Source organism: Streptomyces virginiae, assembly GCF_040638905.1.
Classification (GTDB): domain Bacteria; phylum Actinomycetota; class Actinomycetes; order Streptomycetales; family Streptomycetaceae; genus Streptomyces; species Streptomyces virginiae_B.
This window is the reverse complement of the sequence record NZ_JBEZYV010000006.1, coordinates 1-55,719: the sequence shown is the minus strand read 5'-3', so window position 1 is coordinate 55,719 and position 55,719 is coordinate 1. Positions and strand designations below refer to the sequence as shown.

Genomic DNA, 55,719 nt, shown 5'->3' with positions numbered 1-55,719 from the left:
AGCGGGGAGTCGGCCGGGGACTCCTCGGCGGCCCAGGCCGCGAAGTCGTAGACCTCGTGGAGCGGGTCCTGGCCGGGGGCGAGGGTGCGTTCGGCCAGCTTGGCCACCATGAGGTGGTGGGCGTGGTGGTGCTCGCGGTGGCGGGCCCGGACCTGGTCGAAGTGTCGGCTGAACTCCTCCTCGGTGCCGAAGGCGCGGGAGAGCAGGAGCAGTCCGAGCCACGGGGTCGGGTCGTCGGGCAGCAGCGCGGCGGCCCGGCGGCAGGCCTCCTCGGCGGCGGCCGGCGTGCCCTTGTGGCGCAGGGCGGTGAAGACGGCGGCGCAGGCGAGCAGGGTGGCGGCGTCGGCGCTGTCCGGTTCGGCGAGCAGCCATTCGCGGGCCCAGGCGGTGGCCGCCGGGGTTTGGGCGAGCACGACGACGCGGTGGCCGCGGCGGTCCCAGTCGTCGCCGGTGCCGACGAGGAGGGAACGCACCCTGGCCCAGCGGCCCTGGGCGAACTGGGAGCGCACGTCGATGAGTTCGGCGTCGCAGAGGGCCGGGTCGAAGAGCTGGGCGTCCCGCTTGCGGGCGCGGCCGAGGGGCGGCGGAGGCGGGGACATCCGCGGGGTTTCCCTCCAGGACGCGGGCGGACGGTGATCGGGGTCGGGGATCAGGGATCGGTGATCAGGGGTCGGCGATCGGTGATCGGCGGTCGGGGCGGGGGGCGGGTCTGCGGCGGCCGCCCGCGCGCAGGGCGCACGCGCGTGGCTCGGCCGCAAGGCCGCGGGATCGTGCCGGTGGTGCTGTGACGGAGCTCCGGTGGGGCTGCGGCAGGACCGCGGTGGAGTTCCGGGGGGTTGCGACGGGACGCCGGGCGCTCGGGCGGATTCGGGCGGAACTCCGGTGAGCACTCCGGTGATCACGCACAGCAAAGCGGTACGCGCAGCTCCGAGTCAAGGTCCAGTCCACTGCGTGGCGGGTTTCAACTGCTCTGGCCACCGTGCCAGTTGGTCGGGCGGCATTCGTTCCGGGCGGCCACGGGCCGCGCCGTAGGGTGGCCGTATGACTGCATATGGCGATCTTCCCCCGTACCTGCTGGGCTTCCCCGGCCCGTTGCGCGACCAGTTGGTCGCGGCCGTGCTGAGCGGGGCGAAGACCAGCACCACCGGCCTGCTCGCGGAGTACGAGGCGGAGCGGGAACCGCTGCCGGAGCCCGGCACGCGGTCCCTGCTGGTCGACTCCGACGAGCGCGGGGTGGCGGTGGTGGAGGTGACGGCCGTGGAGGTGCTGCGGCTCGCCGACGTGGGACTGGGGCACGCCCTCGACGAGGGGGAGGGATACACGTCGGTGGCCGAATGGCGCACGGCACACGAGGAGTTCTGGCACAGCGAGCCGGTGCGCACGGTGATCGGCGACCCGGGCTTCACGGTCGACGACGACACACCCGTCATCGCGGAGCGGTTCCGGGTCACCGAGCGACTGGTCTGACGCCCCCGGCCCGCGAGGGGGCGCCGTGGCCGGGGGCCGAGGGCCGGGCGACGGGCGCCGGGGCCGAGCGGTGGCGCCGAGGGCCGGGCCGAGCGGCGGGCGGCGGGGCCGGTGGCAGCGCGCCGACGGCTGGGCGCCGGGGCCGGGCACCGGGGCCGGGGCCTGGGCCTGGGGCCGGGGCCTGGGGCCGGGGCCGGCGGCAGGGCCGGGCTCAGCCGACCGCCTGGGCCGCGGCCCGGCCCGCCGCGCGGCCCGAGAAGATGCACCCGCCGAGGAAGGTGCCCTCCAGGGCCCGGTAGCCGTGGACCCCGCCGCCGCCGAATCCGGCCGCCTCGCCCGCGGCGTAGACGCCCGGCAGCGGTTCGCCCGTCCCGGTCAGGACCCGGGAGGAGAGGTCGGTCTCCAGGCCGCCGAGGGACTTGCGGGTCAGGATCGAGAGCCGTACGGCGATCAGCGGGCCGGCCCCGGGGTCGAGGATGCGGTGCGGGGCGGTGGTGCGGATCAGCTTGTCGCCCAGGTACCTGCGGGCGCCGTGGATGGCGGTGACCTGGAGGTCCTTGGTGAAGGGGTTGGCGATCTCGCGGTCGCGGGCCACGATCTCGCGCCGGACGGCGGCCTCGTCGAGGAGGTCCTCCTTGGTGACGGCGTTCATGCCGCGCACGAGGGCGGAGAGGTCGCGTTCGACGACGAAGTCGGCGCCGTGGTCCATGAAGGCCCTGACCGGGCCGGGTACGGCCTGGCGGGCCCGGGTGATGACGTCGCGCACCGACTTGCCGGTGAGGTCGGGGTTCTGTTCGGAGCCGGAGAGGGCGAACTCCTTGCCGATGATGCGCTGGTTGAGCACGAACCAGGTGTGGTCGTGGCCGGTCTTCATGATGTGGTCGAGCGTGCCGAGGGTGTCGAAGCCGGGGAAGAGCGGTACGGGCAGCCGCTTGCCCGTGGCGTCCAGCCAGAGCGGGGACGGGCCGGGGAGGATGCGGATGCCGTGCTTGGCCCACATCGGGTCCCAGTTCTGGATGCCCTCGGTGTAGTGCCACATCCGGTCCTTGTTGATGTGGCTGGCGCCCGCCGCCTCCGCGATGCCCAGCATCAGGCCGTCGACGTGTGCGGGGACCCCGGAGAGCATCCGCCGCGGCGGGGTGCCGAGCCGGGCGGGCCACTGCGCGCGCACGAGGTCGTGGTTGCCGCCGATGCCGCCGCTGGTGACGATCACGGCCTGGGCCCGCAGGGAGAAGGACCCGGTGGCCTCGCGGCCGCTGGCGATGCCCCGTACAGCGTCGGAGGGCTCCAGGATCTCGCCGGTCACGGTGTCCACGGCGCCGGCGGTGGCGGACAGTCCGGTCACCCGGTGGCGGAACGCCAGGCGGACCAGGCCGCGGGCCACGCCTTCCCGGACCCGCCGCTCGAAGGGCTCCACCAGGCCGGGGCCGGTCCCCCAGGTGATGTGGAAGCGGGGGACGGAGTTCCCGTGTCCGTTGGCGTCGTAGCCGCCGCGCTCCGCCCAGCCGACGACGGGGAAGAAGCGGACGCCCTGCCGGTGCAGCCAGGGGCGCTTCTCACCGGCCGCGAAGTCGACGTAGGCCTCGGCCCAGCGGCGCGGCCAGGCGTCCTCCTCGCGGTCGAACCCGGCGGTGCCCAGCCAGTCCTGGAGGGCGAGGGCGTGGCTGTCCTTGATCCGCATCCGGCGCTGCTCGGGCGAGTCCACGAAGAACAGGCCGCCGAAGGACCAGTGCGCCTGGCCGCCGATGGACTGTTCCGGCTCCTGGTCGAGCAGGATGACCTTGCGGCCCGCGTCGACGAGCTCGGCGGTGGCCACGAGGCCCGCGAGCCCGGCTCCGATCACGATCACGTCTGCGTCGTACGTCATGCGGATACCCGTCCTCCGTCGATGGTGGGGCAGATCCTTTGCTACGGAGCGGTAACCAGTCAACAGCGGTGATTGGATGAACCTGTGAGTGCCGCTGATGAAGTACTGGACGTGGTGGACCGGGAGGACCGGGTCACCGGTCAGGCCCCGCGGGGCGAGGTGTACGCCCGCGGGCTGATCCACCGCTGTGTGTTCGTGCTGGCCACGGACGCGCAGGAGCGGATCTTCGTGCACCGGCGCACCGCTTCGAAGCTCGTCTTCCCCTCGCACTACGACATGTTCGTGGGCGGGGTGCTGGGCGCCGGCGAGAGCTACGGGGAGGCCGCGCTGCGGGAGGCCGAGGAGGAGCTGGGGGTGCGGGGGCTGGCGCAGCCGGAGCCGCTGTTCAAGTTCCTGTACGAGGGCCCGGGCGGGGCCTGGTGGTCGTACGTGCACGAGGTGCGGTGCGACCTGCCGGTGGCCCCGCAGGTCTCGGAGGTGGACTGGCACACCTTCCTCACGCGGGACGAACTGGACCGGCGGGTCGCCGACGGGGAGTGGCCCTGGGTGCCGGACGGGCTGGAGGCCTACCGGCGGCTGTGCGCGCGTCGTGGTTCCCGCCAGTAGATTGACCGGGTGATCGACTTCGTCAAGGACGTACGCCTGTGGTTCGCGCCGTCGCGGCTGAAGGACGAGGGCGAGACCCCCGACTACCGATTCTCGCTGGCCAACGAGCGTACGTTCCTCGCCTGGATCCGGACCGCGCTGGCCCTGGTCGGCGGCGGTTTCGCCGTCGACCAGTTCCTGCCCGACCTGCGGTGGGGGGTGCGGGTCGGAATGGCCTTCGCGCTGCTCGCGGTCGGCGCCGCCTGCGCGCTGCGCGCGGTGAACCACTGGGTGCGCTGCGAGCGGGCGATGCGGCGGCACGAGGACCTGCCGCTGTCGCGGTTCCCGGTGGTGCTGAGCCTGGGCGTGGGGCTGGTCGCGGTGGCGATGGTGGTGGTCGTGCTGCTGGGCTGGACGTCGGGGCGGTGAACGTGCCGGGCACGGACCGCGACGCCGGGCTGCAGCCCGAGCGGACCCGGCTCGCCTGGCGGCGTACGACGCTGGCGTCCTCGGTGGTGGCGGTGCTGGCGCTGCGGCAGGCGCTGCGCGGGTCCGGCTCGTCGACGGAGGTGGCCGGGGCGGCGGTGATCGTGCTGATCTGGCTGGTGTTCCTGTGGGTGGCGCACCGCAGGATCCGGGCGCTGGCGACGGGCCGGCCGCGGGGGCTGGCGCCCCGGTCGGCGTTGGCCGTGGTGGCGTGCACGGTGGCGCTGGCGGTGTTCGCGATGGCGGTCATCTTCTGAGCGGCTCGCCGGATCATCCCACTTCCCTTCACCGATAGGGACATAACGCGCGATAGCCGACTATTCGCACTAGTCTCGGCGCCATGACGACCCTCCACCACGAACACCCCACGCACCAGCACGCCCACGGCGCGGACTGCGGCCACCAGGCGGTCCCGCACGGCGACCACGTCGACTACGCGCACGACGGCCACCTGCACCGGGAGCACTCGGGGCACTGGGACGAGTGCGAGCCGGCCGGGCACACCGCCCACGAGGGCCACCCCCACGCGCACGGCGCGGACTGCGGGCACGACACGGTCCGGCACGGCGACCACGTCGACTACCTGCACGACGGGCACCGGCACGCCGAGCACGACGGGCACTACGACGACCACTGACCGGGGCCGCCCCTGACCGGCCGGCTCCCGACCGGGCCGCTCCCGACCGTGCCGCTCCCGACCGGGCCACTCCCGACCGGGGCTTCCCCGGCCGCGAGCGGCGACCCGCCCTCCCCCGCCGCGGCGACGGCTGACAGGATGCTGACCGCCTGTCAAAGCGACCCGGGGAGAGCGCAGATGTCCGTCGATGACCCGTACCTGCTCCAGCCCGCGCCGGGGGTGTACGCCTACGTCCAGCCGGACGGCGGCTGGTGCCTGAACAACGCCGGCTTCGTGAGCAACGGCGGCCGGACCCTGCTCGTGGACACCGCCGCCACCGAGCGGCGGGCGCTGGCGCTGCGCGAGGCGGTCGTGGCGGCCGGGGTCCCGCTCCCCCGGACCGTGGTCAACACCCACCACCACGGCGACCACACCTACGGCAACTCCGTCTTCACCCCCGAGGCGTTGATCCTCGGGCACGAGAACGCACGGGCCGAGCAGCTCGCCGCCGGGCACCAGCTGGAGATGATCTGGCCCGCGACGGACTTCGGGGCGATAGACATCACCGCGCCCGACCTCACCTACGGCGACCGGGCGACCGTGCACGTGGGCGCGACCGAGGTGCGGGTGGTCCACCCGGGCGTCGCGCACACCACCGGCGACTCGGTCGTGTGGCTGCCCGCGCAGCGGGTGGTCTTCACCGGGGACCTGGTCTTCGCCGGGGGCACGCCGTTCCTGGCGATGGGCTCGCTGGCCGGCTCCCTGCGGGCGCTGGAGCTGCTGCGGTCACTGGACGCGGAGACCGTCGTACCGGGCCACGGACCGCTGACCGACCCGTCGGCCTACGACTCCACCGAGCGCTACCTGCGGTACGTGTCCGAGCTCGCCCGGGAGGGGCACGCCAAGGGGCTGACCCCGCTGGAGGCGGCCCGGCAGGCCGATCTCGGCGAGTTCTCCGCGTGGCGGGAGAGCGAGCGCCTCGTGGCGAACGTGCACCGGGCGTACGCGGAGCTGGCCGGTGAGCCGGAGGGTGCGCCGCTGGACATACTGGCGGTGCTGAGGGACATGACCGCGATGAACGGCGGTACGCCGATCCTCTGTCACGCATGAGGCCGGCCGGCCGGAAGTGTTCTTTCGGCCCGCCCTCTGGACTACATACCGACTGGTCGGCATGATTGGGTGCGGGGGTGCGCCGACGCACCGCCCGCTCTTCCCCCTCGTCAACTCTCCGCACGGAGGTGCGCACCATGACCTCAGCCCCGGCCGATCCCCGAGGCCTGGACCTGGAGCGGCTGCGCGGTCATCTCGACCGGGCCCGGCCGGGACTCGTGGCCGGTGCGCTGCGCGGCCGGCTGATCGAGGGCGGCCGGTCGAATCTCACGTACGAGATCACCGACGGGTCCGCCCGCTGGGTGGTGCGCCGGCCGCCACTCGGCCACGTGCTGGCCACCGCCCACGACATGCGCCGCGAGCACCGGGTCATCGCGGCGCTGCACGGGACGGCCGTGCCGGTGCCGGAGCCGGTGCTGCTGTGCGAGGACGAGACCGTGCTCGGCGCGCCGTTCTACGTCATGGAGTACGTGGACGGGGTGCCGTACCGCACGGCCGGCGAACTCGCCGCGATCGGCCCGCAGCGCACCCGGCGGGCGGTGCTCGGATTGGTGGACACTCTGGTCGAGCTGCACGCGGTGGACCCGGAGGCGGTGGGCCTGGGCGACTTCGGCCGGCCGGAGGGCTTCCTCGACCGGCAGCTGCGGCGCTGGGGCAAGCAGCTCGCGGCCTCCCGGGGGCGGGAGCTCGCCGGGATCGACGAGCTGCACGGCGCCCTGGGCCGCAGGCTGCCCGACTCCCCCGCGCCGACGGTGGTGCACGGCGACTACCGGCTCGACAACGTGCTGATCGGCGGATCCCCGTCCGGCACCGACACGATCCGGGCGGTGCTGGACTGGGAGATGTCCACGCTCGGGGATCCGCTGACCGACCTCGGGCTGCTGGTGATGTACAGCTCCGATCTGGGTCTGACCGGGTCCCCGGTCAGCACGACGAGCGGGGCTCCCGGCCATCCGTCACCCGCCGAGCTGGTCGAGCGGTACGCCGCCCGGTCAGGCCGGGACACCGGGGCGATCGCCTGGTACACGGCCTTCGCGTGGTTCAAGCTCGCGGTGATCCTCGAGGGCATCCACTACCGCTACACGCTCGGGCAGACCGTCGGGGCGGGCTTCGACCGGATCGGCGAGCTGGTTCCGGTCTTCATCGAGCACGGACTGACCACCCTCCAGGGCCTCCCTCCCTTCGAAAACGGCAAGAAAGGCTGAGGAACGCAGCATGGACTTCGCATTCGACGCCCGGACCGAGGAACTCCGCGAGCGGCTGCTCGCGTTCATGGAGGAGTACGTCTTTCCGGCGGAGCCCCTCGCCGCCGAGCAGCGCGCACGGCTGGCCTCGCCCTGGGACACCCCGGCCGTCTTCGGTGAACTGAAGGCCGAGGCACGCCGCCAGGGCCTGTGGAACCTCTTCCTGCCCGACTCGGAGTACGGCGCGGGCCTGACCAACCTCCAGTACGCCCCGCTGGCGGAGATCACCGGCCGCAGCCCGCACCTGGCGCCCATGGCGACGAACTGCGCGGCCCCGGACACCGGGAACATGGAGCTGCTGTCGCAGTTCGGGAGCGAGGAGCAGAAGAAGCAGTGGCTCCAGCCGCTGCTGAACGGCGAGATCCGCTCGGCGTTCGCCATGACGGAGCCCGACGTGGCGTCCTCGGACGCAACGAACATCGAGACCCGGATCGAGCGGGCCGGTGACGAGTATGTGGTCACGGGCCGCAAGTGGTTCATCTCGGGTGCCATGAACCCGGACTGCGCGATCTTCATCGTGATGGGAAAGACCGACCCGGAGGGCGCCGATCCGCGCCGTCAGCAGTCGATGGTGCTGGTCCCGCGGGACACCCCGGGCGTCGAGGTGCGCCGGGCCATGACGGTGTACGGGTACGAGGACCACGACCACGGCGGCCACGCCGAGGTGGTGTTCGACGGGGCCCGCGTCCCCGCGGCGAACCTGATCGGCGAGGAGGGCGGCGGCTTCGCCATCGCCCAGGCGCGGCTCGGCCCGGGCCGCATCCACCACTGCATGCGCCTGATCGGCATGGCGGAGCGGGCCATCGAGCTGATGTGCCGGCGGGCGGTGGAGCGTACGGCCTTCGGCAAGCCGCTGGCCGCGCAGGGCGTCGTGCAGAACTGGATCGCGGACGCCCGGGTGACGGTGGAGCAGTTGCGGCTGCTGGTGCTGAAGACGGCCTGGCTGATGGACACGGTCGGGAACCGGGGCGCGCACACCGAGATCCAGGCCATCAAGATCGCGACTCCGCGGGCGGTGGTGCGGATCCTGGACGACGCGGTGCAGCTGTACGGCGCGGGCGGGGTGAGCCAGGACTTCCCGCTGGCGGAACTGTGGGCGGCGGCACGGACCCTGCGGCTGGCCGACGGACCGGACGAGGTGCACCAGCGGTCCCTGGCCCGGCGCGAACTGAAGCGCTACATGTAGAGAGGCCCGTCAGGGCGTCGTGGTGCGGCCCGCCGCCGCGATGACCTCGTCCAGCACCTCGCGGGAGCGGATCAGCTCGCCGATCATCCGATCGATCCGCTCCCGCTCCCCGACCAGTTCGGCCACCAGCGCCGGGGTCGCGCGCACCGACGGGCCGCCGTCCTCGTCCCGCGTGCAGGGCAGGATCTGCCCGATCTTCGCGCTGTTCAGGCCGGCCGCGTAGAGCTCCTGGATGCGGATGACCCGGTCGACGGCCCGCTCGGAGAAGTCCCGGTGGCCGCCGGGAGTACGGTCGCAGGCCAGCAGCCCCAGTGCCTCGTAGTAGCGCAGCGAACGCTCGCCCACGCCGGTGCGCGCCGCCAGTTCCCCGATCCGCACGGTCCACCCCAGGTCTTGAATCTGACATCAGTGTCAGGTTTTACGGTACCCGGCATGACGCAGCCACAGCGGGTCACCGCCGCATCCCGACTCTTCTCCTCCGCCCGCCTCGGCGGCCTCGAACTCCCCAGCCGCCTGGTGATGGCCCCGCTGACGCGCAATCGCGCCGGCGCCGACGGCGTACCCGGCGAACTCATGGCCGCCTACTACGCGCAGCGCGCCTCGGCCGGTCTGATCATCGCCGAGGCGGCAACGCCGAACGCCGTCGGCCAGACCTACCCCCACATCCCCGGCATCCACACCCCGGCGCAGATCGCGGGCTGGCGCCGGGTCACCGACGCCGTGCACGGGGCGGGCGGGCGGATGTTCCTCCAGCTCCAGCACGGCGGCCGGGTCGGCCACCCCGACACCAGCGGCCACGTCCCGCTCGCCCCGTCGGCGGTGCGGTTCCCTGAGCCGCTGCACACCCCCGGCGGGCTCCGGGACGCGGTGACGCCCCGGGAGATGACGGACGAGGACGTCAGGGCCACCATCGCCGACTTCGCGGACGCCGCGCGCGGCGCCCTGGAGGCCGGGTTCGCCGGGGTGGAGGTGCACTCCGCCAACGGCCACCTGCTCCACCAGTTCCTCGCAGGGAACACCAACCGCCGCACCGACGGCTGGGGCGGGTCCGTCGAGGGGCGCATCCGCTTCACCGTCGAGGTGGTGCGGGCGGTGATCGAGGCCGTCGGAGCGGAGCGCATCGGCGTCCGGATCTCCCCCGGGCTGGACGTCAACGGCATCGAGGAGGGCGACACGGGGGCGCTCTACCGGGCGCTGATCCCGGCGCTGGCGCAGCTCGGGCCGGTCTACCTGCACCAGGTGTACGCCGATCCGGACCTGCCGCTCTTCGGGGAGATCCGCAGGGCCTGGCCCGGCACGCTGATCGCCAACCCGGCGCTCTCCCGCGAGGAGGTGGCGGCCGACGGGGGCGCGCGGCGCGGCGAACGCCTGCTGGCCGCAGGCGCCGACCTGATCGCGCTGGGCCGCGGCTTCCTCGCCAACCCCGACCTCGTGGAGCGGCTGCGCACGGGCGCTCCGCTCAACGAGGTGCGGCCGGAGTTCCTGATGTACGTCCAGGGGCCGGAGGGCTACACCGACTACCCCTCGCTGGACCCGGCCGCGGTCAGGGCCGCAGGGCCCGCAGCAGCAGGTCCGCAAGGTGGTCGGCGACCTGCTGCGGTGTGAGCGGGCCGTCGGTCCGGTACCAGGTGGACAGGTGGTGCACGGACCCGAAGTGGTAGTCCACCACCAGGTCGGCGGGGGTGGCGGTGGAGAACACGCCGGCCCGCTGCCCCTCCTCGATCAGCGCCCGGAAGCGCTCGTGGTAGCGCCGGCGCTCCGCCCGTACCTGCTTGAACTTCTCCGGGCTGAGCTGGTGCATCGACCGGAAGAAGATCATGGCGTCGTCGAGGTTCTCGATGGTGGTGACGACCACGTCGGCGGCCGCCGCCCGCAGCCGTTCCTCGACGGGGGCGTCGGAGGAGGCCACCGCGTCGAGGCGCTGCTGCTGCAGGCGCAGCATCCGCGCGTACACCTCGTGCAGCAGGTCGTCCTTGGAGCCGAAGTAGTGGTAGAGCGCGCCCTTGGTGACCCCGGCCGCCTCGACGATCTCCTGGACGGACGTGCGGTCGTAGCCGCGCTCGGCGAACAGCCGGGTGGCGACGGCCAGCAGCCGCTGCGGTACCGGGGCCTCGTGCGTGCCTGCGGGTTCCGTGGTCCTGGCCGCCATGGTGCTGACCTTCCTCTTCTCGTTCTGCCTGGTCGCTGCGACCAGCTGTACGACCGTCCGACTGTTTTCAGCCGCGGTCGCGCAGTTCCCGTCGCAGGATCTTGCCACTGGTCGTCTTCGGAAGGACAGGCAGGATCTCGACCCGGCGCGGGTATTTGTACGCGGCGAGGCGCTCGGCGCAGTACGCGGAGAGCTCCTCGGGCCGGGCCGCGGTGCCGGGGCGCAGGCTCACGTACGCCTTGACGCTCTCTCCGCGGTACGGGTCGGGGACGCCGACCACCGCGGCCTCGCGGACGGCGGGGTGGGTGTAGAGCACGTCCTCGACCTCGCGCGGCCAGACCTTGAAGCCGGAGGCGTTGATCATGTCCTTCTTGCGGTCGACCACGTAGAGCCAGCCGTCCGGGTCCATGAAGCCGACGTCCCCCGTGCGCAGTTCGCCGTCCGGGAAGGCCTCGGCGGTCTCGGCGGGCAGGCCCCAGTAGCCGGGCACGACCTGGGGGCCGCGCACGGCGATCTCGCCGGTCCGGCCGATGGGGAGTTCGGCCCCGTCCTCGTCGAGGATGCGGACGACCGTGTCGGCGCCGGGCAGGCCCACGGACAGGGTTCCGGAGGCGGGGTCGACGGGGGCTTCGAGGTGCACGGGCACGGTGGCGCAGGGGGCGGTGCACTCCGTGAGGCCGTAGCCGTTGCGCAGGTAGAAGCCGAAGGCCGCTCGCAGGCGTTCGACGAGCGCGGGCGGGAGCGGGGCGCCGCCGGAGGAGATCACCTGGAAGGAGGCGAAGTGGTCGGGGGTGACGGCGGGGTGGGCGGCGAGGGCCATGAAGGCGGTGGCCGGGCCGACGGTGTAGGCGGGGCGGTGTTCCAGGAAGGCGTCGAGGACGGCGCCGGCGTCGAAGCGGTGGGCGATGACGAGGGTGCCGGCGTTGACGAAGCACGCGGCGAGCTCGCAGACCATGCCGGTGATGTGGAAGAGGGGCGCGAGGGCGAAGTAGCCGGCGCCCTCGGCAATGGGGTGGGAGGTGACCTGCCGTACGGCGTTGTAGGTGAGCGCCCCGTGCGGGTTCATCGCGCCCTTGGGGGTACCGCTGGTGCCGGAGGTGTAGCTGATGAGGGCGGTGTCGGCGGCGGTGGGCTCCGGGCCGTCCGGGGCGCGGTGGCCCCGGCGGGCCACGGACGCGAGGTCGGCGGTGTGCGGGCCGGCGGTGTGCGGGCCGGCGGGACCGGCGGCGGTGTGGTCCGCGGGCCCGGCCTGCTGGTGCGGTACGGAGGGCCGGACCGGGGCGGGGTTCTGGGACCGCGGTGCGAAGAGCCGCGGGTCGTCACGCGTCTGGAAGTCGCGGTCCGAGGCGGTCAGGACGCTCCGCACGGCGCTGCCCCGCACGGCCTCCCTCAGGTACGCCGTCCACGCGCCGTCGTCGCACACGAGTGCGGCGGCCCCGGAGTCGCGCAGGACGTGGCCGACCTCGCCCGCCTTGTACATGGGGTTCAGGGGGACGACGACGGCCCCGGCCTTCCAAACGCCGAGGACGGAGAGCACGAAGTGCGGGGTGTTCTGGAGCATGACCGCGACCCGGTCGCCGCGCCGAACGCCGCGCGCCGCGAGGTGGCCGGCGACGGAGTCGGAGAGCGCGTCGGCCTCGGCGTAGCCGATCCGGCCGTCGAAGTAGGCGAGCGCGGTGCGTTCGGGGGCTCGGGCGGCGGCTTCGCGGAAGGCGTGCAGGACGGTGGGCGGCGGCGCGACGGGCGCCCGCTGGGCCGGGGAGAGCAGGCCGAGCCATGGCTGGGCGGCGTAGGTGGAGGTCACCGGGTCTCCCATGTCTGCTGGAGGTGGTTCATGGCGCTCAGCCAGCGGTCCGGTTCGGTGGCGCGGACCGCGTAGTAGTCGGCGACCTCGGGGTGCGGGAGGATCAAGAAGCGGCCCTTCTCCATGCCGTCGAACAGCGCGTCCGCGACCGCTTCCGGCTCGATCGCGGTCGGTGCGAGGACGAGTTCGCCCGCCGAGCCCGCGGCGGTCAGCATGTCGGTGCGCACTCCTTGCGGGCAGATGGCGTGGACCTGGACACCGCGGTGCCGGTAGGTCAGTGACAGCCATTCGGCGAAGGCGAGCGCACCGTGCTTGGTGACACTGTACGGGGCCGCTCCGATCATGGTCAGCAGACCGGCGGCCGAGACGGTGGACACGAAGCGGCCGCTCCCCCGCTCCAGCCAGTCGGGCAGCAGCAGCCGGGCGGCGCGGACATGGGCCATGACGTTGACGTCCCAGGCCGCTTCCCAGACGGCCTCCTCGGCGCCGGCGTCACCGCCCGAGGCGAGTCCGGCGTTGGCGCAGTAGACGTCGACCGTTCCGCCGAGGGCCTCGCGGGCCTCGGCCACGATCCGGGAGGCGTCGCCCGGCAGCGGGATCGCCCGGGCTCCGATCTCGCCCGCGACCGCGACGGCCCTGGCGGGGTCGAGGTCGTTGACCACGACCGTGGCGCCCTCGGCCGCGAAGCGGTGGGCGAGGGCGGCGCCGATGCCGCCGCCCGCGCCGGTGACGACGACTCGCTGGTCCTGGTACGCGCTCACGGGATCACACCTCTCGTACGGCCGCCGGTTGCGGATCTGGGCAGACTAACCAGTCGGTATGTCGGGGCGGAAGGGGTGCGGTGCTTAGCGTGTCGGGATGACGTTGTCGCGACGCGGGGTGCTGGGGCTTGCGGGGGCCGTGGGATCGATCGGCGCGGTGGGCGCGGGGGGCGCCTTGGGCGCGGCGGGTACCGCCGGAGCTGCCGGGACCGGCGGGACCGCGGGGACTGCCGGGACTGCCGGGACTGCCGGGGTCGGCGCGACACCGGCGGCGGGCCGGGTGCGTACCGGCTTCGAGCGGCTGGCGGCGGACGGGTACGCCGTCCTGGCCGGGCAGAAGGTGGGGGTGGTCACCAACCCCACCGGGATCGCCTCCGACGCCCGCCACCTGGTGGACGTGCTGCACGCGGACGAACGGGTCGACCTCGTCGCGGTGTTCGGGCCCGAGCACGGGTTCCGTGGGACGGCGCAGGCGGGCGACTCCGAGGGGGCCTCGCGGGACCCGGCGACCGGGCTGCCCGTGTACGACACGTACGACAGGAACGGGCAGCGGCTCGCCGACGTGTTCACGGCGGCCGGGATCGACACCGTCGTCTTCGACATCCAGGACGTCGGGGCGCGCTTCTACACGTACATCTGGACGCTCTACGACTGCATGCGCGCGGCCGCCCTCGCCGGCAAGGCGGTGGTGGTCCTGGACCGGCCGAATCCGGTGGGCGGCCGGCGGGCCGCGGGGCCGGTGCTGGAGCGGCCGTACGCGAGCTTCGTGGGCCGGGAGCCGATCGCGCTCGCGCACGGGATGACGGCGGCCGAGCTGGCACGGCTCTTCAACGGCGAGTTCCTGGGCGCCGCGCCGGTCCGGCTGACCACGGTGGCGATGTCCGGATGGCGGCGCGGGTCGTTCTTCGGGGAGACCGGGCTGCCGTGGGTGCCGCCGAGCCCGAACATGCCGACGCCCGACACGGCCCTCGCGTACGCCGGCACCTGCCTGTTCGAGGGGACGAATCTCTCCGAGGGGCGCGGGACGACCACGCCCTTCGAGGTGCTGGGCGCGGAGGGGATCGACCGGCGCTGGGCGGAGGCGGCGAACGGGCTGGGGCTGCCCGGGGTGTGGTTCCGGGAGGCGTACTTCACTCCCACCTTCTCCAAGCACGTGGGGAAGGTGTGCGGCGGGGTCCGGCTGATCGTGCACGACCGGGAGGCCTTCGACCCGGTGCGGGCCGGCATCGGACTGCTGGTCACCGCGCGCCGGGTGTGGAGCGGCTTCGGGTGGCGCGCGGACCACTGGATCGACCGGCTGACCGGCTCGGACCGGGTGCGCACGCTGGTGGACGCCGGCGCCGGGGTGGAGGAGGTCGCGGGCGACTGGGCGGCGGGGCTGGCGCGCTTCGAGGCGGTGCGCGCGCAGTACCTGCTCTACGCCTGAGGCGGTCGCGCCGGGGGGCTGGCCGGGCGGGCGCCGCAGCAGGATGCTGGCCGCACCGGAGGCACGGCGTGAAGGGGGACCTCATGGCGGACGTCGTTGGCGGATTCGGCTCCAGGACGGGGACCGGAAGCGGGAACGGGGTCGGGAACGGGAATGGGGTCGGGAACGGGAAGGGGATCGGGTTCGCGACCGGGTCCGGGATCGGGGTGGGGCCGTACACGGAGCTCACCTTCGACTCCGAAGGGGACGTGGACCGTGCCACGCAGGGGGCGGTGGCCCGGATGGAGGCCACGGACGTGCTCGTCTTCGCGCACGGCTGGAACAGCGACCGGTCCACGGCGGTCCGGCTCTACGACCGGTTCTTCGCACCCTTCCCCGCGCTGGTGGGGCCGGGGGTGCGGCTGGGGTACGTGGGTGTCGTGTGGCCTTCGATGCGGTTTTCCGACGAGCCGATACCCGACTTCGAGGCGCCCGGCGCCCTCGCGGAACCGGGCTACGGCTGCGCCCTCGACTCCCTCACCCGGCAGGCGCTCGAAGGGGTCTGGCCGGGCCGGCGCGCGGAGCTGGACCGGCTTGCCGAGCTGCTGGCGGAGCAGCCGGAGTCGGCGGCCGCCTTCATCGAGTTCGGTGCGCTCGTACGGGAGCTGGCCGGGGTCGACGCGGTGCACGCGCCGGCCGCGCCGGCGGTCCCCGCGATCTTCGCGGACGACGTGCTGGAGGTCTGTCGGGTCCTCTCCCTCGCCCTGGCGAGGGCCGGGGCCCGGGCCGGGGCCGGGGCCGGAACCGGGAGCGTGGCCGGGACCGGGAGCGTGGCCGCCGGCGCCGAGGGGCCCCGGCTCACGGTCGGCGAGGGCCCCTGCGGCCTGTGGGGCGGCGCCAAGGAACTGCTCCGACAGGCGACGTACTACAAGATGAAGAAGCGGGCGGGTGTGGTCGGCGAGCGGGGGCTGGGCCCGGTACTGGCGGAGCTGGCGGCGGGCCGTCCGGCGATGCGGTTCCATCTGATCGGCCACAGCTTCGGGGCGCGGGTGGTGTCCTTCTCGCTGCGCGCGGTGCCGGACGGAGCCCGGTACGTGAAGTCCGTGACCCTGCTCCAGGGAGCCTTCTCCCACTACGCCTTCGCCGACCGGCTGCCGCACGACAAGGACCGCGGCGGGGCCCTGCGCGGCCTCGACCGTAGGGTCGACGGGCCGGTGGTGGCCTGCCACTCCCCGCACGACTCCGCCCTCAAGGACTTCTACCCGCTGGCGTCCCGCATGGCAGGTGATTCGGCCGGTCTGCTCGGCTTCGACGAACGGTGGGGCGCGATCGGGCACGACGGGGTCCGGGCGGTGCCGGGAGCGCCGCGGCTGAGCCTGGACACCGCCCTGCGCGACGGGGTGCCCGCGGCCGGTTGCGTCAGCGTGGACGCGGGCTCCGTGGTGCGGCGCGGCGGCGCCCCCTCGGGGGCGCACAGCGACATCTGCCACGAGGAACTGGCCCGGGTGGTGGTGTCCGCGGGGCGCATGGGGCGCTGAGTTCCGGCCATGTGCCACCGGCACGCCTCGTCCGCCCCCGCATGCGCCCGCACCCGAGCGGGCATGTTGGGCACATCGGCGGAGGTGATGGTGTGATGGCGGGATTCCGGAGTCTGGCCTATCAGGTGCGCGACGCGCGCAATGACCGGGCTCTGCGGCGCCACTCGCTGCGCCGCTGCCTGGAACGGTTCGCGCCCTACGGGCACCGGGCCACGTGGTGGCACCTGTGCGACCGGCACGGGATCGGCCCCGAGGACCGGGGGGCCGACCCGCTGCGGCTGGTCGCCGCGCTGGAGGAGCTGGAGGACGCGCGGACGGTCTGGCTGGAGTACGAGCGCCAGTTCGCGGAACGGCGCCGGCGGGAGAAGCACCACGGGCTGCGCCGGCCGGAGTGGGCGTGGGGCGGCAGCGGGGACGCGGTGGTGCGCTGCGCAGACCCGGGGGTACGGCCGGAGGGGGCGCTGGGCGAGGTGCTGCGGCGGCTGGTCCGGGCGCTGGAGTCGGAGCCGGGGACGGCGTGCCCGGTCTGCGGGGACACCGAGCTGCGGTGGCCGGAGGTGGCTCCGGTGGGCCCGTGGGCGGGGGCGCTGGCGTGGGACGGGCCGGTGTGCGCGGGCTGCGGGATCGTGGTGCCGAGACCGGCGCTGGCGGACTTCCCCTCGGCGGGCGCGGCGTGAGCGTTGCGGGCCTGTTGGCGGTGGTCTCGCTGAACGGTTCGCGCAGTGCGGCCGACGGGCCGGCCGTGCCCGTGTCGCCGGAGGATCTTGCTCAGTCGGCGGTGCGGGCCGTCGCCGCCGGGGCGGGTGGGGTGCTGGTGCACCCGCGGACCCCGTGCGGGCGGGAGAGCCTCTCGTCCCGGGTGGTCGGGCCGGTGCTGGAGGTGCTGCGGGGCGCGGGGGTGGGCGTGCCGCTGACGGTGCCGGCGAGCATCGGGGCCGAGCCGGATCCGGCGGAGCGGCTGGCGCGGGTCCGGGCGTGGACGGTACTGCCGGACCGGGCGGTGGTGCGCTTCGCGGAGCCGGGGGCGGCCGAGCTCGCGCGGGCCCTGCTGGAGCGGGGCGTCGCGGTGGACGCGGTGGTCGCGCTCGGGGGCGCGGCCGGGCCGCAGGCGCTGGAGCGGCTGCGGGCCTGGCTGGTACGGGAGCAGGGGCGCGGACTCGGCGGGGGCCCGGGCGGCGTCGGCCGGGTCCGGGTGGCGGCGGAGGTCGCCGAGGAGCCGCCGGACGTACGGGTGGCCGGGGCAGGGCCGGCCCTGCCGGCCGGTCTGCGCGGGCTGGCGCCGGAGGCGGTACTGCTGTTCGGGTGCGACGGGGCCTCCTGGCCGGCGCTACGCCTGGCTGGCCGGTGCGGCACGGCCGCGCGGACCGGCGTGGGGGACGTGCTGCACCTGCCGGACGGCCGGCCGGCGCGCTCGAACGCCGAACTGGTCACGGCGGCCGGGGAACTGCTGCTGCGGCAGGGGTGAGGCCGGCGGGCGGGTCAGAGGCGCGAGCCGGTGAGCCGTTCGCCGAAGACGTCGTCGGGGTTGGACAGGGCGCAGGTCTCCATCGAGAGGCAGCCGCAGCCGATGCAGTCCGTCAAGTGGTCGCGCAGCCGGGCGAGCCGGCTGATCCGTTCGTCGAGCTCGGTGCGCCAGGCCTCGGACAGGCGGGCCCAGTCCTCCCGGTTGGGGGTGCGCTCCTCGGGGAGCCGGGCCAGTGCCTCACGGATGCTGGCGAGCGGGATGCCCACCCGCTGGGCCGCGCGTACGAAGGCCACCCGGCGCAGCGCGTCACGGGTGTAGCGGCGCTGGTTGCCGGCCGTGCGGCGGCTGTTGATCAGGCCCTTGGCCTCGTAGAAGTGGAGCGCTGACACTGCGGCGCCACTACGGGCGGACAGCTGGCCGACGGTGAGCTCGTGGACCTTCTCGGGAATCTGCGGCACCCGGCCGAGGGTAGCCGGAGGTCCGTTGACATACACATACGGTCCCAGCATGCTGAGCAAGCGCTTATTCGTCCGTGAGTCAGTGGTCCGCGAGAGACAGGAACAGGCATGGCCGAGCCGAGGGTCTTCACGTCCGCCGAGGAACTGCACGCCGGGATCGGCGAACCGCTCGGTCCGAGCGGGTGGCTGGAGGTGGACCAGAAGCGGATCGACCTCTTCGCGGACGCCACCGGCGACCACCAGTGGATCCACGTGGACCCGGAGCGCGCCGCGACGGGCCCCTTCGGCTCCACCATCGCGCACGGCTACCTGACCCTGTCGCTGCTGCCCAGCCTGGTGCCGCAGGTCATGCGGGTCGAGGGCATGCGGATGGGCCTCAACTACGGGACGAACAAGGTCCGTTTCCCGGCGACGGTGCCGGTCGGTTCGCGGCTGCGCGCCACCGCCGTGATCACGGAGGTCGCGGAGGCGGGTGGCGGCGTACAGGTCACGGCCACGGTGACGGTGGAACGCGAGGGCGGCGAGAAGCCGGTGTGCGTGGCGGAGTCGGTGTCCCGCTACTACTTCTGAGGGCGCGGCCGCGCCCCCACCATGCGCAGTACGAGGTCGGCGTAGAGCGCGCCGACCTCGTCGGGCGTGCGCTGTCCGGCCGCGCTGAACCAGCGGGCCACGTCGATGCACAGCGACAGGACGGCGAGGGTGGTGCCCGGCACGTCGGGGACGTCGAACTCCCCCGCCGCGACCCCGTCGGCGAGGATGCGGCGGACGGCGGCGTCGCTCTGCCGGCGCAGCGCCACGATCTCGGAGCGGTGCTCCGGGGCGAGGGCGTCGAGCTCGTACTGGACCACGCGCGCGGTGGTGTGGTGCGCGGCGTGCCACCGTACGAAGGACCGCACGGCGGCGTCGAGGCGCTCGGCGGCGCAGCCGGGGCCGTCGGCGGCGTTGGTGAGGATGTCGAGGGCCTTGTCGTGCCCGATGCGGCTGATCCGGTGGAGCAGCTCTTCCTTGGTTTTGTAGTGGATGTAGAGCGCGGCCGGGCTCATGCCGGCGCGGCCCGCGATGTCGCGGGTGGTGGTGGCGTGGTAGCCGCGCTCGGCGAAGGCGTCGACGGCGGCGACGAGCAGCCGCCGTGCGGCGTCCGGGGTGACCTCGGACCACGGTCGGTAGCCCTCGGCCGTGTCCTCCGCGCTGTCCATCGCCCACTCACCTCTTCACTATTCGGGAGTGAACACCCTACAGGGCGGGTGAGCAAGCGCTTAGCGTTCTCGGGCCGGTCGCTTCGGCCAGGGGGCTACTTCGGCGCGAACGGATCGTACTCGGCCATGATCTTCTCCATTCTGGCCTGATCCACTCGGCTGACGATCTGCGTGACCTCCTGGCGGTCGCGGATCACCTTGGCGAGGGTGAAGGCGGAGGTGGTGAGGTAGAGGACCGCGATCCCGAGGAAGGCGCGGACCCAGCCGTCGGCGTCCAGGCGGTAGATCCCCACGGCCACGGCGATGAGGGCGATGGCGAAGGAGGCGACGGCCTGTCCGTAGTACGCCCCCGTGCTCTGCTGCTTGACCGGTGTCTCGTTCATGCGTCGAGCATCGGGCCGCGGCGGGGCGGAGCGCATGCGCACGCGTACTCATACGGGTACTCAACCCGTGGGGCGCCGGGCACCGGGGCGCCGGGCACCGGGGTGCCGGGCACCGGGGCGCTCTAGAAGGCCGAAACCCCGGTGAGGGCACGGCCGATGAGGAGTTTCTGGATCTGGCTGGTGCCCTCGTACAGGGTCGCCACGCGGGCGTCGCGCAGCAGCTTCCCGGTCGGGTACTCGTCGATGTATCCGTAGCCGCCGTGCACCTGGAGGGCGTTGCCGGCGGCGCGCACTGCGGCCTCGGAGGCGAAGAGCTTGGCGGTGGAGGACTCGGTGGCGAAGGGCCGCCCGCGGTCAATGAGGTCCGCGACGCGCCAGGTCAGCATCCGGGCCGCGTCCACGTCGACCGAGATGTCGGCGATGAGTTCCTGGACCAGCTGGTGGTGGGCGATGGGCTTGCCGAACTGCTCGCGGTGGGCGGCGTACGAGACGGCCGCGTCCAGGGCGGCCTGTGCGATCCCGACGCAGCCGGCAGCGACCGACATGCGGCCCTTGGCGAGCGCGGACATCGCCACCGAGAAGCCCTTGCCCTCCGGGCCGAGCATCGCGGAGGCGGGCACGCGGACCCCGTCGAGGGCGAGTTCGGCGGTGGCCTGGCCGCGCAGGCCGAGCTTGCCGTGGACCTCGCGGCGCGTCAGGCCGGGGGCGTCGGCGGGGACGAGGAAGGCGGAGATCCCGCGGTGGGCCGGTTCGCCCGGTTCCTCGCCGGTGCGGGCGAAGAGCAGCACGACGTCGGCCCAGGTGCCGTTGCTGATGAACATCTTGTTCCCGTGGAGGACGTACGAGTCCCCCTCGCGCACGGCGCGGGTGGTGAGGTTCGCGGCGTCGGAGCCGGTGCCGGGCTCGGTCAGCCCGAAGCAGCCGAGCGCGTCGCCGGAGCACAGGCGCGGCAGCCAGGCGCGCTTGTGCTCCTCGGTCCCCCAGGCGGCGATCGTCTTCGCGACCAGGCCGAGGGAGACCGAGACGATCCCGCGCACGGCGGAGTCGGCGCGGCCGAGCTCCTCGGTGACCAGGACGTAGGCGAGGTGGTCGCCGCCGGAACCGCCGTACTCCTCGGGGACGGTCAGGCCGAGGAAACCGAGCGCGCCCAGCTTCTTCACCACGGCCCGGTCCACGCTCTCGGCGCGGTCCCACTCGGCGGCGTACGGGACGATCTCGCGCTCGGCGAACTCGCGGGCGAGCCGGCGTACTGCGCTCTGCTCCTCGCTCAGCTCAAGATTCACCGGAACCTCCTCTGGCGGGTGGTGCGTGGCGTGGGCGGGTGGTGTGTGGCGGGGGCGGCCGGCGCTGATTTAACTAGCACCGGTAGTTTTTCAGGGGCAGGCCCTACTATGTGGCGCATGGCCAGACCGCGCAAGCCCCTTCTCAGCCGGGACCGGATCGTCGAGGCGGCCGGGGCGCTCGTCGACGCGGAGGGGCTGGAAGCGGTGTCGACCCGGCGGCTGGCGGCCGCGCTCGGCGTCAGCGGGCCCTCGCTCTACAACCACTTCCGCACCAAGGACGAGATCCTGGACGCGGTGGCGGACGCGGTGAGCTCGCGAGTCGACTTGTCGATGTTCGACGGCGGGCAGGACTGGCGGGCGGCCCTGCACGCGTGGGCGCACTCGTACCGGGACGCCCTCGCGGACCATCCCAACATCGTGCCCGTGCTGGCCCGCGGTCCCGGGCGACGCCCGGCCGGGCTCCGGCTGGCGGACGCGGTGTTCGGCGCGATGACGCAGGCCGGGTGGCCGGCGGCGCAGGCGACCCGGATCGGTGCGCTGATGCGGTACTTCATCCTGGGCTCGGCGGTGGCTTCCTTCGCCCGGGGTTTCGTCGACGACCGAGCGGCGTACGACCCGGCGGACTACCCGCACCTGGGCCAGGCCCACCTGCTGGCGGAGCGGCAGCGCGAGGTGGACGAGGGCGCGTTCGAGACGGGCCTGGAGGCGCTGCTGGACGGCCTGGCCCTGCAGTACGAAGCTCTGACGCACGCGAACCGGGGCGCCTGAGCCGGCCGGGCCGGCCTGCCGGCGCGGCCGGCTCATCCGGCCCCAGGCCGGCATGACCCGGCCCGAGCCCGGCATGACCCGGCCGATCCTGCATGATCCGGCCCGAGCGTCAGGACTCCCCTAGAAGATGACGAGGGAGCGGCCGCCCTTGCCTGCCAGCATGGCGTCGAACGCGGCCGGGATGCCGTCGAGGGTGATGCGGTCGGTGACGAGGGCGCCCAGGTCGAGGCGGCCCGTGCGGACGTGTTCGGCGATCACCGGCAGGTCGCGGGCGGGGTCGCTGTTGCCGTAGACGCAGCCGGTGAGGGTGCGGGCGAAGTGGAAGATCTCCAGGGCGTGGAAGGTGACCTGCTGCTCCTTGCCGCCGATGCCGACGACCGTGGTGCGGCCGCCGCGGCGGGTCGACTCCCAGGCGCCGCGGATGGTGTCTGCGCGGCCCACGCACTCGACGGCGACGTCCGCGCCGTGCCCGCCGGTCAGCGCACGGATCTGCCGGGCGGTGGTGTCCGATGCGAGCACGAAATCGGTGGCCCCGGCCGCGCGCGCCAGTTCCTCCTTGGCCGGCGAGACGTCGACGGCGACGACCGGACCCGCCTGCGCGATCCGGGCGGCCTGGAGCGCGGCCAGGCCGACCCCGCCGACTCCGAAGACGGCCACCGACTCGCCCGGGCGGACCTGGGCGCTGTGGTGGACGGCCCCGTAGCCGGTGAGGACGGCGCAGCCGAGCAGGGCGGCCTCGGTGAGCGGGATCCCGGCGGGTGCGGGCAGCACGCAGTTGGCCGCGACGACGGTCTCCTCGGCGAAGGCGGCCACGTTCAGCCCGGGGTGCAGTGCCGTGCCCTGCGTGTCGTGTGCGTAGACGTCACCGACCCCGGCGAGCGCCGTCGCGCAGAGCCAGACCTCGCCGATGGTGCAGTGGTGGCACTTCCCGCAGGACGGGGCCCAGTTGAGCACCACGCCGTCGCCGGGGGCGACGTGGGTGACGCCTTCACCGACGGCGAGGACCGTGCCGGCGCCCTCGTGGCCGAGGACGGCGGGCACGGGGACCCGCATGGTGCCGTTGGTGAGGGAGAGGTCCGAGTGGCAGACGCCGGCCGCGGCCAGCCTGACGCGGACCTGCCCGGGGCCGGGATCGGGCAGCACGATCTCCCTTATCTCCAGCGGTGCTCCGACGGCGGGCAGGATGGCGGCGCGGACCATGGGCGTCGTCTCGACTTTCCGGTGCTGGGGCGGCTTCGGCGTGTTCGTCTGGTTCGGCGTGTTCGGCGTCTTCAGAACTGCAGGGACTTTGTCTGGAGGTACTCCGCCAGGCCGTGGGGGCCCAGCTCGCGGCCGACGCCCGACTGCTTGTGGCCGCCGAAGGGCGCGAGGATGTTGTAGCGGCCGCCGTTGATGTCCACCTGCCCGGTGTCCATGCGGCGCGCGAAGGCCGCGGCCGTCTCCTCGTCCGCGGCCCAGACGGCGCCGCCCAGGCCGTAGACGGTGCCGTTGGCGATGCGCAGGGCCTCCTCCTCGTCCTCGTACGCGAGGATCGACAGCACCGGGCCGAAGATCTCCTCCTGCGCGATGGCCATGTCGGGGGTCACGTCGGCGAACACGGTCGGCGCGACGAAGTACCCGTGCTCGTACGGCGCGTCCGGCCCGCCGGCGACCAGGCGCGCGCCCTCCTCCACACCCTTGGCGATGAAGCCGCGGACGCGCTCGTGCTGCTTGGCGTTGACGACGGGGCCGACGCGGGTGCCCGCCGTGCGGGGGTCGCCGATGGGGTGGTCGGCGACGGCGGCGACCGCCAGCGCGACGGCCTCCTCGTACTGGTCCCGGTGGACGAGCATCCGGGTGAGCGCGTTGCAGCTCTGGCCGGTGTTGTTCATGACGTGGCCGACGCCCGCTGCGACGGCCTTGGGCAGGTCGGCTCCGGGCAGGATGACGTTCGCCGACTTGCCGCCCAGTTCGAGGGCGACGCGCTTGACGGCCGCGCCGGCGGTGGCTCCGACCTGCTTGCCGACGGCGGTCGAGCCGGTGAAGGAGACGAAGTCGACTCCCTCGTGGGCGGCCAGGGCCTGGCCCGCGACCGGGCCGGTGCCGGTCACCAGGTTGAAGACCCCGGCCGGGATCCCCGCCTCGTGCACGGCTTCGGCGAAAAGCTGTGCGGTCAGCGGGGTGTCCTCCGCCGGCTTGAGGACGAGGGTGCAGCCGGCGGCGAGAGCGGGTGCCACCTTTGCAACGACTTGGTAGAGCGGGTAGTTCCAGGGCGTGATGGCCCCGACCACACCGACCGGCTCCATCAGGACGGTGGAGTTCCCGATCCGCTCCTCGAAGGCGTACGAGGCGGCGAGTTCGATGTAGGAGGAGACGACGGCGATGGACGAGCCGACGTGGACCGCCTTGGCGAAGCCGAGCGGGGCGCCGAGCTCGGCGGTGACGGTCTGCGTCAACTCGCCCTTGCGGGCCTGCAGCGCGTCGCGGAGTGCGCCGATCAGGGCGGCCCGCTCGGCCGGCGGCGTGGCCGCCCAGCCGGGCAGGGCCGCACGGGCGGCGCGTACGGCCGCGTCCACGTCCTCTTCGTTGCCGGCCGGGACCTGGGCGATGACCTCTCCGTCGGCGGGGTTGACGACCTCGATCCGGCCGGTTCCGACGGCGGGCCGCCATGCGCCGTCGATGTACATCCCGTCCTGGGCCTTCATGGCATTCCTCCCGAGTACCGCACGTGCGCGTGGATCCGACCTCCCCGCCACCCTACAAACTAGCGGCGGTAGTTTTTGTCGGCCAGGGGCTGTCGGAATCAGATGATGCCGAAAAGCATCCCTGCCACGAGGACGACGAGCGAGGTGAGGGCCGCCCACTTCACGGTGAAGCGGGTGTGGTCGCCGAACTCGACCCTGGCCATGCCCACGAGGACGTACACGGCCGGAACCAGCGGGCTCGACATGTGCAGCGCCTGGCCGACGAGGGAGGCGCGGGCGATCTCGAGCGGGGAGACCCCGTGGGCGGCGCCGGCCTCGGCCAGGACGGGCAGGACCCCGAAGTAGAAGCCGTCGTTGGACATGAAGTAGGTGAGCGGCAGGCTGAGCAGGCCGGTCACCAGTGCCATGTGCGGGCCCATGCCCTCGGGGATGGCGCCGACCAGCCAGTCGGCCATGTGCTTGACCATGCCCGTACCGGTGAGGACCCCGGTGAACACGGCGGCGGCGAAGACCATGCCGGCGACGTTGAGGACGTTGTCGGCGTGGGCGGCGATCCGGGCCCTCTGGTCGGGCATGTGCGGGAAGTTGACCGTGAGGGCGAGGGCGGCGCCGAGCAGGAACAGCACCGGGATGGGCAGCAACTCAGTGATCATCGCGGCGAGGAGGGCGACGGTGAGGCCGGCGTTGAACCAGTAGAGGCGGGGCCGCAGCGTGGGCCGGTGGGGGTCGAGGCCCTGGAACCCGTCCTCGGGGGCGACGCCGGGGCCCGCGGCAGGAGTGGAGGTGGAAGTCGAGGGCGCAGCGGGCGCCGGCCCGTCGGCCGCCCCCGCCGCGGCGGAACCGGCGGAACCGGCGGAAACCGACTGGGCGCCGCTCCCGGCGGCGGCCCCGACCAGCTCCTCTTCGACGTCCTCGGTGTCCTCGACGTCCTCGACGTCCCCGGGGGCTGTCCGGCCGGGCAGCGTCAGCATTCCGACGCGACGGCGTTCCCGCAGGCCGAGGAAGTACGCCAGGGCGAACACGAAGAGCAGACCCACCGCGAGGGCCGGGATCATCGGGACGAAGATGTCGGCGGCGTCGAGTTTGAGGGCGGTCGCGGCGCGGGCCGTGGGGCCGCCCCAGGGCAGGGTGTTCATCACGCCGTTGGCCGTGGCCGCGACGCCCGTCATGACCACCAGGCTGAGGCCGAGCCGCTTGTAGAGCGGGTACATGGCGGAGACGGTGATCATGAAGGTGGTCGATCCGTCGCCGTCGAGCGAGACGATCGCGGCGAGGACGGCCGTGCCGACCACGACGCGCACCGGGTCGGCCTTGCAGAAGCGCAGAATGCCCCGGACGATCGGGTCGAAGAGGCCGACGTCGATCATCAGGCCGAAGTAGACGATGGCGAACATCAGCATGGCGGCGGTCGGTGCGAGCTTGCCGACGCCTTCGATGACGTAGTCGCCGAGGTGTGCGCCCTTTCCGGCGAACACGCAGAACAGTGCGGGGATGAGGACGAGCGCCGCGATGGGCGACATTTTCTTCATCATGATCAGGACCAGGAAGGTCGCGATCATGGCGAAGCCGAGGAAGGTCAGCATGGGGGGAAGGTAGGTGCCGCCTCCTTTCGCCAACAAGACGTCGACGCGTGAGCAATACGAGCAAAACCCCAGCTCAGGGCAAGGGTGTCAGCTCGACGGGGAAGGCGTTGAGCACGGCAGTGCCGGAGAGCCGGTCGAGCCGGGTGCCGTCGAGGAGCTGGTTGACGTTGGCTCCGGGCGCCGCGGACGCCACGCCGAGGCGGGCGCCGGCGCGGTCGTGGCCCCAGCCGTGCGGGAGGCTGACCACTCCTGTGCGGACGGCGTCGGTCACCTCGACGGGTACCTCCAGGCTTCCGCCGTCGGCGGCGATCCTGGCCCGCCCCCCGTCGGTGAGACCCAGCCGGGCCGCGTCCCGCGGATGGACGTGGAGGGTGCAGCGGTTGGAACCTCCGGTGAGGGCCGGGACGTTGTGCAACCAGCTGTTGTTGGACCGCAGGTGGCGGCGGCCCACGAGCACCAGGGCGGCGGGACGGTCGGCGAGCGTCGCGCGCAGCGCGGGGAGCTCGGCCGCGATCGGATCCGGGAGCAGCTCGATCCTGCCGCTGCGCGTCCTCAGCACCTGCGGGAGCCGGGGCCGCAGCGGGCCCAGGTCGATGCCGTGCGGCGCCTTCAGCAAGTCTTCCAGGCCCAGCTCGTACGGTCCCAGACGCAGCATCAGGTCCAACCTCCGCTCCGGACCGGTGCCACCCGTCAACCGGAGCGCCTGCGCGGCCGGGTCGGCGCCGTGCAGCGGCGAGTGCGCGTCGGTGACGGCCCGGGCGAGGGTGTCGTCGATGACGCGCTCGTCGACGGCCTCCGGCGGGGCACCGTGCAGACCTGACACGGCGAGGATCAGGCGCGCGTGGATCTCGCACTCGTCCATCCGCCCCTCCTCCAAGGGGATGGCGGGCGGCGAGTAGCGGGCCTGGTTGCGTACGGCGAAGGCGTTGAACGCGAAGTCGAAGTGCGCGCTCTGCGCGGGCGGCGGCGGGGGCAGCACGACGTGGGCGTGACGGGAGGTCTCGTTCAGGTACGGGTCGACCGAGACCATGAAGTCGAGGCCGGCCAGCGCCCGGTCGAGGCGGTCGCCGTCGGGTGCGGAGAGGACGGGGTTGGCGGCGATGGCGATCAGGGTGCGGATCCGCCCCTCCCCCGGCGTTTCGATCTCCTCGGCCAGTGCTGCGATGGGCAGTTCGCTCTTGGCCTCGGGGTGGCCGCTGACCCGGCTGTGCCAGCGGCCCACCGTGAAGCCCTTGCCGGGACCGGCCGGCCGGGGCGTGCGGTCGGTGGCGGAGAGCGGGAAGAGGGCTCCGCCGGGCCGGTCGAGGTTGCCGGTGAGGATGTTCAGTACGTCGACGAGCCAGCTGGCGAGCGTGCCGTGCTCGACGGTGCAGCTGCCGATCCGCCCGTAGACGGCGGCGGTGGGCGCGGCGGCGAGCTCGCGGGCGAGGCTGCGGATCTCGTCGGCCGTGAGGTCGCAGGCGGGTGCGACGGCCTCAGGAGTGAAACTCGCGAGGGCGGCGCCGAGTTCCCCGAGTCCTTCGACGTGTTCCTCCAGGCCGCCGGGGGCGGCGAGCCGCTCGGCGAGCAGGGTGTGCGCGAGGGCGGCGAGCAGGAGCACGTCACTGCCGGGGCGCGGTGCGAGGTGCAGGTCGGCGAGGGCGGCCGTGCGGGTGCGGCGCGGATCGACGACGACGAGGGTGCCGCCGCGGGCGCGCAGGGCTTTGAGCCGGCCGGGGAAGTCGGGGGCCGTGCAGAGGGAGCCGTTGGACTCGACCGGGTTGGCACCCAGGAGCAGCAGGAAGTCCGTCCGGTCGAGGTCGGGGACCGGGATGGCCAGGGGGTCGCCGAAGAGGAATCCACTGGAGACGTGTTTGGGCATCTGGTCGAGCGTGCTGGCGGTGAAGAGGTTGCGGGTGCCGAGGGCCTTGAGGAGGAGCGGCGGGTAGAGGGCGCCGGCCATGGTGTGCACGTTCGGGTTGCCGAGGACCACGCCGACGGACTGGGGCCCGTACTCCCGGACCAGGTCGGGTACGGCGGCGGCGATGGCGTCGTAGGCCTCCTCCCATGTGGCCTCTTGGAGCCGGCCGTCACGGCGGACGAGGGGGGTGCGCAGGCGGTCGGGGTCGGCGTCGATCTGCCCGAAGGCGGCGCCCTTGGGGCAGATGAAGCCGCGGCTGAAGACGTCGTCGCGGTCTCCGCGGGCGCCCGTGACCGTGGTGCCTTCAATGGTGAGGGTGAGGCCGCAAGTGGCTTCGCAGAAGGGGCAGACGCGCAGGGCGGTGCGGGGCATGGGCCCTCCAGGGCGGCGGCAGGCGGCGGGACGGGCTTGCGGGGAGCACCGAGCATACCGACCGGTAGGCACGGTGGCGAGGGCGTGCGCGGCGGCGGCACGAGGGGAAGGCGGGGGCCGGCGCCCGGAAGGAGGCGGTGGGCCCGGGAGCGGGTGCGGAAGCGCGGGCTCAGTCGAGTACGCGGGCCAGGTACGCGTGCATCATCGCGCGGGTCTCGGCGACGATGCCGGGGTCCCCGGCCGGGTCGGTGCGGAAGGCCAGTTGGATCAGCGCGTCGGTCGCCTCGACGGCGACGAGGACCGCGCGCTCCAGCGAGGCGTCGGGGGTCAGGCCGAGATGCGCGGAGAGCAGTTCGGTCAGCCGGGCGGCGACCTGGTGGTTGGGGTCGCCTTCGGGGTCGTCGGCCGGCGGCGCGGGCACGCCGAAGTCGACGAGCGCGAAACCGGGCACGCCGCGCTTCATCGCCAGGTACTCATCCAGTACGGCGTCCACCACCGGCCGCCAGTGGGTGGCGGGGAGGCCGGCGAGGCGGTCCGCGATGCCTTCGGCGTAACGGTCCAGGTTGCGGTGGGCGAGGGCGATGGCCATGGCCCGCTTGTTGCCGAAGAAGCGGTAGACGGAGCCGATCGGCACTCCGGCACGCTGGGCGACGGCGCGGGTGCTGAGGTTCTCGTACCCGGTCTCGTCGAGCAGTTCGGCGCAGGCGTCGAGGATCCGGGCGAGGCGGTCGGCGCTGCGCTGCTGGATCGGCGCACGGCGCAGGGAGTGGGCGGGAGGCACGGGGTCCATCATGCCGCTCCTCGCTTCCGGGGCGGGCGGGGGCCTCAGTTCAGCAGGAGGCTGAGGCCACCGATCGTGTAGGTGATCATCAGCGTGAGCAGCGGCAGCTGTCCGGCCACCGCTTTCGCGGGCGGGAAGAGGCGTACGGAACGGTCGTGGGCGGCGACCACACCGAGGACGTGGCCGGTGACGACGGCGATGACCTGGAGGGCGGCGAGGCCGCCGGAGCCCAGCGGTGGAGCGGGTTCTGGGGCGTTGTCAGTGCCGAGTGCCATGCTTACCGTGCGTGGTCCTTCGACTACCAGGAGGGAGAAGTAGTGGGCGATGAGATAGCCGAGGGCGATCGGCACGAGTGAGTGCGCGAAGGCGGTCAGCGGGCCGGGGTGCGGGCCGCTGACGAGGCGGGTGGCCGCGGCGCACAAGCAGTAGAGGGCGGCGACGAGGGCGATGGAGCCGAGCAGTCCGAGTGTGGCCGTGGGGGTGCGGCCGAGGGGGGAGGTCTGAAGGGTGTTGATCCAGGAGGGGTTGTCGGAAAAGCCGTCGTATGCGGTGGACCCGAGCAGGACGCAGACGGTGGCGACGAGTCCGGGCCGCTCGGGCGTCGCGTCGAGTCCGTGGAAGGGGTTGCGCAGGGCGAGGCGGCCGTCACCGCGGCGGCCGAGGGGGGAGAGGCGGGCGAGGAGGGCGGAGTACGCCTCGAAGGCGTCGCCGTCGGTGAACCAGCTCTCGCCGTAGCGGGCGGCGAGCAGCATGTGGGCGGTGGTGTAGGTGGCGAGCGCGATCAGGAGGGTGGTGGTGGATGCGGGCTCAGGTGCGACGAGTTCGAGCCAGGTGAAGGCGAAGAGCCCGGCGGCAGCGGGCCACAGCCCGAGCCGGGCGGGGAGGGGGTGGTGGCCGGTACCGGGGCGGCGCAGGGCCCTGGAGAGCAGGCGGTGCAGGGCGCGCAGCGGGTTGAGCAGGCGCCAGACGGGGCCGAGGAGGAGGGAGGCGGGCACGAGTCCGACCCAGAGGAGGACGTAGACGGCTCCGGGAGCGGGGTTGCGCGCGGGGTCGTCGGGACCGAGGAGGAGGTGGAGCAGGACGAAGAGCGCGGCGGCGAGTCCCAGCCCGCGCAGGGTGGTTCGGGTGGCCGGCGCGTCGGCCACCCGCTGGAGGGCGCCGGGCAGGGCGAGGCCCGAGTGCTCTCCGCGGAAGCGGGATGTGGACCAGAGCAGGCCGAGCGCGAGGAAGGAGACGAACAACGCGGCGAAGGCCCCGGCGAAGGCGTAGAAGGGAGAGATCGGCAGATCGTGCTGGGAGCCGATGCCGTGCGCGAGCGCGGTGAGCGGTTCGGCCGGGTGTAGGACCACGCCCTGGCCGTGGCCCGTCGCCGGGGAGGTCCCCGGCCCGAGCGGGCCCGCGCTCACCATCGGACCGCCGGCCGGCGCATGCCGCCGTCGGCGGGCCGGCCGTGCCCGCCGTGCCCGGGCCGCCCGGACGGCCCGCCGACGGGGCGCGCGGACCGCCGTGGGGACCGGAGCCCGGCCCGGCGGCCCGACGCCGCGCGCTCGGCGATGGGCGGTATCCCGGCCGGCACCCGTAGCCGCAGCTGCAGCTGCGGTGGGGCTGGCGTGGGGGCCGGGGGCTCGGCGGGCTCGGCGGGGTCGGGACGGGGGTGGCGGGCGGTCATCGGACGAGGAGTTGGGTCAGGACAAGGTCGGACTCGTGGGTCTCGACCTCGAAGAGGCCCGTGCGGTCGGCTGTCAGGATCAGGGTGGCCTCCTGGTCTGCGGGCAGGGCGAGTTCCTTGTCGTAGCCGTGGACGTGCAGGGTGTCCGCGCGGTCGCTGGTGACGCGCAGGGCGACGCGTTCGCCGCGCCGCAGCTCGGTGCGGGCCGGGGCGGGGCTGACCTTGCCGTCCCGGACCGTGATGGTGACCGTGCGGTCCGCCTGCGCCTGGCCCGGCGTCGGTGACTGCGTGGGCGGGGAGCCGCCGTGGCTGTGGCCTCCGGACCGGCCCGGTGCGGGGGCGGTGAGCTGTGACGTGCCCTCGACGGCCTTGCCGGACACCGCCCAGGCGGTGTGGTCGTCCGCGTAGAGGCGGACGGTCAGGGTGTGCGCGCCTTCGGGGACCTGCGCTGCGGGCAGGTGGAACCAGGGGCCGTACAGCCGGGCGACCTTGCGTCCGTCGAGTTCCAGGTGGGCGTGGCCGGCGCCCGGGAGGGCGGCACCGCCGGTGCTGTCGGGTGTGAAGCGGAAGTTCTTCACGCTCAGTTGGAGGTTCCATCCGTCCTCGGAGTCCGGGCGGACGGCCAGCTGGACTTCCGGGGCGCCCTCGGCCGGGACCTCGCGGAGTTTGTGGTCGGCCGCGTCGGCGGCGGGGAGCAGGGTGCCGACGCTGCCGGAGGCCTGCTCGTGGCTGGTGCCGGGCTTGTGGTGGGTGGTGGCCCGCCCGCCGCAGCCCGTCGCCGCGCCGCCCGCGAGGAGCAGGGCGAGGGTGAGCAGGGCCGCGCGGCGGGCGGTTCGGCGGTACGCCGCCCCGCGGGCCGCGCGGGGCGGCGTACCGCAGACGTCGCACGGGATCCGGTGGTGGGGCCGGTCGGTCACGTCTGCCCTCCGGTGGCCTTGGGCGCCTGCGGGTCCGGAGCCCTGTCGGCCGGGACGGGCGGGTCGTCCCCCTCGCGGGTGGCGGCCTCGCGGGTGGCGGCGTCCGGGCCGGAGGTCGCGCCCGAGCTGGGGGCCGCGTCCGGGCGGGGGGTGGCGGCCGGGCCGGAGGTCGCGGCCGGGCCGGAGGTCGCGCCCAAGCTGGGGGCCGCGCCCGGGCCGGAGGCCGGGGCCGGGCCGGAGGTCGGGGCCGGGCCGGAGGTCGCGGCCGGGCCGGAGGTCGCGGCCGGGCCGGAGGTCGGGGCCGGGCCGGAGGTCGCGGCCGGGCCGGAGGTCGGGGCCGGGCCGGAGGTCGGGGCCGGGCGGGCCGAGGCCACGACTGCCCACAGGATCCAGACCACGGCCACCAGGGACCGCACCCAGGCGGGGCTCAGGGGGGTCCACGGGATCATGAGGACGGCCTTGTCGAAGGCGTCCAGCAGGGTGAGTCCGGCCAGCAGCAGGGTCAGGCGGGCCAGCCAGGGGCGGGTGGGGCGCAGCACCAGGCCGGCGCCCGCCCACCACAGGCCGAGCATCAGCAGGGCGAGCGCCGGGACGAAGGTGGCGGTCAGGGGCATGGTGGAGCCGGCCACGTCCAGGGCCAGGCCCGCCAGCCCTGCCAGTGTGGCGGCCGTGCCCAGGCGGGAGCCGCGCAGGCGGCGCCACCACAGGACGCCGCCGACCAGGAGCAGCACGGCGGCCACGGCCAGGGCGAGCTGGGTCTCGACCCGTTCCGGTCCGCGCGCGCCGTACCAGTCGCAGCCGGCCGGGAGTTTGCGCGCCTGGACGTTGTAGTCGGCGCAGACGAGGAGCTGGACCAGCTTGACCGGCTCGCCGACCAGGCGGGCCGACGCACCCGAGACGGCGCCCCGTCGTTCGCCGCACCGCGGGACCGCGCCCGGGGTGGAGCCGTCGGGGCCGTCCTGCCAGCAGTTGCCGCTGCCCTGGCCGTCCCACCACACGTCCATGCCGTTGGGGCGGGAGGCGCCGGACCTGTCCTTGCCGAGCACGTTGCCGGCGTACCGGTTGTGGTGGGAGGTGTCGGTCTGCTTCGACCATGCGTCCTCGCCGCGGATGAAGGCGGGGACGGCACTGAGGAAGAAGCCGGCGCGCTCGTGCCCGTAGACCCAGTTGTCCTCGTAGAGGTTCCAGTTGCCGCCCGCGGTGATGATGCCGGTGCCCGGCGGCATGGAGATCTGCGGGCAGACGACGCCGCGCTCGTAGCCCCGCTCGATCGGAGGCTTGGCGCAGGTTCCGTCGGCGACGTGGCGGTAGTAGTCCTGGTTGTTGTCGTGGATCAGGTTCCGCTGGAACTTGGCGTGGTTCTGCGGGAGTCCGGGGTGTCCGGGGAAGGCGCTGTCCATCGAAGCGCCGCCCATGTTGTGGTCGAACTCGTTGTCGTGCACCCACACCGAGTCGCCGGCGGTGCCTGAGTAGCCCACCATGTTGTGGTGGCTGCGGCAGCCGGTGATCTCGATGGAGTAGCGGGGGACGTCGTAGCCGCGGCCGTCGTTGATGTCGGACGCGCTGCCGGGGTAGATGCCCGAGTCGCCGTTCCCGTAGGACTCGCAGTTCTTGTAGAGCCCGTGGTCGCTGGCGAAGGTCAGGAAGCCGTACTCGTCGTTCCAGCGGGTCAGCACGTCGTCGATGACGAAGCCGTCGGCGGCGAGGACGTACAGCGAGTTGAAGGTGGTGCGCTGGGCGGTGAAGTTGCGGAAGTAGACGCCGTCGGACTTGTCGGCGCGGATGGCGTTCAGCTTCTGGTACTTGGCGTCGATCACCACGTCGAGCCGGGACGCACCGGTGCCCTCGATCTGCAGGTCCTTCTTGCCGAGGACGGCGACGAGGTTCTGGTTGTGCCGGCACTGCGCCTGCTGCTCGTACGACAGGATCTGGTAGCCGAGTGCGGAGTCGGGTGCCTCGAGCGCGGCGCACTCCCCCGTCGGTGTGGGCAGCGAGGGCTCCTCCTCGTAGAGGCCCGGGAGGATCGCGATGTTCATCCCGGGGCGGTCGACGGCGTCGACGGCTTCCTGGATGTGGCGGAACCCGCTCTTCTCGCACCGCTCGTACAGGGCGAGGTTGCGGGTCCTGAGCTCCTCGGGGAAGGCGGATATCCGGCGTTCGAAGGCCGGCCGGTCCGTCTTGCAGACGATGAGGTCGGGGTCGGCCTTGCGGTACTCCGGGACGGATCCGGAGCCGTCCGGGAAGGTGACCGGGCGCTCTTCGTGTGCGCGGGCCTCGGGCGCGGCGGCGAAGAGTGACAGGAGGGCGAGGAGGGCGGCCAGGAGCGCCGCCGGCACGGCAGGGAACCTGCGGGTCCACGACATGCGCGTGAGAGTAGAGCAATGTTCATCTTTTGTGAGCCCCCCGGGAGCGAATCCGCATCCCCTCCCGGCCGCCCCACGCCCCTTCCTCCCGGATCCAGCCGTTTCCTCCCTCTCCACCCGGGCCTTCCGCCGCCGCGCCACCCCCGGACGCCCGAAGGACGCCGTTGACGCGCGGGCCGCGGAATCCTACTGTCGACCATAGGATTCCTTCGACGGAGCGGAGCAGCACATGAGCGAGCAGGCCGACAGCGCGCACGCCGGCAGCGAGCAGGCCAGGAAGACGGCCGAGGCACTGGAATACCTCACCGGCTTCGGCAACGAACACAGCTCCGAGGCCGTCCCCGGCGCCCTGCCGCTCGGCCGGAACTCGCCCCAGCGCGCACCCCTCGGTCTCTACGCCGAGCAGCTCAGCGGCAGCGCCTTCACCGAACCCCGCAGCCACAACCGCCGCTCCTGGCTCTACCGGATCCGCCCCTCGGCCGCGCACCCGCCCTTCACCCGGATCGACAACGGAACCCTGCGCAGCGCGCCCTTCACCGAGGCGCCCGCGGACCCCAACCGGCTGCGCTGGAACCCGCTGCCCGATCCGGCCCCCGGCACCGACTTCCTCGCCGGCCTGTGGACCCTCGGCGGCAACGGCGACGCGACCCAGCGCACCGGCATGGCCGTCCACCTCTACGCCGCCAACGCGTCCATGACCGACAGGGTGTTCAGCGACTCCGACGGCGAGCTGCTGATCGTCCCCGAGCGCGGCGGCCTGCTCCTGCGCACCGAGCTGGGCCTGCTCACCGCCCGTCCGGGCGAGGTGGCGCTCGTTCCGCGCGGCGTCCGCTTCCGCGTCGAGCTGCTGGACGCCGACGCCCGCGGCTACGTCTGCGAGAACTACGGCCAGCCCTTCGTCCTGCCCGACCTGGGCCCGATCGGCGCCAACGGCCTCGCCGCGGCCCGGGACTTCCGCGCCCCCGTGGCCGCCTACGAGGACGTCGAGCGCCCCACCGAAGTGATCAACAAGTTCTGCGGCAACCTCTGGTCGGCCACCTACGGCCACTCGCCGCTCGACGTGGTCGCCTGGTACGGCACGCACGTCCCGTACGTCTACGACCTGCGCCGCTTCAACGTCCTGGGCACGATCAGCTACGACCACCCGGACCCGTCGATCTTCACCGTCCTGACCTCGCCCTCGGACACCCCGGGGCTGGCGGGCGTGGACTTCGTGGTCTTCGCGCCGCGCTGGCTGGTCGGCGAGGACACCTTCCGTCCGCCGTACTTCCACCGCAACGTGATGAGCGAGTACATGGGCCTCATCGAGGGCGCCTACGACGCGAAGGCGGAGGGCTTCGTCCCCGGCGGCGGCTCGCTCCACAACATGATGTCCGCGCACGGCCCCGACCACGAGACCTTCGACAAGGCCAGCGCCGCCGACCTGAAGCCGCAGAAGATCGACGACGGTCTGGCCTTCATGTTCGAGACCCGCTGGCCGATCACCGCGACCGCCCAGGCGGCCGGCGCGGACCACCTCCAGCGTGGTTACGACGACGTGTGGCAGGGTCTGCAGCGCCACTTCCGCGCCTGACCCGCACTGCATACCCTGCATGCGCCGCACGTCAGCACCGTCCAGCCGTTCGGAGATCCACCCGTGACCGCCTTCGCCCCCGACTCGCTGGTACTGAACCGGAAGCTGCCGCTCTGGTATCAGGTCTCGCAGTCACTGCGCGCCTCGATACTGGGGCGGACCCCGGACGCCTCGCTGCGCCTGCCCACCGAGGAGCAGCTCGCCGAGCACTACGGGGTGAGCGTGCTGACCATGCGGCAGGCGCTCAAGGAGCTGGAGGGCGAGGGCCTGATCAGCCGGCACCGGCGGCGCGGCACCTTCATCGAGCCGGGCGCGCTGCGCAGCACCCCGGTCCGGCTGCTGGGCTCGGTCGACGCGATCGTGGCCCAGCAGTCGGGCGACAGCACGACCGTCCTCGGCCACGGGCGCACACCCGTGGCCGGGGAGCTGCTGGAGCACTTCCCCGGCACGCCCGAGGTGGTCACGTACCGGCGTCTGCGGCGCGACCGCGAGAGCGGCGAGCCGACCAACTGGGCGGAGAACGCGGTCCTGCCGGAGTTCGCCGAGGCCGTCGACCTCGCCGACCTGGAACGCTGGCCGATGACGAAGGTGCTGCGGGACGTCGTGGGGGTGCGCATCAGCCGGATCACGGACACCGTGGAGGCCCGGCTCGCGGACCCGGAGACGGCCGAACTGCTCCAGGTCCCGCTGCTCAGCCCGATCCTGCACTACACGGGCGTGACCTACGACGAGGACGGCCGGGTGGTGGACGTGGCGCGCATCCGCTACCGGGGCGACCGGTTCTCCTTCACGGTGACGGTCGACGCGCACTGACCGCTGACCGCTGACCGCGCTGACCGCCGTACTGCCCGCGCCGGCCGGCCGCGTCACCCCGTCGTTTCACTTCTTCTCGTCGTCGCCGGTCCGCTCGCCCTCGGCCTGAGAGGGCGTGGTCCGCGTCGTCTGCGGGTGGAGCTGCTTGCGCTGGGTCTCGTCCATGTCCTCGTCGAGGCGTTCGCCCTCGGCCTGGGACGGAGTCGAGTATTCGTCGTACTGGCTCATGACCGTCTCCTCGGTCGATACCGTACGTATCCATATATAAGCAGCGTAGCTCTTCGGCCTGGGCGCAGCCCGGGCATCGGAGCCCGTCGCTACCATCGGCGGCGTGAGCGCTGACACACCGCAGCCGGACCCGCTGCTGGACGATCTGATGCCCTGGGCCGTGGGCGGCCTGCGCCTGGGCCGGGACTGGGTGGCCGCGCCCGATCCGGCGGCCCTGCGCACCCGCTGGTCCGTCCTGGCCGGCGCCGAAGGGGCCGAGCGGGACCGGCTGTTCCGCCCGAGCCGCAGCCGCACGCCCACCGCCCCGGCGGCCGCCCTGCCCGGGCAGCGCTCGGCGGGGACGGCACGTTTCGCCGACGCTCCCGGCCCCTGCCCCGACCCGGTACGGGTACTGCGCGAGCCCTTCGACGAGCAGTGGCTCCTGCCCGACCAGCGGCTGATCGACACCGCCCGCCCGGAGCTGTGGCGGGTCCTCGACGAGCACCAGCTGTTCCTCGTGGAGTCCCCGGAGCCGCTGGTCACCGCGCACCTCCCGGCCGGCCGGCTCGGCCGGATCCGCCCCCTGCACCGGCGCCCGGGCGGCGGCGAGCCGAATCTCGCCCCCGGTCTGCTGCCGCTGCTGGGCGAGCGCCACGGCGGCCGGGTGACCCCGCAGGACGTCCTGTGCTGGATCCTGGCGGCCGCCCGGCCCGGGCCGCGGGGGTACGAGGTCCCGCTCGCCGCCGATTCAGGGCGCTGGCGGGCCGGGCTGGAGCTGGGGCACCGGTTGCTCACCGTCCAGCTGCGCGGGGCGCGCGGCGGGGAGGCGCCGCGGCTGCCCGGCGGACGCCGCCCGTACGTCCGCTCCGCGGTCGGGGGGTGGCCGGGCGGGATCACGTACGACGCGGAGACCGAGACGCTGGCGCTGGGGAGCGGAACGGTCTCCCCGGTGCCGACCGGGGCGTGGGAGTACGAGGTGCAGGGCGTGCGCGTGCTGGAGAGCTGGTTCGCCGCGCGTACGGCGCACCGCGGTCCGGAGGCGGACGGCCTGGCGGCGCTGGGCCCCGCCGAGTGGCCGCAGAGCTGGACCTCGGAGCTGCTCGCGCTGGTGACCACGCTGGCCCTGCTGGCCGAACTGGCCCCGGAGCGGGCCGCGTTCGAGCCCGGCCCGAGCCTGTCGGCCGCGGAGCTGCGCGCGGCCGGGGTGCTGCCGCCGCCGGCGTGGAGCCGGCGCCCCGCTTCGGTTCTGGACCACCAGGAGGAGGGCCCGGGCGGCCAGTTCGCCCTGCTCTGACCGGCCGGACCCCGGGCCGCCGGCCCCGGCCCCGGCCGCCGACCCCGGCCGGACACCCCCTACGCCCCCCAGGCGCCCAGCAGCCGGGACACCGAGCGGTCGAAGACCGCGGCCATGTCCAGGCCGGCGCCGGGGACCGGGCCGGTACCCGAGACGGCCGCCGCCAGCCGCGGGTACTCGCCCGAGGCGAGGCGGGAGCCGAGCCAGGCCGTCCGTACGCCCTGCTCCTCGTCCTCGCTCCAGGGCAGCGCGCGGGCCCGCTCGGCCAGGGCCAGCTCCCCGGCCACGTACGTGGCGACGGTGCCGTTGACGGCGGCCACGAGTTCCAGCTTCTCGGCGTCGGGCACGTCCAGCGGCGCCAGGCACTCCAGGCTGTGCTCCAGGTAGCGCAGGGCGTTCGGGCTGAAGCCGTACACGGGGCTCAGCAGGCGCGGCAGCCACGGGTGGCGGTGCATCAGCGCCCGTGTCTGGCGGGCGAGGGCCAGCAGGTCGGCCCGCCAGTCGCCGGTCGGCGCGGTGAACTCGTACTCCCCGCTGACCGCGTCGACCATCAGCTCGTAGAGCTCCTCCTTGCGCGGCACGTAGTTGTAGAGGGACATGGTCCCCGCGCCGATCCCGGCGGCGACGCGCCGCATGGACACGGCCTCGATCCCCTCGGCATCGGCGATCCGCACCGCCTCGGCCGCGATCGACTCGCGGCTGTGCGCGGGCCTGGGGCCGCGGCCGGCCCGCTGGGGGCGGGACCAGATCACTTCGGGTTCAGCGGGTCGCCCGCCGGCTGTCATCGCTCAGATCACCTCGTCGTCTCGACACCATCTTAGTTACGTACGCCGTACGTAATGAGGTACGGTGGCGCGCATGACTACTACGTACGCCGTACTTAGTGAGGGTCTGGAGAAGACCTACGGCCGGATCCATGCCCTGCGCGGGCTCGACCTCGCCGTTCCCGAGGGCTCGGTCTGCGGACTCCTCGGCCCCAACGGTGCGGGCAAGACCACCGCCGTCCGGATCCTGACCACCCTCACCGAGCCCACCGCCGGCCGCGCCCTCGTCGCCGGCCACGACGTCACCCGCGACCCGGCGGCGGTCCGCCGGGCCATCGGCGTGACCGGCCAGTACGCCTCCGTGGACGGGGACCTGACGGGCCGGGAGAACCTGCGGCTGTTCGCGCGGCTCGCCGGACTGCGCGGCTCGCAGGCCCGCTCCCGCGCCGACGGGCTGATGGAGCGCTTCGGGCTCGGCGAGGCCGCCGACCGGGTGGCCTCCACCTGGTCCGGCGGCATGCGGCGGCGTCTGGACCTGGCCGCCGGGCTCGTCACCCGCCCCCGGGTGCTCTTCCTCGACGAGCCCACCACCGGCCTGGACCCGGCCGCCCGCGAGCACATCTGGACCGCGGTCCGCGCCCTCGCCGAGGAGGGCACCACGGTGCTGCTCACCACCCAGTACCTGGAGGAGGCAGACCGGCTGGCCGACGACGTCGTGGTCGTCTCCGAGGGCCGGGTCCTCGCCGGCGGCACCCCGGCCCGCCTCAAGGCCCTGATCGGGTCCCGCGCCGAGGTCGCCGTCACCGCGCGGGAGGAACTCGCCGGCGCCGCCGCCGTACTCGACCGGCTCACCGGTGCCCGGCCCGTGCTCGACGAGGAACGGCTGACGGTCGGCGTGACCGTCGTCGACGGCGGGATCACCCTGCCGCGGATCATCCGCGAACTCGACACCGCCGGCGTCCCGGTCACCGACGCGCGGCTGCGCCCGCCCACCCTCGACGAGGTGTTCCTCCGCGTCACGCGGGCCGGGACCGCCCGCCCGGAACAGGAGTCCGCCGCATGAGCACCCTGCTGTACGACGGCGCCGCCGTCCTCACCCGCCAGCTCCAGAAGGCCCGCCACGCACCGGCGCTCCTGATCCTCACCCAGACCATGCCGATCACGATGCTGCTCTTCTTCGGCTACGTCTTCGGCAGCGCGCTCGCCATGCCCGGCGCCGAGTACCGGGAGTTCCTGGTACCGGGCCTGCTCGCCGCCACGGCCGCGAACGGCCTGATGGCCGGCATGTTCACGGCCGCGCAGGACGCCCACCGCGGGGTGACGGACCGCTTCCGCACCCTGCCGATGAGCCGGACCGCCGTCCCGCTCGGGCAGACCGCCGCCGACCTGCTCACCACCGGCGTGTCGATGGTGCCGCTGATGCTGGTGGGAGTGGCGATGGGCTGGCGGATCGAGAACGGCCTGCCCGGCGCGCTCGGCGCCCTGGGCGTGCTGCTGCTGTTCCGCTTCGCCACCGCCTGGGTGGGCACGTACCTCGGTCTGCTCAGCCGCAGCGAGGAGGCGGCAGGGCAGCTGGGCGGCGCCACCTTCGTCCTGCCGATGCTGTCCAGCGCCTACCTGCCGACGGCGGGCCTGCCCGGATGGCTGCGCACGGCCGCCGAGTGGAACCCGATCAGCTCCGTCGCCACCGCCGTGCGCGAACTGTGCGGGAACGCCGGGGCGCAGGCCGGGTCGGGTGCCGCCTGGCCCGTCGCCCATCCGGTGGCCGGGGCGCTGCTGTGGTCGGTGGTGCTCCTCGTGGTGTTCGTGCCGCCGGCCACGCGGAGGTTCGGGCGCGGCGGAGCCTGACGCGGGTCCTCATAGGCGATCAACGGCGCATATCGCCCTCCGAGTGGTGACAGACCCCCGCCCACCCGGTAGGCAGGGCCTCATGACCACCGAACCGCTGCCCCTGGACGGCATCACCGTCGTCGCCGTCGAACAGGCCGTCTCGGCCCCCTTCGCCACCCGCCAGCTCGCCGACCTCGGCGCCAGGGTGATCAAGGTCGAGCGTCCGGACGGCGGCGACTTCGCCCGCGGCTACGACACCGCCGCGCACGGTCTCGCCTCGCATTTCGTGTGGGCCAACCGGGGAAAGGAGTCGATCGCGCTCGACCTGAAGGACCCGCGCGGCCGTGAGGTGCTGCACGGCCTGCTGGCCGGCGCGGACGTGTTCGTGCAGAACCTCGCGCAGGGGGCCGCCGCCCGCCTCGGACTCGACTCGGCCGCGCTGTGCGCCCGCTACCCGCGGCTGGTCGCCGTGGACGTGTCCGGCTACGGCGCGGCGGGCCCGTACGCCCACAAGCGGGCCTACGACATGCTCGTGCAGTGCGAGGCGGGGCTGGTGTCGGTGACGGGCACCCCGGAGCAGCCCGTCAAGGCGGGGATCCCGGCGGCCGACATCGCGGCGGCCATGTACGCCTTCTCGGGGGTACTGGCCGCGCTGCTGCGCCGCGCAGTCACCGGGCGCGGTGGCAGGGTGGAGGTGTCCATGCTGGACGCGCTCGCCGAGTGGATGGGGCATCCGCTGCACCACACGATGCACGGCGGGGAGCAGCCCGTGCGCACCGGTCTGGCGCATGCGGTGATCGCCCCGTACGACGCCTACACGACGGCGGACGGGAACCGGGTGCTGCTGTCGGTGCAGAACGACCGCGAGTGGCGGCGGCTGGCACAACAGGTGCTGCTACGGCCCGAGTTGGCCGAGGATCCGGCGTACGCGACGAACACGGCGCGCACCGGGAACAGGGAGAGGACCGACGCGGTCGTGGCGGAGGCGCTGGGCCGGCTGAACGCGGACGAGGCGATCGGACGCCTGGAGGCCGCGGGCATCGCCTGCGCACGGCTGAACTCGGTGGCCCAACTGGCCGGGCATCCGCAGCTCGCGGCCCGGGACCGGTGGCGCGAGGTGGGATCGCCGGTGGGCCCGCTGCGGGCCCTGCTGCCGCCGATCGGGCTGCCGGACGGCGCGGCACCGCACATGGGTGCGGTGCCCGCGCTGGGTGAGCACACCGACGACCTCTTGCACGCCCTGGGGATGGCGGGCGCACGGATCTCGGAACTGCGCCGGGACGGTGTGATCGCGTAGGGCCGGGTGGCCGGAGGCCGGGAAAGGCGAACGGCCGCGGGTGCGGGGTCTGTTACGAGCGGCGGCTGCCGAAGAGCGTGCGACGCAGACGGCGCAGCGGCGCGAAGAGCGAGACGCGCGCGCTCCGGCTCCGCAGACGGTGCGTGTGGTCGCGGGAGGTGAGCTCGCGCATCAGCAGCGTCGCCTCCGCGGCCTCCCGGTGCGGGACGGCGGGTCCGCCCAGCACGGCGAGGTGGCGGTCGAGGCGCGAGCTGGTCGCACTGCTGCCGCAGTTGATGGCAGGCACGCGGGGCGGCCTGCTGCGCATTGCTATCTGTTCCATGATCTCTCCCCACCCGTACGAGGGCACCCGGCCCGGGCAGGTTAACCCTATCGCCCCCGCGTCGCGCGCGGGTATCCCGGTGGTGTGAATTACCCCTGTGGCGACGGGGAGTTGACGATTACTCAGCGGAGTCGACAGTTACTCTCCGCACAGGAACGGGCACGAAAATCACGCTCCGGAAGAGCTCGGCGCGAGTCTCGTCACGACAGGGGCCGCGCGACGCACACTGCGCTAACTTGGAGTGACTGATCGATGACACATGGGCGCACAGAAGCATTCGGGGGGCTCGCGTGAGTGAGGAAGCCAACTCCGAACGTGTCGTCTCGGGCCGCTACCGGTTGCTGGAGCAGATCGGCCGCGGCGGGATGGGCGTGGTGTGGCGGGCCCGGGACGAGGTGCTGGCCCGCGACGTGGCCGTCAAGGAGGTGCGCGCACCGGCCGGGCTGGACACCGCCGAACTGCAGCGTATGTACCGGCGGCTGGAGCGGGAGGCGTGGGCCGCCGCCAGGGTCTCGCACCGCGGGGCCGTCACGGTGTACGACGTGGCCTCCGAGGACGGCCGGCCCTGGATCGTGATGGAGCTCGTGCGCGGGCTGTCGCTGGCGGACGTTCTGGAGGCCGAGGGGCCGATGGCCCCGCAGCGCGCCGCACACATCGGCGAGCAGGTCCTGGCCGCACTGCGGTCCGCCCACGACTCGGGGGTGCTGCACCGGGACGTGAAACCGGCGAACGTGCTGATCGCCAACGACGGCCGGGTCGTGCTCAGCGACTTCGGGATCGCGAGCCTGGAGGGCTCCTCGGCCGTCACCATGACGGGCGAAGTGGTGGGCTCCCCCGAATTCGTGGCGCCGGAACGGGCGTTGGGGCGTGAACCGGGCCCCGGATCGGACCTGTGGTCGCTCGGCGTCATGCTCTACGCCTGCGTCGAGGGGGTCACGCCGTTCCGGCGGGCCACCCCGCTGGACACGCTGCGGGCCGTGGCGGACGAGGAGCCGCCCCCGGCGCGCCGGGCCGGTCCGCTGGAGCCCGTACTGGAGGGGCTGCTGCGCAAGGACCCCGCGGAGCGCCTGGACGCGGCGGAGGCGGCCCGGATCCTGCGGGTGGTGGGCGCGGGCGGTGCCGTGCGGGCGTCCGCCGGGCCGGTGTCGGGACCGGACGCGCCGATGCCCTCGGCCCGCCAGGGGCACGAACCGCGGGGCGGCGCCGGGCCGTACGGGCCGCAGGCGCCACCGACCCCCGTACGCGGGCCGGTGACGGCGGGCGGCCCGGTGCCCTCGGCCGGGCCCGGGGAGGGCCGGGGCGCGGCCGGGCCGGTGCTCGCCGTCGGGATCGCGCTGCTGCTGCTCGCCCTGGCCGCGTTGGGCTGGGTCCTGCTCAAGGACCTCGGGGACGCGGACGGGCGCGGTGGGAGCGGGGGCGCGCCGACGGGCCCGGCGGCCACGGCACCGGCCGCCACCACGGCTCCCGCGTCCGGCGCGCCGACCTCCGCGTCCGCGTCGCCCTCGGCTCCGGCCTCGCCCGGCGCGGGCGGGCACGTCTCGGTGTACGTCGACGCGGTGCGCACCAGGTACACCGGGAGCTGTCCGCCGCCCGTCGGGAGCGCACCGTCCTTCACCGCGACCGTCGAGGTGGAGAGCGTCCCCGTGGCGCTGGAGTACCGCTGGGCCACGCGGAGCGGGCGGACCTCCGGGCCCGGTTGGCAGTCCGTGACGTACGAGGCGGCCGGGCCGAAGAGCCGGCGGCTGGAGCACACCGAGCTGACGCACGTGCCCGGCACGGCCTTCGAGGACGCGGTCAGGCTGGAGGTGCGGGGAACGGCGGAGGTCGCCACCGAGTGGGTGGCGACCTCCGTGACGTGCGAGGAGGCGACCCCGACGGGCGGGGCCTCCTCCCCCGGCGCGAGCCCGTCACCGGAGCCGCCGGAGCCGCCGAGTTCGCCGGGGCCGCCGGGGTCGCCGGGGTCGCCGGGGCCGCCGGGGCCGCCGGCGGCCGGTCCGGCGGCGACCCCGGAGGACGGCGGGCCGGATCAGGCCGCGTTGGTGAGGACGGGCAGGTAGCCGCCGGACTGTCCGGAGGCGGTCGGGTGGTAGGACTCGGCGATGTTCAGCCAGTTGACGCTGTGCAGCCACGGGCTGCCGGAGCAGATCTCGTGGCCCGTGAAGGCGCCGGCGACGGAGGCGAAGGTGAAACCGTGGTCCGCGGCGCGTTTGGCGATGGCGGCGTTGAGGTGGTCGGCGGCGCCGTTGATGGCGGCGCGCTCACCCTCGGTCAGGCCGGTGGTGCAGGCGCCGTTCAGCTTGTAGAAGCGGGGATAGCCGAGGACGACGACGCGGGCGGCGGGTGCCCGGCTGTCGATGGCGTCGTAGACCTGGTCGAGCCGGCCGGGGAGGGTGGAGTCCACGTAGGCCTTGGCCTGGTTCACACGGTTGACGCAGGTGGATTCGGACTGGAGCACACAGGTCGTCATGACGTCGGAGAATCCGGCGTCGTTGCCGCCGATGGTGATGCTGACCAGGTCGGTCCCGGAGTTGAGGGGACCGAGCTGGCCCGAGAGCACATCACCCGTACGGGCGCCGGAGCAGGCGGTGAAGGCGAAGGTCTGGGGGGAGTGGGCCGCGGCCCAGAGGGCGGGGTAGGCGCGGGTGGTGCGCTTGCAGTTGCCGCTCGCGCCGTCGTAGTTGCCGGCACCGAGTCCGGACGAGTACGAGTCGCCGAGGGCGACGTAGCCGAAGTCGGCCTGGGCGGCGGCCGCCTGGCCGGCGCCGAACAGCGCGGCGCTCGCGGCGAGTAAGAGGGAGGAGGTCAGGGCAGCGAAGCGCGACATTCTCATGCTCATGTGTGCGGCTCCTTGTGGGGGTTACTCCTGAGTTGTTGGTACAAGCAGCCGGGGGTTGTCGGAAGTGTCCATGCCAAGAATGTTCGGAGTGGAGTTGCGGCCCGAATCTTCACGCCCCCCTGCGTTTGGAGGGGGAACTTGGCACCCGATCCGGCGAAACACGGGTGCACGAGGGCACCTCGTGCCGGATCATGGGCGCCATGCCAGCCAACCCGCATGACGCGCTGCCGATCCGGCTCAACGTCGACGACAGCGATTCACCGTCGGACGTCGTCGACGCGCTGTTCCTCGGCCGGTTCGCCTCGGGCGAGCAGCCCTACTCGCACAGCGTGTCGATCGAGCGGGTCAAGGTGGAGGCGACCCTCCTGCCGCCGGAGGCCACGGTGTTGCGCTCGGCGCGCGACAGCGACCGCAGCGCCACCCTCGCCGAGGGCGAGGGCTGGACGATGCTCGTCTCCCGGTGGAGCCGGGGCGCGGACGTCACCGTGACGGCCGTCAGCGACGAGCTCGCCGCCGGCGTGCTCGGCCGGGCCACCGAGGGCGTGCAGGACGAGCCGGAACCGCAGCCCGAGAACGTCACGATGGGCTTCTGGTACGTCTCCCCGCGCCGCGGCCCGTACCGGACGACCCGCCAGATCGCCGCGGGAACCTGGGCGGAGGTACGGCCCAACTACACCGCGCCGGTCGCCGCGGCCATGGACCGGCTGATGAAGGTGACCCCGGACGACATCGCGGGCCGGCTGCTCCTGCTGCACGGCCCGCCGGGCACGGGCAAGACCTCTGCCCTGCGCACGCTGGCCCGGTCCTGGCGGGACTGGTGCCAGGTGGACTGCGTCCTGGACCCGGAGCGGCTGTTCAACGACGTCGGCTACCTGATGGACATCGCGATCGGCGAGGACGAGGGCACGGCGAAGGGCCGCTGGCGGCTCCTGCTGCTGGAGGACTGCGACGAGCTGATCCGCGGCGAGGCCCGGCACACGGCGGGCCAGGCGCTGTCGCGGCTGCTGAACCTGACGGACGGCCTGCTGGGGCAGGGCCGCAACGTCCTGGTCGGCGTGACGACCAACGAGGACCTGGAACGGCTCCACCCGGCGGTGGTCCGCCCCGGGCGCTGCCTGGCCCGTATCGAGGTCGGCCGGCTGACCCACGGGGAGGCGGTGGACTGGCTGGGCACCGAGGAGGGCGTCCCGCGCGAGGGCGCCACCCTGGCGGAGCTCTTCGCCCTACGCCGCGGCACGGGCCCGGCGGCGGTCCTGCCACCGCAGTCCCACTCGGAGGCGGGGCTCTACCTCTAGGTCGTGTCGCCAAAGGGGCAGGCTCCCCGGACCGATCGAGGCGCGGGGCCGGGGGCGGAGCCCCCGCAGGCCGGGCCTCGGCAGGCCGGGCCTCGGCGAGCCGGGCAGGTTTCCGCCGGACCGCGGGCCCGCCGGGGCGGGGCGGCAGGCGGCTACTTCGCGGCGAACCGGGCCCGGAGGGCGGCGGTGGCGGAGGCGATCGCCTCCGCCTCCGTCAGCCCCAGCCGGTGCGCCCGCTCCGCGAACGCCTGCGCGGCCGACGCGGCCTCACGCGCCGCGCCCTCCCCCGCCGCCGCGACGAAGGTCCCGTTGCGGCCGCGCGTCTCGATCACCCCGTCGGCCTCCAGCGCACGGTAGGCCTTCGCGACGGTGTTGGCGGCCAGCCCCAGTTCCTCCGCCAGCCCCCGTACCGTCGGCAGTTTGAAGCCGGCCGGCAGCTTCCCCGACCGGGCCCGGGCGGCGATCTGCGCGCGCAGCTGTTCGTACGGGGCGGCCGACCCGGCCGAGCCGTCGATGGCGATCTTCAGGTTCGTCGAGCTCACGGGGGTGATTGTCCACCATCGCCGGTTAATTGGGAGGCGCCGGGCGCGCGTGCGCCCGTAGCGTCTGCCGCATGACTGTTCTGATCCGCGATCTCCGTCCGGGTGACCTCCGTGACGTGGAGTCGGTGGTACGGGTACGCCGCGCGGCCCTGCCGTTCCTGATCACCAGTGCCGTGGACGTGGCCTTCGAGCTCTCCGGCGCCCACCCCGCCCGGCACCACCGGGTCCTCGTCGCCGAGACCCAGGACGGCGAGGTCGTCGGCAGCGCCCAGGTCGGCATCGCACACGACAGCCCCCGGCCGGGCCAGGGATACGTCAACGCGTACGTCGACCCCGCCCGCCGCGGCCTCGGCGCCGGCCGGCTCCTGCTGGGCGCGGCCGAGGAGCACCTGGCCGCCCGGGGCGCGGTGGACTCGTACGCCTGGGTGCTCGACGAGCCCGCGCACCGCGCCTTCGCCGAGCGGCACGGCTACCGGCCCGGCCGCTCGGCGCACTTCCTGCGCCTGGACCTGACGGCGGCCGCGCTGCCCGCGCTCCCGGACGCCCTTCCGGCCGGGGTGGAGCTGCGGCCCGCGACGGCCTTCGCCGCGGACCCGCGTCCGCTCTTCGCGATCGACGCTGAGTCGACGGCCGACGAACCGGGTGACGTGCCGGCCGATCTCGACGACTACGAGGACTGGCTGGCCCACATCTGGCACAACCCCTCCCTCGACAAGGAGCTGACGACCGTCGCCCTGGTCGACGGGCGGGCGGTGGCCTTCAGCGCAGCCCGGACCGACGGCGCCACCCGCTACGGCTCGGCGATGACCGGCACGCTGCGCGCCTTCCGGGGGCGCGGCCTGGCCAAACTCGCCAAGAACACCTCCCTGCACCGGGCCCGCGCGGCCGGGTACACCGAGGCGTTCACCGGCAACGACAGCGGCAACGAACCGATGCTCGCCATCAACCGGTGGTTCGGGTACGAGATCTGCGCGACCGAGACGCACTACACCAGGGAGCTGGGGAACCGGTGGCCGAGCAACTGACCGTCGTCCTGACCAAGGCCGGCCGGACCAAGATCCGCTATCCGGCGACGCAGGTCGCCGACGACGGCGACCGCATCTGCGTACGGGCACCCTGGGCGGCCGAGGGCGTACGGGACTTCGGCTTCGTCCGCTTCGAGCCGGGCGACGTGTTCGTCGAGCACTTCTGGCGGACCCGCTGGTACGCGGTCAAGGAGGTGCGCACGGGCGACGGCGCCCTGAAGGGCTGGTACTGCGACGTGACACGCCCGGCCCTGGTGCGGAGCGGGGAGATCCTCGTGGAGGACCTGGACCTCGATCTGTGGGTCTCGGCGGACGGGACGTACGTACTTCGGCTGGACGAGGACGAGTTCGCCGAGAGCGGCCTCGCGACGAGCGACCCGGAGGCGGCCGCCCAGGCCGTCCGCGCCCTGGACGCCCTGGACGACCAGGCCCGCTCCGAGCATGGCCTGGCCGCCCTCCTGCGGTAGAACGGCGTTTTCCCTGCGGGCCGGGTGCGGTTCCTGATGCCGCTCTTTCGCCTTCCTTAAGCGGACCCTAAGGATCCTCTCCTGGGGGGTGCCGGCGGCGAAAAGGCGTGGTCCGGGGGCTAGCTTGGCGGGGCCAGGACAGGAAGGGCCGGTCGTGGCGCCGCCGGGGGGCGGCGCCGCCGAGCCCCGATCCGCCGGCGCACCCCTGCCTTTGCCCGAAGGAGACCCACTCATGTCCGCACGCCGCCGCACCGTGACGCCGATCCGTATCGCCGCCGCCGGTCTCGCCCCGCTCGCGCTGGCCGCGTACGCCGCCGTTCCCGCGGCCGCCCACGGCTCGATGACGGACCCGGTCAGCAGGGTCGCGGCGTGCTACGCGGAGGGACCGGAGTCACCGAAGTCGGCGGCGTGCAAGGCTGCGGTCGCGTCGAGCGGGACACAGGCGTTCTACGACTGGAACGCCGTCAACATCGCCAACGCGGCCGGCAACCACCGGGCGCTGATCCCGAACGGCCAGCTGTGCTCGGCCGGCAACGACAAGTACCGGGGACTGGACCTGGCCCGCGCCGACTGGCCGGCCAGCCCCCTGTCCGCCGGCCCGCACACCTTCCGCTACAAGGGCACGGCCCCGCACAAGGGCTCCTTCGAGCTGTACGTGACGAAGGACGGCTACGACCCGGCGAAGCCGCTGAAGTGGTCCGACCTGGAGCCCGCGCCGTTCGCGAAGGCCACCGACCCGGGCATGCAGAACGGCGACTACGTCTTCTCCGGGACCGTCCCCGACAAGTCCGGCCGCCACCTGATCTACAGCATCTGGCAGCGCTCCGACAGTCCGGAGGCCTTCTACACCTGCTCGGACGTGGTCTTCGGCAAGGACAACGGCGGCAATGGGGGCAACGGAGGCAATGGCGGTACGGGCGCCTCGCCGAGCACCAGGCCCAGCACCGGTGGTGGGAACGGCAACGGCAACGGGTCCAAGCCGTCCGACAAACCTTCCGCCCCGACCGACCAGCAGATCGCCGACGGCGCCGGCAAGTCCTCGGTGGAGCACCACGGCCACGGCGACAACGACCCGAAGACGAACGGCGCGGCCGGAGCCCCGCTCGCCTCCCCGTCCTCGCCGTCCTCCGCGGACTCGTCGGACTCCGCGGGCTCGGCGGGCTCGGCGGGCTCGGCGGGCTCGGGCACCCCGGCCGGCGGCAACCTGGCGGAGACCGGTGGCAACAGTGCCACCCCGTCCATCGCCATCACCGGGGCCGGCGCACTGGCCATCGGCGCGGCCGTGCTGTTCGCGATGGCCCGCCGCCGTGCGACGGCGACGGGCCGGCACGGTCGCTAGCCGGTAGGAACCTTCACACCGGGCGGACCGCCCGCGCCCCGGGTCAGTCGAAGACCGAGGCGCAGGTGGTCCGTTCGGCATGGGCCGGGTCGAGGGCGTTGACCGCCTCGTGCCAGGCGATCCGGTCGGTGAGCCCGATGGTGACGTGCTCCGAGAGGTCCAGGAAGCACAGGTCCTGGAGCACGACGTTGCGGACGTTCGGCCCCTCCAGGAAGCCGCTCCGGTAGGGGGTCACCACCTCGTCGTACTTGGTGGCGATCACCGTGTACTTCACCCCGGGCACGGTGTCGCCGCCTTCGTTGAGCTTCTGCAGGAAGGCGGAGCCGGCGATCTGGTCGGCGAGGCCGGGGGTCGCGCTGCTGATCAGGTCCTCGGCTCCGGGGAAGTACGGCAGGAGCTTGGTGAAGCCGAGCAGGGTCGTGCCGTGGTTGTCGGGGGCGAGCCCGACCAGCGCGTTCACCTTGGACGCGCCGCCGAGGAACTTCAGGTAGTAGCGCGGCATCATGCCGCCCTGCGAGTGCCCGACGATGTCGGTCTTGGACGCGCCGGTGGAGGCGAGCACCTTGTCGACGAAGACGTCGAGCTGTTCGGCGGACTTGTCGATGGGGCCGAGCCCGTTGAAGAGGGGCACGCCGGGCAGCTGGCCGTAGTCGAGCGAGTAGACGCAGTACCCGCGGTGCACGAGGTACGGGGCGAAGCCCAGCCAGTTGTCCCAGGAGTTGCCGAAGGTGCCGTGGACGAGGACGACGGGGCGCGGGTGCGCGGCGGACGGCTTGCAGGACCAGTCGTTCCAGCCGCTGCTGGGGGCGGATGCGGCCTGCGCTGCGCCGGTGGGGGCCACGAGTGCGGCGGCGGTGAGGGTGAGGACGGCCAGCGGGCGGAGCAGGCGTCTCCAGGGCAGCATCGTGTGATCTCCTTGCGGTCGACTCAAGGGGATGAGCGTGGGGGTTCGTCCCGTGATCCGGATCACAAGGGGGCTGCTGCCGCTAAATTACGTGTGAGTAGCAACACAGGGAAGTTACGCGTCGGTAAAAACTCGCGTGTCGTCCGATCGACCGTCAGGCGGCCAGCGTGCCACGGGCGATGACGTGCGGACCGAAGCGCGTACGGACCCGGTCGGTGACCGCTTCCAGGCGGCGGGCCTTCTCGTCCTCGGGGTCGAAACTGAGCTGCCGTACGGCCCGTTCGGCCGGGATCAGCTCCTCGGCCCGCAGGGACAGCGCACGGACCCGGGCCCGCTGCAGACCGAGGCCCTCGTACAGGGCGTAGGCCGTGGCGGTCAGGGCCGCGGAGTGCGCCGTGGGTTCGGCCAGGGTGCGGGTCCTGGTGAGCGTGGTGCGGTCGGCGCAGCGGACGGTGAGCGAGAGGACCCGGCACACCTGCCCGTCCTGTTGTGTACGAAGCTTCGCACCGAGCTCCTCCGTCAGCGAGAGCAGCGCCCGCCGGTGCCGTACGGGATCCAGCTCGTCCCGGTCGAAGAGCCGCTCGGCGGCGATGGCGCGGGCGGCCGCGCCCGGCCGGACGGGGGTCCGGTCGATCCCGAGGGCGCGCTCGTGCACCTCGCGGCCGAGCCGGGCGCCGAGGATCCGCCGCAGGGCGGCGGGCGGGGCGGCGGCGACCCGGCCGACGGAATCGAGGCCGTAGGAGCACAGGGTGCGGGCGGCCTTGGGCCCGACCCCGTCGAGCGCGGTGACGGGCTTGTCCGCCATGAATTGCCGTACGGCGGCGGGGTCTTCGGGGAGCACCAGGGTTTCCCCGGGCCCGGCCTCGCGGGCCGCCGCCCGGGCCAGCATGGGGTTGCCGGCCACGCCGACGGCGGCGTCCACGCCGTAGAGGGCGAGGGCCCGGACCCGGATCACCGCGGCGAGCCGGCGGGCGTCGCAGCCGAAGTAGCGCAGCGCGCCCCGGACATCGGCGACGGCGGCGTCGGGCGGCAGGGCCTGCACGGCAGGGGTGATCCCGCCGAGCAGAGCGAGCACCCCGGCGTACTCCCGCGCCCCGAGCGGCCCTCCGCCGGCGGGGTGCAGTCGCAGGCACATCACGGCCTTCCCGGTGGCGCTCATCCCGCGCTCCCCGGGCTGGAGTGCCACAGCTTGCGGCCGGTCGCGGGGCCGGTGCCGGGCGGCTGGAGGTCGGCCCAGGGGTTCATCTCGTACCCCGTGGACATGCGGATCGTGCGCCCGGGGGCCTTCGCCGCCGGCTCCCCGTCGCCCCCGCCCTCCCCTACGGCGACAAGTTCGCCGTCCTGCCCGCCGACCGGTTCGCCGGCCGGCTCGGCGAGGCGGGCCGCGACCGCGTCCAGGCCGCCCGCCGCCCGCAGTTCCACCAGCTCGGCCAGGTTCCACGCCGCCGCCCCGACCACGCTCAGGCTCTGCGGGCCCCTCCGCTGCACGACACCTCGTACCAGCAGCAGGAAGGAGTGGAAGACGGTGTGCGCGCACCGCTCGTGACTGTCCTCGAAGAAGGCCAGGTCGATCAGGCCCGTACCGTCGTCCAGCGTCGTGAAGACGACCCGCTTCCCGGACCGGATCGGCGGGGTCTGGGTGGCCGCCTTGGCCCCCGCGACCAGTACGGTCCGCCCGTGCTCGGTCTCCCGCAGCCGGCGCGCCGGGATCACTCCCAGCTCGGCCAGGAAGGCGTGGTGGTCGCCCATCAGGTGCCGCGAGGCGTCCATGCCGAGGACGCCCAGCTCGGCGCTGAGCCGTTCCGCGTCGCTCAGGTCGGGCAGCCCGACGGACGCCGTGGACCGGCCTCCCTCCAGCGGGAGTTGGGCACCGCGCGCACCCGCCGCGCGCTGCGCGCCGTGCAGTTCCGTCAAGTGCAGCAGCAGGTCGCGCCGGTTCGCGCCGAACGAGTCCAAGGCCCCCACTTGGGCGAGCCGTTCGGCGACCGGCCGTCCCGGACGGGCCCGGTCCCAGAAGTCGCGCAGGGAGGCGTAGGGCTGTCCGGACTCGATCCGGGCCGCTTCGGCCCCGCTGATGCCGTGGACGTCGGTGAGCCCCAGCCGCAGCCCCCACACCCCACCGGCATCGGACACCAGTTCGATGCGATGGGCGACCGCCGACCGGTTCACGTCCAGCGGCAGCACCGGCACGCCCCGCCGCCGCGCGTCCGCCAGCAGCAGCCGCTTCGGGTACATCCCCGGATCGTGGGTGAGCAGCCCGGCGTAGAAGGCCGCCGGGTGGTGCGCCTTCAGCCACGCCGACTGGTAGGTGGGCACGGCGAAGGCCACCGCGTGCGCCTTGCAGAAACCGTACGAGCCGAAGGCCTCCACGATCTCCCAGGTACGGGCGATCACCTCCACCGGATAGCCGCGTTCGGCCGCCCTCGCCGCGAACCAGACCTTGATCCGCGCCTGCGACGGCGGGTCGGACAGCCCGCGCCGCACGCGGTCCGCCTCGTCCCGCCCGCAGCCGGTCATGACGTCCACGATCTCGATGATCTGCTCGTGGAAGACCACCACCCCGTACGTCTCGCGCAGCGCGTCGGCCAGGTCCGGGTGGGGGAAGCGCACCGGCGCCCGCCCGTGCCGGGCCTCGATGAAGGGCCGCACCATGTCGGCGGCCACCGGCCCCGGGCGGAAGAGGGAGATGTCGACGACCAGGTCGTGGAAGGTGGCCGGCTGCAGCCGCCCCACCAGGTCCCGCTGGCCCGGCGACTCGATCTGGAAGCAGCCCAGCGTCTCGGCCGAGCGGATCAGCTCGTACGTGGCCCGGTCGCCCGGCGGCACCTGCGCCGGGTCGTCCAGGTCGAGCTCCCGCCCCGTGCCGCGCCGGATCTCCGCGACCGCGTGCGCCATCGCGGACTGCATCCGTACGCCGAGCACGTCCAGCTTGAGCAGTCCGAGCTCCTCCACGTCGTCCTTGTCGAACTGGGACATGGGGAAGCCCTCGCCGCTGGTGGGGACCACGGGCGTACGGGCGAGCAGCGAGGCGTCGGAGAGCAGCACCCCGCACGGGTGCATGGCGACCCCGCGCGGCAGTGCGTCCAGCGATTCGACGAGCTCCCACAGCCTTCCGTAGGACTCCCCGCGCACGTCGCGCAGTTCGGGGAGCTCCTGCAGCGCGGCGCGGGCGTCGCGGGCCCGGATGTGCGGGAAGGCCTTGGCGAGCCGGTCGGTGACGGCCGGGTCCATGGAGAGGGCGGCGCCGACGTCCCGGATGGCGTGGCGGACCCGGTAGGTCTCGGGCATGGAGACGGTGGCGACGCGGTCGGCGCCGAACCGGTCGATGATCCGCCGGTAGACCTCCAGCCGGCGGGCGGACTCCACGTCGATGTCGATGTCGGGCAGGACGCGCCGGCGCTTGGACAGGAAGCGCTCCATCAGCAGGCCGTGCTCGACGGGGTCGGCGTGCGCGATCCCGAGCAGGTGGTTGACGAGGGAGCCGGCGCCGGAGCCTCGGGCCGCCACCCGGATGCCCATCTTCCGTACGTCGTCCACCACCTGGGCGACCGTCAGGAAGTACGAGGCGAAGCCGTGGTGGGCGATGATGTCGAGCTCGTGGTGCATCCGCTCCCAGTAGGCGGGGTCGCCCGCGTAGCCGCGCAGCACCATGCCGGCGGAGGCCCGGGAGGCGAGGACCCGCTGGGCGCTGCGGTGGGCGGCGCCGACGAGCCGGGCCTCGGGGAAGTGCACGGAGCCCATGCCGAGGTCGTCCTCGGGGTCCACGCAGCAGGCCTCGGCGGTCTGCCGGGTCTGCGCGAGCAGGCGTCGGGCGTCGGCGGGGCCGAGGCCGGCCGCCCGGGCGATCAGGTCGGCGGCCTCGGCCATGGCGGCGGGGGCCTTGAGCCAGCGCTCGCCGGTGTCGAGGGGGCCCCGGCGGTCGATGGGGACCAGACGGCGTGCGGCGTCGAGGATGTCGGCGACCGGGCCCTGGCCGGGGTCGGCGTAGCGGACGGCGTTCGTGAGCACGGCCGGGACGCCCTGCTCGGCGGCGAAGCCGACGGTACGGGCGGCCAGCCGCAGCGAGCCGGGGCCGGTGCCGGTGCGGCCGTGGTGGACGGCCTCCAGGCGCAGGGAGTCGCCGTAGATCTCCCGCCAGGGCGCGAGCAGCCGGGCGGCCCGGTCGGGACGGCCCGCCGCGAGCGCCCGCCCCACCTCGGAGCCGGGGCCCAGGAGGACGAAGACGCCTTCCCCGCGCAGGGCGTCCCAGGGGACGAGCGGGACCTCGGCGGCCGTCGCGTGGGCGGCGGTGACCATCCGGCACAGCTCGGCCCAGCCGGCGGCCCCGTCCCGGGCCAGGAAGACGGCCCGCGCGGCGGACTCGTCCAGGAAGGCCCCGCCCTTGACGGGGGTGCGCCGCCGGTACGAGGCCTCGCCCGGACCGCCGCCCGCGGCGGACGCGGTCGAGCCCCCCGGCCCGGCCGAGCCCGCCGCGGGGGACCCGGCGGGCGACACCGCCATGTCCACGCCGAACAGCGGCCGGATGCCCGCCTGTGCCGCCGCCTTCGCGAACCGGACCGCGCCCGCGAGGGTGTCGCGGTCGGTCAGGGCGAGGGCGTCCATGCCCCGCTCGGCGGCACGCTCCGCCAGCCGTTCCGGGTGCGATCCTCCGTAGCGCACGGAGAACCCCGAAACGGTGTGCAGATGCGTAAAACCAGGCACCCGCGGCCTCCTGCTTCGCTCGTAGAACACCACCCCCGCTCTCCACCATAGAGCAATTCGAATATCCGTGCGAAACACTTGTTCGATCGACCGAGGTCCCCCGTCCGGCCCGCCCCTGCTGCGGCCAGCACGCCGAGCGTGTCGTCCTACGGACCGGTTCGCGGGGCGGGATCCGGGCACGGTGGGGGCCGGTCCGCGGGCCGGGCAGGGGTGTCTCCTCGGCTCGGCGCGTACGGGGTGTCGCGGTTGTGCCCGGTGGTTGCGCGCTCGTCCTGCGGGGACACCCCTCCCCGCCCCCGCTCCCCACGCGTCGGGCCCGCTCCGGGAACCGCCGAGTCGGCCGGGGCGTTTTCGGGCACTGTCGGAGCCCTGCCATGGGGCGGGGACACGGCGGAGTGTCCCCGCAGGACGAGGCGCGACCACCGGGTACCACCGCGACATGCCCGCGGGCGCCGAGCCGAGGAGACACT

General features: G+C 73.8%; 52 protein-coding genes (1 of these 52 only partly in view). 26 read left to right on the top strand and 26 right to left on the bottom strand.

Annotated features, from left to right (window positions below):
• Positions 1-599: the 5' portion of a hypothetical protein gene (locus AB0F82_RS11095; RefSeq protein WP_356810860.1), read on the bottom strand. 349 nt of this gene lie to the left of the window's left edge; the window shows 599 of its 948 coding nt (coding positions 1-599); it begins with the start codon at positions 597-599; its stop codon lies off the left edge, out of view.
• A 442-nt stretch (positions 600-1,041) separates the two neighbouring features.
• Between AB0F82_RS11095 and AB0F82_RS11090 the strand changes: the two genes are divergently transcribed.
• Positions 1,042-1,467, top strand: a complete 426-nt coding sequence (locus AB0F82_RS11090; RefSeq protein ID WP_362625757.1) for an ASCH domain-containing protein — start codon at positions 1,042-1,044, stop codon at positions 1,465-1,467.
• 211 nt (positions 1,468-1,678) lie between these two features.
• Here the strand turns inward: AB0F82_RS11090 and AB0F82_RS11085 are convergent, their stop codons facing one another.
• The gene (locus AB0F82_RS11085) at positions 1,679-3,334 is read right to left on the bottom strand and encodes an FAD-binding dehydrogenase (protein ID WP_362625754.1); all 1,656 of its coding nucleotides are present in this window, start codon (positions 3,332-3,334) and stop codon (positions 1,679-1,681) included.
• A gap of 84 nt (positions 3,335-3,418) precedes the next feature.
• Between AB0F82_RS11085 and AB0F82_RS11080 the strand changes: the two genes are divergently transcribed.
• The 7 genes from AB0F82_RS11080 (at position 3,419) to AB0F82_RS11050 (ending at position 8,561) form a co-directional block, all read left to right on the top strand.
• Positions 3,419-3,940 (top strand): NUDIX domain-containing protein, encoded by a 522-nt coding sequence (locus AB0F82_RS11080; protein WP_356810857.1) that lies wholly within the window; start codon positions 3,419-3,421, stop codon positions 3,938-3,940.
• A gap of 9 nt (positions 3,941-3,949) precedes the next feature.
• Positions 3,950-4,348 carry a YidH family protein gene (locus AB0F82_RS11075; RefSeq protein ID WP_362625751.1) on the top strand — a complete coding sequence of 133 codons (399 nt, stop codon included), beginning with the start codon at positions 3,950-3,952 and terminating at the stop codon, positions 4,346-4,348.
• 2 nt (positions 4,349-4,350) lie between these two features.
• Positions 4,351-4,662, top strand: a complete 312-nt coding sequence (locus AB0F82_RS11070; protein ID WP_362625748.1) for a DUF202 domain-containing protein — start codon at positions 4,351-4,353, stop codon at positions 4,660-4,662.
• 83 nt (positions 4,663-4,745) lie between these two features.
• Complete coding sequence (locus tag AB0F82_RS11065) at positions 4,746-5,042, top strand: hypothetical protein (RefSeq protein WP_356810854.1); 297 nt, start codon at positions 4,746-4,748, stop codon at positions 5,040-5,042.
• Positions 5,043-5,219: 177 nt separating this feature from the next.
• A complete protein-coding gene (locus tag AB0F82_RS11060) occupies positions 5,220-6,131 on the top strand; it encodes an MBL fold metallo-hydrolase (protein WP_362625745.1) in 912 nt (303 codons plus the stop codon).
• 137 nt (positions 6,132-6,268) lie between these two features.
• Positions 6,269-7,336 (top strand): phosphotransferase family protein, encoded by a 1,068-nt coding sequence (locus tag AB0F82_RS11055; protein WP_356810852.1) that lies wholly within the window; start codon positions 6,269-6,271, stop codon positions 7,334-7,336.
• 10 nt (positions 7,337-7,346) lie between these two features.
• Complete coding sequence (locus tag AB0F82_RS11050; protein ID WP_356810851.1) at positions 7,347-8,561, top strand: acyl-CoA dehydrogenase family protein; 1,215 nt, start codon at positions 7,347-7,349, stop codon at positions 8,559-8,561.
• 9 nt (positions 8,562-8,570) lie between these two features.
• Here the strand turns inward: AB0F82_RS11050 and AB0F82_RS11045 are convergent, their stop codons facing one another.
• Complete coding sequence (locus tag AB0F82_RS11045; RefSeq protein ID WP_362625740.1) at positions 8,571-8,939, bottom strand: MerR family transcriptional regulator; 369 nt, start codon at positions 8,937-8,939, stop codon at positions 8,571-8,573.
• A 54-nt stretch (positions 8,940-8,993) separates the two neighbouring features.
• Between AB0F82_RS11045 and AB0F82_RS11040 the strand changes: the two genes are divergently transcribed.
• Positions 8,994-10,166 (top strand): alkene reductase, encoded by a 1,173-nt coding sequence (locus AB0F82_RS11040; protein ID WP_362625737.1) that lies wholly within the window; start codon positions 8,994-8,996, stop codon positions 10,164-10,166.
• Here AB0F82_RS11040 and AB0F82_RS11035 read toward each other — a convergent pair.
• The 3 genes from AB0F82_RS11035 to AB0F82_RS11025 all read right to left on the bottom strand — a co-directional run bounded on the left by AB0F82_RS11035 (position 10,105) and on the right by AB0F82_RS11025 (position 13,275).
• Positions 10,105-10,710, bottom strand: a complete 606-nt coding sequence (locus AB0F82_RS11035) for a TetR/AcrR family transcriptional regulator (protein WP_356810849.1) — start codon at positions 10,708-10,710, stop codon at positions 10,105-10,107. The genes AB0F82_RS11040 and AB0F82_RS11035 overlap by 62 nt on opposite strands.
• A 67-nt stretch (positions 10,711-10,777) precedes the next feature.
• On the bottom strand, positions 10,778-12,526 hold the full coding sequence (locus AB0F82_RS11030) for an AMP-binding protein (protein WP_362625733.1): 1,749 nt from the start codon (positions 12,524-12,526) through the stop codon (positions 10,778-10,780).
• Positions 12,511-13,275, bottom strand: a complete 765-nt coding sequence (locus AB0F82_RS11025) for an SDR family oxidoreductase (RefSeq protein ID WP_362625730.1) — start codon at positions 13,273-13,275, stop codon at positions 12,511-12,513. The genes AB0F82_RS11030 and AB0F82_RS11025 overlap by 16 nt, the downstream gene beginning before the upstream one ends.
• A 97-nt stretch (positions 13,276-13,372) precedes the next feature.
• Here AB0F82_RS11025 and AB0F82_RS11020 point away from each other — a divergent pair, with 97 nt between their 5' ends.
• The 4 genes from AB0F82_RS11020 (at position 13,373) to AB0F82_RS11005 (ending at position 17,683) form a co-directional block, all read left to right on the top strand.
• Positions 13,373-14,701 carry an exo-beta-N-acetylmuramidase NamZ family protein gene (locus AB0F82_RS11020; RefSeq protein ID WP_362625727.1) on the top strand — a complete coding sequence of 443 codons (1,329 nt, stop codon included), beginning with the start codon at positions 13,373-13,375 and terminating at the stop codon, positions 14,699-14,701.
• Positions 14,702-14,907: 206 nt separating this feature from the next.
• Positions 14,908-16,218 carry a serine-threonine protein kinase gene (locus tag AB0F82_RS11015; protein ID WP_362625725.1) on the top strand — a complete coding sequence of 437 codons (1,311 nt, stop codon included), beginning with the start codon at positions 14,908-14,910 and terminating at the stop codon, positions 16,216-16,218.
• Between the two features lie 95 nt (positions 16,219-16,313).
• Positions 16,314-16,895: a hypothetical protein gene (locus AB0F82_RS11010; RefSeq protein WP_356810844.1), complete on the top strand. Its 582-nt coding sequence runs from the start codon at positions 16,314-16,316 to the stop codon at positions 16,893-16,895.
• Positions 16,892-17,683, top strand: a complete 792-nt coding sequence (locus AB0F82_RS11005; protein WP_362625723.1) for a 3-keto-5-aminohexanoate cleavage protein — start codon at positions 16,892-16,894, stop codon at positions 17,681-17,683. The genes AB0F82_RS11010 and AB0F82_RS11005 overlap by 4 nt, the downstream gene beginning before the upstream one ends.
• Before the next feature lie 14 nt (positions 17,684-17,697).
• On the opposite strand, the gene soxR is transcribed toward AB0F82_RS11005, so the two are convergent.
• Positions 17,698-18,141: a redox-sensitive transcriptional activator SoxR gene (gene soxR / locus AB0F82_RS11000; RefSeq protein ID WP_362625721.1), complete on the bottom strand. Its 444-nt coding sequence runs from the start codon at positions 18,139-18,141 to the stop codon at positions 17,698-17,700.
• A gap of 108 nt (positions 18,142-18,249) precedes the next feature.
• Between soxR and AB0F82_RS10995 the strand changes: the two genes are divergently transcribed.
• The gene (locus tag AB0F82_RS10995; protein ID WP_030901938.1) at positions 18,250-18,711 is read left to right on the top strand and encodes a MaoC family dehydratase; all 462 of its coding nucleotides are present in this window, start codon (positions 18,250-18,252) and stop codon (positions 18,709-18,711) included.
• On the opposite strand, the gene AB0F82_RS10990 is transcribed toward AB0F82_RS10995, so the two are convergent.
• The 3 genes from AB0F82_RS10990 to AB0F82_RS10980 all read right to left on the bottom strand — a co-directional run bounded on the left by AB0F82_RS10990 (position 18,702) and on the right by AB0F82_RS10980 (position 21,003).
• Complete coding sequence (locus AB0F82_RS10990; RefSeq protein ID WP_362625719.1) at positions 18,702-19,337, bottom strand: TetR/AcrR family transcriptional regulator; 636 nt, start codon at positions 19,335-19,337, stop codon at positions 18,702-18,704. The two genes, AB0F82_RS10995 and AB0F82_RS10990, sit on opposite strands and share 10 nt — an antisense overlap.
• Before the next feature lie 95 nt (positions 19,338-19,432).
• Positions 19,433-19,720, bottom strand: a complete 288-nt coding sequence (locus tag AB0F82_RS10985) for a YiaA/YiaB family inner membrane protein (RefSeq protein WP_356810840.1) — start codon at positions 19,718-19,720, stop codon at positions 19,433-19,435.
• A 122-nt stretch (positions 19,721-19,842) separates the two neighbouring features.
• A complete protein-coding gene (locus AB0F82_RS10980; protein WP_362625717.1) occupies positions 19,843-21,003 on the bottom strand; it encodes an acyl-CoA dehydrogenase family protein in 1,161 nt (386 codons plus the stop codon).
• Between the two features lie 117 nt (positions 21,004-21,120).
• Here AB0F82_RS10980 and AB0F82_RS10975 point away from each other — a divergent pair, with 117 nt between their 5' ends.
• Positions 21,121-21,771 (top strand): TetR/AcrR family transcriptional regulator, encoded by a 651-nt coding sequence (locus AB0F82_RS10975; protein WP_356810838.1) that lies wholly within the window; start codon positions 21,121-21,123, stop codon positions 21,769-21,771.
• A 120-nt stretch (positions 21,772-21,891) separates the two neighbouring features.
• Here the strand turns inward: AB0F82_RS10975 and AB0F82_RS10970 are convergent, their stop codons facing one another.
• The 8 genes from AB0F82_RS10970 to AB0F82_RS10935 form a co-directional block, all read right to left on the bottom strand.
• Entirely contained in the window at positions 21,892-22,971 is a 1,080-nt protein-coding gene (locus AB0F82_RS10970; RefSeq protein ID WP_362625715.1) for a Zn-dependent alcohol dehydrogenase, read from the bottom strand.
• Positions 22,972-23,042: 71 nt separating this feature from the next.
• Positions 23,043-24,455: an aldehyde dehydrogenase family protein gene (locus AB0F82_RS10965; protein WP_362625713.1), complete on the bottom strand. Its 1,413-nt coding sequence runs from the start codon at positions 24,453-24,455 to the stop codon at positions 23,043-23,045.
• A gap of 98 nt (positions 24,456-24,553) precedes the next feature.
• On the bottom strand, positions 24,554-26,038 hold the full coding sequence (locus tag AB0F82_RS10960) for a CitMHS family transporter (protein WP_362625711.1): 1,485 nt from the start codon (positions 26,036-26,038) through the stop codon (positions 24,554-24,556).
• A gap of 73 nt (positions 26,039-26,111) precedes the next feature.
• The gene (locus AB0F82_RS10955) at positions 26,112-28,310 is read right to left on the bottom strand and encodes a molybdopterin-dependent oxidoreductase (protein ID WP_362625709.1); all 2,199 of its coding nucleotides are present in this window, start codon (positions 28,308-28,310) and stop codon (positions 26,112-26,114) included.
• 169 nt (positions 28,311-28,479) lie between these two features.
• The gene (locus AB0F82_RS10950) at positions 28,480-29,100 is read right to left on the bottom strand and encodes a TetR/AcrR family transcriptional regulator (RefSeq protein WP_362626115.1); all 621 of its coding nucleotides are present in this window, start codon (positions 29,098-29,100) and stop codon (positions 28,480-28,482) included.
• 35 nt (positions 29,101-29,135) lie between these two features.
• On the bottom strand, positions 29,136-30,500 hold the full coding sequence (locus tag AB0F82_RS10945) for a hypothetical protein (protein ID WP_362625707.1): 1,365 nt from the start codon (positions 30,498-30,500) through the stop codon (positions 29,136-29,138).
• Positions 30,501-30,756: 256 nt separating this feature from the next.
• A complete protein-coding gene (locus tag AB0F82_RS10940) occupies positions 30,757-31,575 on the bottom strand; it encodes a hypothetical protein (RefSeq protein ID WP_362626112.1) in 819 nt (272 codons plus the stop codon).
• A gap of 98 nt (positions 31,576-31,673) precedes the next feature.
• Positions 31,674-34,040: a right-handed parallel beta-helix repeat-containing protein gene (locus AB0F82_RS10935; protein ID WP_362625705.1), complete on the bottom strand. Its 2,367-nt coding sequence runs from the start codon at positions 34,038-34,040 to the stop codon at positions 31,674-31,676.
• 229 nt (positions 34,041-34,269) lie between these two features.
• On the opposite strand from AB0F82_RS10935, the gene hmgA reads away from it, so the two are divergent.
• Both hmgA and AB0F82_RS10925 read left to right on the top strand, forming a co-directional pair.
• Complete coding sequence (hmgA, locus tag AB0F82_RS10930; protein ID WP_362625703.1) at positions 34,270-35,613, top strand: homogentisate 1,2-dioxygenase; 1,344 nt, start codon at positions 34,270-34,272, stop codon at positions 35,611-35,613.
• 63 nt (positions 35,614-35,676) lie between these two features.
• Positions 35,677-36,426, top strand: coding sequence for a GntR family transcriptional regulator (locus AB0F82_RS10925; protein ID WP_030831725.1), 750 nt, complete (start codon positions 35,677-35,679; stop codon positions 36,424-36,426).
• 66 nt (positions 36,427-36,492) lie between these two features.
• On the opposite strand, the gene AB0F82_RS10920 is transcribed toward AB0F82_RS10925, so the two are convergent.
• Positions 36,493-36,654 carry a hypothetical protein gene (locus AB0F82_RS10920; protein ID WP_356810830.1) on the bottom strand — a complete coding sequence of 54 codons (162 nt, stop codon included), beginning with the start codon at positions 36,652-36,654 and terminating at the stop codon, positions 36,493-36,495.
• Between the two features lie 103 nt (positions 36,655-36,757).
• Between AB0F82_RS10920 and AB0F82_RS10915 the strand changes: the two genes are divergently transcribed.
• Entirely contained in the window at positions 36,758-37,927 is a 1,170-nt protein-coding gene (locus tag AB0F82_RS10915; protein WP_436842073.1) for a type ISP restriction/modification enzyme, read from the top strand.
• A 59-nt stretch (positions 37,928-37,986) separates the two neighbouring features.
• On the opposite strand, the gene AB0F82_RS10910 is transcribed toward AB0F82_RS10915, so the two are convergent.
• On the bottom strand, positions 37,987-38,712 hold the full coding sequence (locus AB0F82_RS10910) for a TetR/AcrR family transcriptional regulator (RefSeq protein WP_356810829.1): 726 nt from the start codon (positions 38,710-38,712) through the stop codon (positions 37,987-37,989).
• A gap of 73 nt (positions 38,713-38,785) precedes the next feature.
• Between AB0F82_RS10910 and AB0F82_RS10905 the strand changes: the two genes are divergently transcribed.
• The 3 genes from AB0F82_RS10905 (at position 38,786) to AB0F82_RS10895 (ending at position 41,818) form a co-directional block, all read left to right on the top strand.
• Entirely contained in the window at positions 38,786-39,754 is a 969-nt protein-coding gene (locus tag AB0F82_RS10905) for an ATP-binding cassette domain-containing protein (RefSeq protein WP_362625700.1), read from the top strand.
• Positions 39,751-40,539 (top strand): ABC transporter permease, encoded by a 789-nt coding sequence (locus tag AB0F82_RS10900; protein ID WP_362625698.1) that lies wholly within the window; start codon positions 39,751-39,753, stop codon positions 40,537-40,539. The genes AB0F82_RS10905 and AB0F82_RS10900 overlap by 4 nt, the downstream gene beginning before the upstream one ends.
• Before the next feature lie 82 nt (positions 40,540-40,621).
• On the top strand, positions 40,622-41,818 hold the full coding sequence (locus AB0F82_RS10895; RefSeq protein ID WP_362625696.1) for a CaiB/BaiF CoA transferase family protein: 1,197 nt from the start codon (positions 40,622-40,624) through the stop codon (positions 41,816-41,818).
• Positions 41,819-41,870: 52 nt separating this feature from the next.
• Here the strand turns inward: AB0F82_RS10895 and AB0F82_RS10890 are convergent, their stop codons facing one another.
• Entirely contained in the window at positions 41,871-42,140 is a 270-nt protein-coding gene (locus AB0F82_RS10890) for a hypothetical protein (RefSeq protein ID WP_356810825.1), read from the bottom strand.
• 290 nt (positions 42,141-42,430) lie between these two features.
• On the opposite strand from AB0F82_RS10890, the gene AB0F82_RS10885 reads away from it, so the two are divergent.
• Positions 42,431-44,197, top strand: a complete 1,767-nt coding sequence (locus AB0F82_RS10885; protein ID WP_362625694.1) for a serine/threonine-protein kinase — start codon at positions 42,431-42,433, stop codon at positions 44,195-44,197.
• Here the strand turns inward: AB0F82_RS10885 and AB0F82_RS10880 are convergent.
• Positions 44,167-44,970, bottom strand: coding sequence for an SGNH/GDSL hydrolase family protein (locus AB0F82_RS10880; protein ID WP_362626106.1), 804 nt, complete (start codon positions 44,968-44,970; stop codon positions 44,167-44,169). The two genes, AB0F82_RS10885 and AB0F82_RS10880, sit on opposite strands and share 31 nt — an antisense overlap.
• Positions 44,971-45,140: 170 nt before the next feature.
• Between AB0F82_RS10880 and AB0F82_RS10875 the strand changes: the two genes are divergently transcribed.
• Complete coding sequence (locus tag AB0F82_RS10875; protein ID WP_390079158.1) at positions 45,141-46,271, top strand: DUF5925 domain-containing protein; 1,131 nt, start codon at positions 45,141-45,143, stop codon at positions 46,269-46,271.
• 152 nt (positions 46,272-46,423) lie between these two features.
• Here the strand turns inward: AB0F82_RS10875 and AB0F82_RS10870 are convergent, their stop codons facing one another.
• Complete coding sequence (locus AB0F82_RS10870) at positions 46,424-46,813, bottom strand: GntR family transcriptional regulator (protein WP_362625692.1); 390 nt, start codon at positions 46,811-46,813, stop codon at positions 46,424-46,426.
• A 71-nt stretch (positions 46,814-46,884) separates the two neighbouring features.
• Between AB0F82_RS10870 and AB0F82_RS10865 the strand changes: the two genes are divergently transcribed.
• From AB0F82_RS10865 to AB0F82_RS10855, 3 genes are all read left to right on the top strand, one after another.
• Positions 46,885-47,838: a GNAT family N-acetyltransferase gene (locus AB0F82_RS10865; protein ID WP_362625690.1), complete on the top strand. Its 954-nt coding sequence runs from the start codon at positions 46,885-46,887 to the stop codon at positions 47,836-47,838.
• On the top strand, positions 47,823-48,305 hold the full coding sequence (locus AB0F82_RS10860) for a DUF402 domain-containing protein (protein WP_362625688.1): 483 nt from the start codon (positions 47,823-47,825) through the stop codon (positions 48,303-48,305). The genes AB0F82_RS10865 and AB0F82_RS10860 overlap by 16 nt, the downstream gene beginning before the upstream one ends.
• Positions 48,306-48,537: 232 nt before the next feature.
• Positions 48,538-49,644: a lytic polysaccharide monooxygenase auxiliary activity family 9 protein gene (locus tag AB0F82_RS10855; RefSeq protein WP_362625686.1), complete on the top strand. Its 1,107-nt coding sequence runs from the start codon at positions 48,538-48,540 to the stop codon at positions 49,642-49,644.
• Between the two features lie 43 nt (positions 49,645-49,687).
• Here the strand turns inward: AB0F82_RS10855 and AB0F82_RS10850 are convergent, their stop codons facing one another.
• From AB0F82_RS10850 to AB0F82_RS10840, 3 genes are all read right to left on the bottom strand, one after another.
• Positions 49,688-50,548, bottom strand: coding sequence for an esterase/lipase family protein (locus tag AB0F82_RS10850; RefSeq protein WP_356815829.1), 861 nt, complete (start codon positions 50,546-50,548; stop codon positions 49,688-49,690).
• A gap of 154 nt (positions 50,549-50,702) precedes the next feature.
• A complete protein-coding gene (locus tag AB0F82_RS10845) occupies positions 50,703-51,707 on the bottom strand; it encodes a DNA polymerase Y family protein (RefSeq protein WP_362625684.1) in 1,005 nt (334 codons plus the stop codon).
• On the bottom strand, positions 51,704-55,249 hold the full coding sequence (locus tag AB0F82_RS10840) for a DNA polymerase III subunit alpha (RefSeq protein WP_362625682.1): 3,546 nt from the start codon (positions 55,247-55,249) through the stop codon (positions 51,704-51,706). The genes AB0F82_RS10845 and AB0F82_RS10840 overlap by 4 nt, the downstream gene beginning before the upstream one ends.
• Positions 55,250-55,719 lie beyond the last annotated feature (470 nt).

Bases quoted from the DNA above. Each gene is read 5' to 3' on its own strand.
- AB0F82_RS11055 (WP_356810852.1), top strand. From the start codon at position 6,269: ATGACCTCAGCCCCGGCCGATCCCCGAGGCCTGGACCTGGAGCGGCTG.
- AB0F82_RS10855 (WP_362625686.1), top strand. From the start codon at position 48,538: ATGTCCGCACGCCGCCGCACCGTGACGCCGATCCGTATCGCCGCCGCC.
- AB0F82_RS10965 (WP_362625713.1), bottom strand. From the start codon at position 24,455: ATGAAGGCCCAGGACGGGATGTACATCGACGGCGCATGGCGGCCCGCC.
- AB0F82_RS11030 (WP_362625733.1), bottom strand. From the start codon at position 12,526: ATGGGAGACCCGGTGACCTCCACCTACGCCGCCCAGCCATGGCTCGGC.
- AB0F82_RS10935 (WP_362625705.1), bottom strand. From the start codon at position 34,040: ATGTCGTGGACCCGCAGGTTCCCTGCCGTGCCGGCGGCGCTCCTGGCC.
- AB0F82_RS10910 (WP_356810829.1), bottom strand. From the start codon at position 38,712: ATGACAGCCGGCGGGCGACCCGCTGAACCCGAAGTGATCTGGTCCCGC.
- AB0F82_RS11065 (WP_356810854.1), top strand. From the start codon at position 4,746: ATGACGACCCTCCACCACGAACACCCCACGCACCAGCACGCCCACGGC.
- AB0F82_RS11010 (WP_356810844.1), top strand. From the start codon at position 16,314: ATGGCGGGATTCCGGAGTCTGGCCTATCAGGTGCGCGACGCGCGCAAT.
- hmgA (WP_362625703.1), top strand. From the start codon at position 34,270: ATGAGCGAGCAGGCCGACAGCGCGCACGCCGGCAGCGAGCAGGCCAGG.
- AB0F82_RS10995 (WP_030901938.1), top strand. From the start codon at position 18,250: ATGGCCGAGCCGAGGGTCTTCACGTCCGCCGAGGAACTGCACGCCGGG.
- AB0F82_RS10955 (WP_362625709.1), bottom strand. From the start codon at position 28,310: ATGCCCCGCACCGCCCTGCGCGTCTGCCCCTTCTGCGAAGCCACTTGC.
- AB0F82_RS10845 (WP_362625684.1), bottom strand. From the start codon at position 51,707: ATGAGCGCCACCGGGAAGGCCGTGATGTGCCTGCGACTGCACCCCGCC.
- AB0F82_RS10945 (WP_362625707.1), bottom strand. From the start codon at position 30,500: ATGGTGAGCGCGGGCCCGCTCGGGCCGGGGACCTCCCCGGCGACGGGC.
- AB0F82_RS10880 (WP_362626106.1), bottom strand. From the start codon at position 44,970: ATGAGAATGTCGCGCTTCGCTGCCCTGACCTCCTCCCTCTTACTCGCC.
- AB0F82_RS10950 (WP_362626115.1), bottom strand. From the start codon at position 29,100: ATGGACCCCGTGCCTCCCGCCCACTCCCTGCGCCGTGCGCCGATCCAG.
- AB0F82_RS10865 (WP_362625690.1), top strand. From the start codon at position 46,885: ATGACTGTTCTGATCCGCGATCTCCGTCCGGGTGACCTCCGTGACGTG.
- AB0F82_RS10890 (WP_356810825.1), bottom strand. From the start codon at position 42,140: ATGGAACAGATAGCAATGCGCAGCAGGCCGCCCCGCGTGCCTGCCATC.
- AB0F82_RS11060 (WP_362625745.1), top strand. From the start codon at position 5,220: ATGTCCGTCGATGACCCGTACCTGCTCCAGCCCGCGCCGGGGGTGTAC.
- AB0F82_RS11085 (WP_362625754.1), bottom strand. From the start codon at position 3,334: ATGACGTACGACGCAGACGTGATCGTGATCGGAGCCGGGCTCGCGGGC.
- AB0F82_RS10975 (WP_356810838.1), top strand. From the start codon at position 21,121: ATGGCCAGACCGCGCAAGCCCCTTCTCAGCCGGGACCGGATCGTCGAG.
- AB0F82_RS11050 (WP_356810851.1), top strand. From the start codon at position 7,347: ATGGACTTCGCATTCGACGCCCGGACCGAGGAACTCCGCGAGCGGCTG.
- AB0F82_RS10905 (WP_362625700.1), top strand. From the start codon at position 38,786: ATGACTACTACGTACGCCGTACTTAGTGAGGGTCTGGAGAAGACCTAC.
- AB0F82_RS11090 (WP_362625757.1), top strand. From the start codon at position 1,042: ATGACTGCATATGGCGATCTTCCCCCGTACCTGCTGGGCTTCCCCGGC.
- AB0F82_RS10900 (WP_362625698.1), top strand. From the start codon at position 39,751: ATGAGCACCCTGCTGTACGACGGCGCCGCCGTCCTCACCCGCCAGCTC.
- AB0F82_RS11035 (WP_356810849.1), bottom strand. From the start codon at position 10,710: ATGGCGGCCAGGACCACGGAACCCGCAGGCACGCACGAGGCCCCGGTA.
- AB0F82_RS11020 (WP_362625727.1), top strand. From the start codon at position 13,373: ATGACGTTGTCGCGACGCGGGGTGCTGGGGCTTGCGGGGGCCGTGGGA.
- AB0F82_RS10960 (WP_362625711.1), bottom strand. From the start codon at position 26,038: ATGCTGACCTTCCTCGGCTTCGCCATGATCGCGACCTTCCTGGTCCTG.
- AB0F82_RS10920 (WP_356810830.1), bottom strand. From the start codon at position 36,654: ATGAGCCAGTACGACGAATACTCGACTCCGTCCCAGGCCGAGGGCGAA.
- AB0F82_RS10850 (WP_356815829.1), bottom strand. From the start codon at position 50,548: ATGCTGCCCTGGAGACGCCTGCTCCGCCCGCTGGCCGTCCTCACCCTC.
- AB0F82_RS10970 (WP_362625715.1), bottom strand. From the start codon at position 22,971: ATGGTCCGCGCCGCCATCCTGCCCGCCGTCGGAGCACCGCTGGAGATA.
- AB0F82_RS10985 (WP_356810840.1), bottom strand. From the start codon at position 19,720: ATGAACGAGACACCGGTCAAGCAGCAGAGCACGGGGGCGTACTACGGA.
- AB0F82_RS10895 (WP_362625696.1), top strand. From the start codon at position 40,622: ATGACCACCGAACCGCTGCCCCTGGACGGCATCACCGTCGTCGCCGTC.
- AB0F82_RS10990 (WP_362625719.1), bottom strand. From the start codon at position 19,337: ATGGACAGCGCGGAGGACACGGCCGAGGGCTACCGACCGTGGTCCGAG.
- AB0F82_RS11040 (WP_362625737.1), top strand. From the start codon at position 8,994: ATGACGCAGCCACAGCGGGTCACCGCCGCATCCCGACTCTTCTCCTCC.